The organism is Kitasatospora sp. NPDC087861, assembly GCF_044742585.1.
GTDB lineage: Bacteria > Actinomycetota > Actinomycetes > Streptomycetales > Streptomycetaceae > Kitasatospora.
Genome location: NZ_JBIUUS010000039.1, coordinates 6,794 through 64,464, shown reverse-complemented (window position 1 = coordinate 64,464; position 57,671 = coordinate 6,794). Strand labels below are relative to the sequence as shown.

General features: G+C 73.2%; 45 protein-coding genes and 2 pseudogenes (1 of these 47 cut by a window edge). 19 read left to right on the top strand and 28 right to left on the bottom strand.

Annotated elements, in window-relative coordinates:
* Window positions 1-421, top strand: partial view of a hypothetical protein gene (locus tag ACIOJE_RS34875; protein WP_400781850.1) — the 3' portion only. 62 nt of this gene lie to the left of the window's left edge; 421 of the gene's 483 nt are visible here — the last part of the coding sequence; its start codon lies off the left edge, out of view; it ends in the stop codon at window positions 419-421.
* Between the two features lie 177 nt (window positions 422-598).
* Window positions 599-1,054 carry a transposase family protein gene (locus ACIOJE_RS34870; protein WP_400781848.1) on the top strand — a complete coding sequence of 152 codons (456 nt, stop codon included), beginning with the start codon at window positions 599-601 and terminating at the stop codon, window positions 1,052-1,054.
* Here the strand turns inward: ACIOJE_RS34870 and ACIOJE_RS34865 are convergent.
* The 5 genes and pseudogenes from ACIOJE_RS34865 to ACIOJE_RS34845 all read right to left on the bottom strand — a co-directional run bounded on the left by ACIOJE_RS34865 (window position 1,011) and on the right by ACIOJE_RS34845 (window position 8,966).
* Window positions 1,011-2,218 (bottom strand): annotated as a pseudogene (locus ACIOJE_RS34865) (IS3 family transposase). The gene ACIOJE_RS34870 and the pseudogene ACIOJE_RS34865 overlap by 44 nt on opposite strands.
* A 154-nt stretch (window positions 2,219-2,372) precedes the next feature.
* Window positions 2,373-3,875: a hypothetical protein gene (locus ACIOJE_RS34860; RefSeq protein ID WP_400781846.1), complete on the bottom strand. Its 1,503-nt coding sequence runs from the start codon at window positions 3,873-3,875 to the stop codon at window positions 2,373-2,375.
* Between the two features lie 123 nt (window positions 3,876-3,998).
* Window positions 3,999-4,634 (bottom strand): SRPBCC family protein, encoded by a 636-nt coding sequence (locus tag ACIOJE_RS34855; RefSeq protein WP_400781844.1) that lies wholly within the window; start codon window positions 4,632-4,634, stop codon window positions 3,999-4,001.
* Window positions 4,635-4,794: 160 nt separating this feature from the next.
* Entirely contained in the window at window positions 4,795-5,550 is a 756-nt protein-coding gene (locus ACIOJE_RS34850) for a leucyl/phenylalanyl-tRNA--protein transferase (RefSeq protein WP_400781841.1), read from the bottom strand.
* Complete coding sequence (locus ACIOJE_RS34845) at window positions 5,547-8,966, bottom strand: amino acid adenylation domain-containing protein (RefSeq protein ID WP_400781838.1); 3,420 nt, start codon at window positions 8,964-8,966, stop codon at window positions 5,547-5,549. The genes ACIOJE_RS34850 and ACIOJE_RS34845 overlap by 4 nt, the downstream gene beginning before the upstream one ends.
* Window positions 8,967-9,189: 223 nt before the next feature.
* Between ACIOJE_RS34845 and ACIOJE_RS34840 the strand changes: the two genes are divergently transcribed.
* The 8 genes from ACIOJE_RS34840 (at window position 9,190) to ACIOJE_RS34805 (ending at window position 24,846) form a co-directional block, all read left to right on the top strand.
* A complete protein-coding gene (locus ACIOJE_RS34840; protein WP_400781835.1) occupies window positions 9,190-12,351 on the top strand; it encodes an EAL domain-containing protein in 3,162 nt (1,053 codons plus the stop codon).
* Between the two features lie 395 nt (window positions 12,352-12,746).
* Window positions 12,747-21,191, top strand: coding sequence for a ricin-type beta-trefoil lectin domain protein (locus tag ACIOJE_RS34835; protein ID WP_400781833.1), 8,445 nt, complete (start codon window positions 12,747-12,749; stop codon window positions 21,189-21,191).
* 112 nt (window positions 21,192-21,303) lie between these two features.
* The gene (locus ACIOJE_RS34830; RefSeq protein ID WP_400781831.1) at window positions 21,304-21,822 is read left to right on the top strand and encodes a hypothetical protein; all 519 of its coding nucleotides are present in this window, start codon (window positions 21,304-21,306) and stop codon (window positions 21,820-21,822) included.
* 314 nt (window positions 21,823-22,136) lie between these two features.
* Complete coding sequence (locus tag ACIOJE_RS34825) at window positions 22,137-22,283, top strand: hypothetical protein (protein WP_400781829.1); 147 nt, start codon at window positions 22,137-22,139, stop codon at window positions 22,281-22,283.
* An 87-nt stretch (window positions 22,284-22,370) separates the two neighbouring features.
* Window positions 22,371-22,844, top strand: a complete 474-nt coding sequence (locus tag ACIOJE_RS34820) for a hypothetical protein (protein ID WP_400781826.1) — start codon at window positions 22,371-22,373, stop codon at window positions 22,842-22,844.
* Between the two features lie 323 nt (window positions 22,845-23,167).
* Entirely contained in the window at window positions 23,168-23,416 is a 249-nt protein-coding gene (locus ACIOJE_RS34815) for a hypothetical protein (RefSeq protein WP_400781824.1), read from the top strand.
* Window positions 23,417-23,548: 132 nt separating this feature from the next.
* On the top strand, window positions 23,549-23,920 hold the full coding sequence (locus tag ACIOJE_RS34810) for a hypothetical protein (RefSeq protein WP_400781821.1): 372 nt from the start codon (window positions 23,549-23,551) through the stop codon (window positions 23,918-23,920).
* Between the two features lie 620 nt (window positions 23,921-24,540).
* On the top strand, window positions 24,541-24,846 hold the full coding sequence (locus ACIOJE_RS34805) for a hypothetical protein (RefSeq protein WP_400781818.1): 306 nt from the start codon (window positions 24,541-24,543) through the stop codon (window positions 24,844-24,846).
* Window positions 24,847-24,965: 119 nt separating this feature from the next.
* Here ACIOJE_RS34805 and ACIOJE_RS34800 read toward each other — a convergent pair whose 3' ends face one another.
* The 3 genes from ACIOJE_RS34800 to ACIOJE_RS34790 all read right to left on the bottom strand — a co-directional run bounded on the left by ACIOJE_RS34800 (window position 24,966) and on the right by ACIOJE_RS34790 (window position 26,979).
* Window positions 24,966-25,208, bottom strand: a complete 243-nt coding sequence (locus ACIOJE_RS34800) for a helix-turn-helix domain-containing protein (protein WP_400781815.1) — start codon at window positions 25,206-25,208, stop codon at window positions 24,966-24,968.
* Window positions 25,209-25,312: 104 nt separating this feature from the next.
* Window positions 25,313-26,278, bottom strand: coding sequence for a DUF4331 family protein (locus ACIOJE_RS34795; RefSeq protein WP_400781813.1), 966 nt, complete (start codon window positions 26,276-26,278; stop codon window positions 25,313-25,315).
* A 215-nt stretch (window positions 26,279-26,493) separates the two neighbouring features.
* The gene (locus ACIOJE_RS34790; RefSeq protein ID WP_400781810.1) at window positions 26,494-26,979 is read right to left on the bottom strand and encodes a MarR family transcriptional regulator; all 486 of its coding nucleotides are present in this window, start codon (window positions 26,977-26,979) and stop codon (window positions 26,494-26,496) included.
* A gap of 94 nt (window positions 26,980-27,073) precedes the next feature.
* On the opposite strand from ACIOJE_RS34790, the gene ACIOJE_RS34785 reads away from it, so the two are divergent.
* Window positions 27,074-27,430 carry an HGxxPAAW family protein gene (locus ACIOJE_RS34785; RefSeq protein WP_400781808.1) on the top strand — a complete coding sequence of 119 codons (357 nt, stop codon included), beginning with the start codon at window positions 27,074-27,076 and terminating at the stop codon, window positions 27,428-27,430.
* A 142-nt stretch (window positions 27,431-27,572) separates the two neighbouring features.
* Here the strand turns inward: ACIOJE_RS34785 and ACIOJE_RS34780 are convergent, their stop codons facing one another.
* The 4 genes from ACIOJE_RS34780 to ACIOJE_RS34765 all read right to left on the bottom strand — a co-directional run bounded on the left by ACIOJE_RS34780 (window position 27,573) and on the right by ACIOJE_RS34765 (window position 31,094).
* Window positions 27,573-28,304, bottom strand: a complete 732-nt coding sequence (locus ACIOJE_RS34780) for a hypothetical protein (RefSeq protein WP_400781805.1) — start codon at window positions 28,302-28,304, stop codon at window positions 27,573-27,575.
* 104 nt (window positions 28,305-28,408) lie between these two features.
* Window positions 28,409-28,948: a PadR family transcriptional regulator gene (locus ACIOJE_RS34775; protein WP_400781803.1), complete on the bottom strand. Its 540-nt coding sequence runs from the start codon at window positions 28,946-28,948 to the stop codon at window positions 28,409-28,411.
* A gap of 79 nt (window positions 28,949-29,027) precedes the next feature.
* Window positions 29,028-29,951 (bottom strand): FAD-dependent oxidoreductase, encoded by a 924-nt coding sequence (locus ACIOJE_RS34770; RefSeq protein WP_400781858.1) that lies wholly within the window; start codon window positions 29,949-29,951, stop codon window positions 29,028-29,030.
* A gap of 216 nt (window positions 29,952-30,167) precedes the next feature.
* Window positions 30,168-31,094, bottom strand: a complete 927-nt coding sequence (locus ACIOJE_RS34765) for a 2,4-dienoyl-CoA reductase FMN-binding domain-containing protein (RefSeq protein ID WP_400781800.1) — start codon at window positions 31,092-31,094, stop codon at window positions 30,168-30,170.
* Window positions 31,095-31,277: 183 nt separating this feature from the next.
* Here ACIOJE_RS34765 and ACIOJE_RS34760 point away from each other — a divergent pair, with 183 nt between their 5' ends.
* A complete protein-coding gene (locus ACIOJE_RS34760) occupies window positions 31,278-32,555 on the top strand; it encodes a monooxygenase (RefSeq protein WP_400781798.1) in 1,278 nt (425 codons plus the stop codon).
* A gap of 61 nt (window positions 32,556-32,616) precedes the next feature.
* Here the strand turns inward: ACIOJE_RS34760 and ACIOJE_RS34755 are convergent, their stop codons facing one another.
* Entirely contained in the window at window positions 32,617-33,192 is a 576-nt protein-coding gene (locus ACIOJE_RS34755) for a TerD family protein (protein ID WP_280686002.1), read from the bottom strand.
* A gap of 248 nt (window positions 33,193-33,440) precedes the next feature.
* On the opposite strand from ACIOJE_RS34755, the gene ACIOJE_RS34750 reads away from it, so the two are divergent.
* Entirely contained in the window at window positions 33,441-33,734 is a 294-nt protein-coding gene (locus ACIOJE_RS34750; protein WP_280686001.1) for a hypothetical protein, read from the top strand.
* Between the two features lie 88 nt (window positions 33,735-33,822).
* Here the strand turns inward: ACIOJE_RS34750 and ACIOJE_RS34745 are convergent, their stop codons facing one another.
* Together ACIOJE_RS34745 and ACIOJE_RS34740 are read right to left on the bottom strand one after the other, a co-directional pair.
* A complete protein-coding gene (locus tag ACIOJE_RS34745) occupies window positions 33,823-35,397 on the bottom strand; it encodes a glycerol-3-phosphate dehydrogenase/oxidase (protein ID WP_400781797.1) in 1,575 nt (524 codons plus the stop codon).
* Window positions 35,394-36,050 (bottom strand): TetR/AcrR family transcriptional regulator, encoded by a 657-nt coding sequence (locus ACIOJE_RS34740; RefSeq protein ID WP_400781795.1) that lies wholly within the window; start codon window positions 36,048-36,050, stop codon window positions 35,394-35,396. Before ACIOJE_RS34740 ends, ACIOJE_RS34745 begins: the two co-directional genes overlap by 4 nt.
* A gap of 20 nt (window positions 36,051-36,070) precedes the next feature.
* Here ACIOJE_RS34740 and ACIOJE_RS34735 point away from each other — a divergent pair, with 20 nt between their 5' ends.
* Both ACIOJE_RS34735 and ACIOJE_RS34730 read left to right on the top strand, forming a co-directional pair.
* Window positions 36,071-37,693, top strand: a complete 1,623-nt coding sequence (locus tag ACIOJE_RS34735) for an FAD-binding oxidoreductase (RefSeq protein WP_400781793.1) — start codon at window positions 36,071-36,073, stop codon at window positions 37,691-37,693.
* Window positions 37,690-38,598, top strand: coding sequence for a diacylglycerol kinase (locus tag ACIOJE_RS34730; protein ID WP_400781790.1), 909 nt, complete (start codon window positions 37,690-37,692; stop codon window positions 38,596-38,598). Before ACIOJE_RS34735 ends, ACIOJE_RS34730 begins: the two co-directional genes overlap by 4 nt.
* 92 nt (window positions 38,599-38,690) lie before the next feature.
* Here ACIOJE_RS34730 and ACIOJE_RS34725 read toward each other — a convergent pair whose 3' ends face one another.
* The 10 genes from ACIOJE_RS34725 to ACIOJE_RS34680 form a co-directional block, all read right to left on the bottom strand.
* Complete coding sequence (locus ACIOJE_RS34725; protein ID WP_400781787.1) at window positions 38,691-39,611, bottom strand: DUF6891 domain-containing protein; 921 nt, start codon at window positions 39,609-39,611, stop codon at window positions 38,691-38,693.
* A gap of 60 nt (window positions 39,612-39,671) precedes the next feature.
* Complete coding sequence (locus ACIOJE_RS34720) at window positions 39,672-40,211, bottom strand: GNAT family N-acetyltransferase (RefSeq protein WP_400781784.1); 540 nt, start codon at window positions 40,209-40,211, stop codon at window positions 39,672-39,674.
* 116 nt (window positions 40,212-40,327) lie between these two features.
* On the bottom strand, window positions 40,328-41,686 hold the full coding sequence (locus ACIOJE_RS34715; RefSeq protein WP_400781781.1) for a DUF2252 domain-containing protein: 1,359 nt from the start codon (window positions 41,684-41,686) through the stop codon (window positions 40,328-40,330).
* A 166-nt stretch (window positions 41,687-41,852) separates the two neighbouring features.
* The gene (locus tag ACIOJE_RS34710) at window positions 41,853-43,424 is read right to left on the bottom strand and encodes a multicopper oxidase family protein (protein WP_400781779.1); all 1,572 of its coding nucleotides are present in this window, start codon (window positions 43,422-43,424) and stop codon (window positions 41,853-41,855) included.
* Window positions 43,421-43,891: a hypothetical protein gene (locus ACIOJE_RS34705; RefSeq protein ID WP_280685993.1), complete on the bottom strand. Its 471-nt coding sequence runs from the start codon at window positions 43,889-43,891 to the stop codon at window positions 43,421-43,423. Before ACIOJE_RS34705 ends, ACIOJE_RS34710 begins: the two co-directional genes overlap by 4 nt.
* A 323-nt stretch (window positions 43,892-44,214) precedes the next feature.
* Window positions 44,215-46,749: an FtsX-like permease family protein gene (locus ACIOJE_RS34700; RefSeq protein ID WP_400781776.1), complete on the bottom strand. Its 2,535-nt coding sequence runs from the start codon at window positions 46,747-46,749 to the stop codon at window positions 44,215-44,217.
* Window positions 46,746-46,868, bottom strand: coding sequence for a hypothetical protein (locus tag ACIOJE_RS34695; protein ID WP_400781773.1), 123 nt, complete (start codon window positions 46,866-46,868; stop codon window positions 46,746-46,748). The genes ACIOJE_RS34700 and ACIOJE_RS34695 overlap by 4 nt, the downstream gene beginning before the upstream one ends.
* Window positions 46,865-47,722 (bottom strand): ABC transporter ATP-binding protein, encoded by an 858-nt coding sequence (locus ACIOJE_RS34690; protein ID WP_280685991.1) that lies wholly within the window; start codon window positions 47,720-47,722, stop codon window positions 46,865-46,867. The genes ACIOJE_RS34695 and ACIOJE_RS34690 overlap by 4 nt, the downstream gene beginning before the upstream one ends.
* A gap of 179 nt (window positions 47,723-47,901) precedes the next feature.
* Entirely contained in the window at window positions 47,902-48,693 is a 792-nt protein-coding gene (locus ACIOJE_RS34685) for an aminotransferase class IV (protein WP_400781769.1), read from the bottom strand.
* On the bottom strand, window positions 48,686-49,630 hold the full coding sequence (locus ACIOJE_RS34680) for a GNAT family N-acetyltransferase (protein ID WP_400781766.1): 945 nt from the start codon (window positions 49,628-49,630) through the stop codon (window positions 48,686-48,688). Before ACIOJE_RS34680 ends, ACIOJE_RS34685 begins: the two co-directional genes overlap by 8 nt.
* A gap of 173 nt (window positions 49,631-49,803) precedes the next feature.
* Between ACIOJE_RS34680 and ACIOJE_RS34675 the strand changes: the two genes are divergently transcribed.
* The 3 genes and pseudogenes from ACIOJE_RS34675 to ACIOJE_RS34665 all read left to right on the top strand — a co-directional run.
* Window positions 49,804-51,225: a hypothetical protein gene (locus ACIOJE_RS34675; protein ID WP_400781764.1), complete on the top strand. Its 1,422-nt coding sequence runs from the start codon at window positions 49,804-49,806 to the stop codon at window positions 51,223-51,225.
* Entirely contained in the window at window positions 51,111-52,241 is a 1,131-nt protein-coding gene (locus ACIOJE_RS34670; protein WP_400781856.1) for a glycosyltransferase family 4 protein, read from the top strand. Before ACIOJE_RS34675 ends, ACIOJE_RS34670 begins: the two co-directional genes overlap by 115 nt.
* A gap of 21 nt (window positions 52,242-52,262) precedes the next feature.
* A pseudogene (locus ACIOJE_RS34665) lies at window positions 52,263-53,276 on the top strand (thiopeptide-type bacteriocin biosynthesis protein); the annotation flags it as partial.
* 20 nt (window positions 53,277-53,296) lie between these two features.
* Here the strand turns inward: ACIOJE_RS34665 and ACIOJE_RS34660 are convergent.
* From ACIOJE_RS34660 to ACIOJE_RS34650, 3 genes are read right to left on the bottom strand one after another with little or no spacing between them, the layout of a single operon-like run.
* Window positions 53,297-53,953 (bottom strand): response regulator, encoded by a 657-nt coding sequence (locus ACIOJE_RS34660; RefSeq protein WP_400781761.1) that lies wholly within the window; start codon window positions 53,951-53,953, stop codon window positions 53,297-53,299.
* Window positions 53,938-55,302 carry a sensor histidine kinase gene (locus ACIOJE_RS34655; protein WP_400781759.1) on the bottom strand — a complete coding sequence of 455 codons (1,365 nt, stop codon included), beginning with the start codon at window positions 55,300-55,302 and terminating at the stop codon, window positions 53,938-53,940. The genes ACIOJE_RS34660 and ACIOJE_RS34655 overlap by 16 nt, the downstream gene beginning before the upstream one ends.
* Before the next feature lie 9 nt (window positions 55,303-55,311).
* The gene (locus ACIOJE_RS34650) at window positions 55,312-56,253 is read right to left on the bottom strand and encodes a DMT family transporter (protein WP_400781756.1); all 942 of its coding nucleotides are present in this window, start codon (window positions 56,251-56,253) and stop codon (window positions 55,312-55,314) included.
* A 201-nt stretch (window positions 56,254-56,454) separates the two neighbouring features.
* Between ACIOJE_RS34650 and ACIOJE_RS34645 the strand changes: the two genes are divergently transcribed.
* Window positions 56,455-57,387, top strand: coding sequence for a LysR family transcriptional regulator substrate-binding protein (locus tag ACIOJE_RS34645; RefSeq protein ID WP_280685984.1), 933 nt, complete (start codon window positions 56,455-56,457; stop codon window positions 57,385-57,387).
* The last annotated feature ends 284 nt before the right edge of the window (window positions 57,388-57,671 follow it).

Below are 57,671 nucleotides of genomic sequence, written 5' to 3'. Positions count from 1 at the left end.
GGATCAGCATCAGCTGGACACGGCTGCGGATGCGGTTTCACACCTCGGCGGCTCCTACCAGGATGTCTTCACGGGCCTGATGGTGGACGTTCCGGACGGTTGCGTCATCGTCTACCGGAAGCCGGGCGGTGGCGGCTTCGACGCCGCCCTCGCCCACCTGGGTCTGGGCGTGCGCGTGAACCTGCGCGACGCGCCGCGCTCGATCAGCGAGCTGGCCGCCACCCGCAACCGGGTCGCGGCACTGATAGGGCACACGAGCGACTACAGCATCGTCATGGTGGGCGACGGATCGGCAGTGAGCTTCACGCTCGGCGTGGTCGAGGTCGGCGTCAGCGGCAATCTGGCCAGCGCCCAGGCAGACCTGCGCGGCCGCTTCGGTGACCGGGTCACTGTCTCAGTCGCCCAACCGCTCGCGGGCTGACCTGGCTTTGTACGTGAGTTGTGGGTTCTGGCACAGATCTTGGGGAGCGATCGCGGAGCGTCACCTTGGTGTTCGATTGTGAGGGGCTGGGTCGCGTGAGACCGCGTACGCCTGGCTGCCCGGCAGCCGGATGTGACGCTCCGTCAACTCCTTGGTGGTATCTGCCGTGGTCGGCCGGTGGCGGTGATCGTGCTGGTCATGCAGACCAACGCATCGTCCTGGGACTCGCTCGTGTTCGACGGGATCGACGACTTGGACGTCGAGGCGGTGACCGCCTTGTTCGGTACGGTCGAGGTGGTGGCGCGGGGCCGGGGTGCCGGGGCGGAGTGTCCGGACTGTGGCCGCTTCTCGGACCGGGTGCACGACCGCTATCGCCGCAGATTGAAGGATCTTCCGCTCGCTGAGCAGGGCTTCGCGATCCGGTTGGTGGTCCGGCGTTTCATCTGTGGGGCGGCGGACTGTCCGCGTCGGACGTTTGCTGAGCGGTTCTCGCGGCTGGCTGCCCCGTACGCACGGTTCACCACCCGGCTCAACCATGCCCTGGAGCACGTGGGGGGCTTCCCCCCGAAGCATGGACACGTTCGTGCGGTTATGCGGCAAGCATCATGCTATCTGACTGACGTTCGTAGCTGATGGGGCTGAGATGGCCGTTGGCCGAGTGTCTGCGCCAGGTGTTGAACCTGGTGAGCCACCGGAAGACGGCCAGGCGGCAGGCGCGGGCCCCGGCCCAGCGGCGGGCGCCCTTGAGAGTCTCCCGCTTCAGGGTTGCGTGGAAGCTCTCGCAGGCGGCGTTGTCCGCCGAGGTCCCCACGGCGCCCATGGACCGCGTGACGCCCAACTCATGGCACAGGTCCGCGAATTGCTTCGAGCTGTACTGAGCCCCGTGATCACTGTGGAAGATCGCTCCACCGAGGCCACCGCGGGTTGCGGCGGCCATGCGAAGGGCGTCCGCGACGAGGTCGGTGCGCATGTGGTCGGCGATCGACCAGCCCACCACCCGGCGACTGAAGCAGTCCAGCACTGTCGCGAGGTAGAGGAACTCCCCGTCACCGACCGGGAGATAGGTGATGTCGCCCATGTACTTGGTGTTCGCAACCGCAGCGGTGAAGTCCCGGCCGAACAGGTCCGACACCGGAACCGCGGACGGCTCGCCCACCGTGGTGCGGACGCGCCGGCGCAGGTGCACGCCGACGATCCCGCGCTCGCGCATCACCCGCTCCACCCGCTTGTGGTTGACCGCGACGCCGCACGCCCGCAGCTCGGCGGTGACGCGCGGGCTGCCGTAGGTCTCGTCGGACTCCGTGTGGATCGCCGTGATCCGCGCCGCCAGGTCCTCATCGGCCCGGCGCCGGGCCTCGCGGGCCGGCGAGGCAGCCGACCACCGGTAGAACCCGGAGCGGGACAGGCCCAGCACCTCGCACAGCCGCTTCACGCCGAAGGCGTCACGGTGGCCGTCAACGAACTGGAAGCGACTCACCAGCTCGTCTCGCCCGCGAAATACTTGGCCGCCCGGCGCAGGATCTCCCGCTCGGTCTCCAGCTCTCAAACCCGGGCCCTGAGCTGCTTGTTCTCCTTCTCCAGCATGTTCTCGGAGGGTACAGGGACGCCGGGGCCGGCGGCCGGGCCGTCGGCGACCTGTTCGCGCTGGCGGGCCCGGTGAGCGTTGATCCAGTTCCGCAGCGTCTCGTGATTGACACCGAGGTCGTCGGCGACCGAGCGGATCGTACGCCCGGGATTGTTCACGTACAGCGCGACGGCGTCCGCCTTGAACTCCGGCGAGTACACCTTCATCACCACGGGGGGACTCCTCATCCTCTGAACCCTCAAGGTCCAGTGTCCAGGGTGTCCACACATAGAGGGAAAGGCCCGCGACCGGCGTACCCCCCTGGAGACCAACGGGGGGCAGCCGGTCCCGCGCCGACGTGCGGTGCTTCGAGGCTTTCCCCGATCGTCAGCTGCTCGGACGCGGGGACGGCAGGGCCACGGAGCCCGCCGCCAGGGGCCATTCACGATGGAACGGGGGAAGCGGGAACGTGCCCTCGACGACCGGGGTCCCGAACACCTTGAGGTGGGCGAGCAGCGAGCCGGTCAGGTCGATGCCGCCGACCAGGGACCAACTGCCCTGGGCCTGCGGCGGGTTGCCGGAGGAGTCGGCGGTCAGCGAGCCTTCGGCCTGGGCCCGCAGGTAGGGGGCGACGGTGGTCTCGACGCCGACGGTGTCGTAGAGGCCGACGGAGACCTGGGCACCGAGGGCGGCGCGGACGCCGGCCTTGCCGGTGAGGCGCACCCGGACCGGGGAAACCTTGGTGTCGGCGTCGGTGGTGGGGGTCCAGCCCTTGCCACCGGTGTAGTCGGCGCGGACGGACCAGGTGCCGGTGGCCTCCTGTTCGGCCTCCAGGTGCACCTGGCCGTCGGCGCTGATCTCCAGGTAGCAGGTGAGGCCGAGGTTGACGACGACGGGCAGCCCGGCGACGGTGAGCACCGGACTGGCCTGCAGCTTGGCGAAGGGCAGCCGGACGGGCGCCGCGCCGGTGCTGCGGGCGAGGTCGCCGGTCACCTTCCACTGCGCGTGGGCGCCGAGGTCGAAGCCGATCGACGCCGTACGCGGGCTGCCGGCGGCCGCCCCGTGGTACGAGAAGTGGACGGCGGGGTGGAGCTGGAGGGAGCCGGAGGCGTCCACGCTCGCACCGTCGGGCAGCGGGACGGGGGCCTTGACGTCGACCTCCAGGGTCCCGGAGGCGTCGGCCTGCACGCCCGCCATGCCCGCGCCGACGGTGGCCTTGAGGTCCTTGACCAGCGGGGTGACGGTGATGCCGTGCGGGTCGACGGGGACACTGCCGTCGGCCTCGGTACCGCCGAGGAGTTCGGCGAGGGTGGCCGGGCGGGTGGTGAGGTTGAGGCTGGCGCCCGCGCCGGGGCGGACCCCGGTGACGGCGACCAGCACGCCCTGCGGCGCGGCGGCGGTGGGCGGACTGGCGATCAGCTGCCCGGGCTGGACCGCGGGGGCGGGAGTGGCCGTGGCGGTGGCCGTGGGGCTCGCGGACGGCGGCGCCGAGAGGACGGCCGTGCCGCCCGCCGGGTCGTAGGCGGTGAGTTGGAGGTTCTGGGTGGCGGCGGTGGCCGCGCCGCCGTCCTTGGCGGGGGCGGCGATGGCGGCCTGCCGCTCGCCGGCCGGGGCGGCGGTGACCGGCGCGCCGGAGGCGGCGGTCGGCCGCCCGGTGGCGGGGGTCCGGCTCGGGGCGGCGGCCCGGGCGCGGGGGGTGCCCGCGGGCTGTGCGGCGGTCGGGCCTCCGGTGGCGGCTGCTGGGGTGGCGGCGGTGGTGGCGGCCGGTTCGGGGGTGCCGACGGCGGCCTGCGGGGTACCGGTGGTGGTCGGCCCGCACGCGGCGACCCCGGCGAGGACGAGGGTGAGGAAGGCGGGGGCAGTAGCCCTGCCTATGGAGCTTTTGAACACGCGGCGTCATGTTACTGACGAGGAATAAGTTTGTCGAAGACAGGCCAAGCCGCGCCGAATCGCAGGCCAGGCCGCCCGCGTCGGTGGCGACGGATGGCCTGACAGCGGACTTCGGTTCGCGACTCAGCGCGGCCGGTGATGGGCGCGGGCCTCAGCGGCGGCCTTGAGGTCCCGCAGCCAGGCGTCGAGACCCTGGCGGAGGACCTCGGTCGCGAAGGGAACGTTCGCGTCGACCTGGGCACCGGTGTGGGTCTCCTCGGTGCTCACCCGGACACCGCCCTGCACCGTGGTGAAGTTCCAGACGTGGACGCCGTCGATGCGCAGCCCCTCGCCCGTCGCCGGGCCGGTCCAACGGATGCAGGAGCCGCGCTTGAGCTGCTCGACGGTCGAGGTGATGTCCAGGCTGGTGGCGGGAGTCGAGGGGTTCGGGGGCACCGGGGTCGTCCACCGGAAGGCCGAACCCTTGCGGAACGGACCGTCGTCGAGGCGTTCCACGGTCTCGACGGTGGCCTGCCAGGACGGCCAGCGCTCCACGTCGGTCTGCACCTTCCAGATGGTGCGCAGCGGCGCGTCGATCACGGTCTCGGCACGGTAGCGGACCAGGGCCTTGGGGTCGACGCCCTTCCCCTGGCAGGTGAGGGACGCGCCGGGTCGGGAGGTGGCGGCCCCGGCGGGCGCGGCGGCGGCGCCGAGAAGGCTGACGGCGAGCGGGACGGCGAGCAGGGCGGTGCGGATTCCGGTGCGGCGGAGGCCGGACATGGGAGTTCCCCTCGATCGGTCGGCTTGTCGCGCCGAGATAGATGCCAGCGCGTTCGTTAGAAGTTATAACGCGAGGCGGCGTGAAGGGTCAACAGGTTTCGCTAGAACCTCTCACCATCCCTTGAGCGCATAGCCCTACGAGCCGCGCCGAACCCGCAGGTCAGACCAGTCGCGCCACCGGCAGCGCCTCGCCCGACAACGGACCCACCGGCACCTCCGCCGCCAGCTCGGCCAGGTACCGGGCCCGGGGCATCGGCTCGGCGCCGAGGCTGCGGATGTGCGGCCCGTCCCACTGGGCGTCGAGCAGTCGCCCGCCGGCCGCGGCGAACCGCGCCCCGAGGTCGGCGACGGCGACCCGGGCGGCGTCCGGGCGGCGGTGGAACATCGAGTCGAGGCTGAGGACGGGCCCGACGGCCACGCCGAACACCCCGCCGACCAGCTCCTCCCCCTCCCACACCTCACCGCTGTGGGCGATGCCGAGGGCGTACAACCGGGCCAGCCCGCCCCTCAACTCCTCGGTCAGCCAGACGGGTTGGCGGCCCTCGGCGCAGCGGTCCAGCACCTCGCCGAAGGCCCGGTCGGCACTGGTCCACCACGGCGACCGGTGGCGCAGCCGCCGGGCCAGCCGGCTGCCGAGCCGGACGCCGCCGGGCGGCAGGACGGGCCGGGGGTCGGGCGACCACCAGGCCAGCGCGTACGGATCGTCCCCGCCGGGCAACAGCGACGACTCCCCCGTCCCGACCGCCTGTTCGTACCGCGCCTCGTTGTACGCGCTCGCGTACTCGTCCGCCGCCGGCATCGGGAACAGGCCGCGCCGGTACGCCGCCAGTAGCTCCCGCGCTCCGAGCCCGGCCCCGAACGCCACCGGCCCGTCCCCGGGCCCGCCCCGGACGTCCACCCCGTCGAAGACGCTCATCCGCGCAGCGCCTGCGGCGGCGGCCCGAGGAAGCCCTCCGCGGCCAGCCGCCGCAGGTAGTGGTCGAGCAGCCCGGCGTCGACGGCGGGCAGTTCGATCCCGCTGCCGGCGAGCGCGGCATCGGTGTTGGTCCGGTCGAAGCGCGGGAAGGTGGGCCGGAAGTACATCTCGCTGAGCGACAGCTGCGACCCGGGGGCGCGGTCGACGAACAGCGGGACGAACGGCGTGATGGGGTGGCCGGGGTGCCCGGCGGCGAACCGGACCAGGCCCTGCACCCACTCCCCGTACGGGAGTTCGGCGATCGGGTGGCCGCGCGCCCGGAGCCGTTCGGCGAGGTCCGCGAGGACGGCCGGGTCCGGCGAGGTCAGGTGGTAGACCTCGCCGTTGGCGGGGGCGTGGGCGGCGATGTGGGCGACGGCCCGCCCGAACCGGTCGGCCGGCACGAAGTCGAGCAGCAGCCGCACGTCCGGGCAGGTGCCGCTGTCCGCCAGGTACTTGATGAGCGCGCAGATCTCGGTGCCGGTGTTCATCACGCCGGTGGCCAGGTCCCCGGTGACGTCGTTGGTGCGCAGCACCGTGACCGGCAGCCCGGCGGCGGCCGCGTTGTGCAGCAGCTGTTCGGCGACCCACTTGCTCTCGACGTAGCCGACGCCGAGCTTGTCGGGGTGGGCGAGCGGGGTCCGCTCGGTGACCTCGCCGACGCGGGCCGCGCCGAAGCCGGCCAGCACGGCGAGCGTGGACAGGTAGTGCACGGGTATGCCCCGGCTGTGCCCGGCGAGGCGGACGATCTCGCGGGTACCGCCGACGTTGGGCCCGCGCAGCTGGTGGTACGGGTAGATGAAGTTGACCTGTCCGCCGAGGTGGTGGATGGCGTCCAGGCTCCCGGCCAGCCGGTCGAACTGGCGCTGCGTCAATCCGAGTCCGGGCTCGGCGAGGTCGCCGACCAGCGGCACCACCCGGGGGTCGACGAGGTCGTGCCGCAGGAAGCGCTGCTGGGCGGCGCGCAGGCGTTCCAGCGCGTGCTCCTCGTCCGGGGCGCGGACCAGGCAGTGGATCCGGGCCCCGGTGGTGGCGAGCAGGGCGTGCAGCAGGTGGGCGCCGCAGAAGCCGGTCGCGCCGGTGAGCAGGATCTCGGCGGGCTCGGCGCGGCTGGGCGCGGGGCTCCAGGACTGCGCCACGGGGTGGGTGAGTCGGGCTTCGGCGGCCCAGTCGACGGCGGCCTCGCCGGTGCCGGAGCCGTCGGCGCGGGCGAGCCGGACGGCGGTCGCGAAGGCGCGCAGGGTGGCGTCGCGCAGCAGGGCGCGGGTGAGGGCACGGATCCGGGTGACGTCGATGCCGAGCATGATCCGGGCGCGGGCGAGCATCTCCATGGCGAGCAGCGAGTTGCCGCCGAGGGCGAAGAAGTCGTCGGCGGGGCCGACCTCCTCGCCGCCGAGCAGTTCGGTCCACAGGTGCCCGATCGCGGCCTCGACGGTTCCGTCGAACGCGTGCGGTCCGTCGTCCGGCGCACGGGGCCCGCCGTCGGGCGTGTTCGACCCGCCGTCGGGCCGGCGCGCCCCGCCGTCGAGCTGGCGCGCCCGTGGCTCGGCACGTGACAGGAGGCGGCGGTCGACCTTCCCGGCCGGGGTGAGCGGCAGGTCCGCCAGCACCACGAACTCGGTCGGGACCAGGTACGCGGGCAGCCGTTCGGCCAGGTAGGCGCGGATCCGGACGCGGCGGGCCCAGGATCCGGCGGCGGCGGTGCCGGCGGCGCCGTCGGCGAGCGTGTAGTAGGCGGTGAGCACGTGGCTGCCGTCGGAGGCCTCGCCGTCGGCGGCGACCCGGGCCTGCCGGACCTCGGGGTGGGCGGCGAGGACGGCCTCGATCTCGGCGGGGTCGACGCGGTAGCCGCGCACCTTCACCTGGTCGTCGAAGCGGCCGAAGATCTCCAGCTGTCCGTCGGCCCGCCAACGCCCGGCGTCGCCGGTGCGGTACATCCGCTCGCCGGGCACCGGCGCGTACGGGTCGGGCAGGAAGGACTCGGCGGTCGACACGGGGGCCCGCCAGTAGCCGCGCGCGAGGCCGGGCCCACCGAGGTGGATCTCGCCCTTCTCGCCGGGCCGGACGGGGTTGAGCCGGGCGTCCAGCACGTGCGCCCGCACGCCGGGCAGCGGTCGGCCGATCGGCACCGGCGCGGCCGGCCCGCCCGGCGCGGCGTCCAGCAGGGCGGGGGTGACCTCGCAGAGCGTGGAGGTGACGGCGGCCTCGGTGACCCCGTAGGCGTTGACCAGACGGACGCCGGGCAGCCGGTCCAGGCAGCTGCGGCAGTCGTCGGCGTGCACGGTGTCCCCGCCGACCAGGACCAGCCGCAGCCCGTCCGGGCCGGGCCCGCCGGGCGGGAGCAGCGCGAGCACGTGGTGCCAGTACGCGGGGGTGAGGTCGACGACGGCGAGGCCGAGCTCGTCCATCCCCTGCACCAGTTCGGTGGGCGCCCAGGTGCGGCCGCCGCCGAGGACGAGGCTGGCCCCGGCGTGCAGGGCGGCGAAGACCTGCTCCAGCGCGGTGTCGAAGCCGAGCGCGGCGAGTTGCAGGACCCGCTCGCCGGGGGTGAGCCCGTAACCGCGGACGACCCGGTCGAGGGTGAACACCAGCGAGCGGTGGGTGACCGGGACGCCCTTGGGGGTGCCGGTGGTGCCGGAGGTGTAGATCAGGTACGCGAGGTCGTCCGGCCCGACGTCGTCCGGCAGGGCATCGCCCGGCGGCGGGCCATCCGGACCGGCGCCGTCCGGCGAGGGTCCCTCGGGCAGCGGGCCGGTCAATCCCCCGGCGTCCACCGCGAGCGACTCGGTACCCGGCAGGTCCCTACCGTCCGTGACGGCCACCCGCGCCCCGCAGTCCTCGACGAGCCGGGTGAGCCGCCGCTCCGGGAACCCCGGGTCCAACGGCAGGAACGCCGCGCCCGCCTTCAGCACCCCGAGCCAGGCGACGACGAGGCCCGCCCCGCGATCGAGGCAGACCGGCACGACCTGCTCGGTGCCGACCCCGCGGGCCCGCAGCGCGCGGGCCAGCCGGTCGCTGCGCCGGTCGAGCTCGCGGTAGCTCAGCGTGGCGTCCTCGGCGATCACGGCGACCGCGTCCGGGTCGCGCGCGGCGCGGGAGGCGAAGAGGCCGTGCACGGTGTCGGCCAGGCCCGCCGCCACCGCCCGCCCGCGGCGGTGCTCCCCGGGGAACCCGAGCTCGGGCGGGCGCCACTCGCGCTCCACGTAGGCCCGGCAGGCGGCGCGGGCGGCCGGCCCGTACACCCGCTGCCAACCGCCCGGCACGGTCAAGTCGCCGGGCCAGATCGCATACTGACCGTTGTCGTTTCGAACCACGGCGTGCCGCCCGGAGTTCACATCCGTTCGTACGCCCTGTGCGCTGTCTGCTGCGTCGTCCACCGGCTTGACCTCGTGCTGTGGCGGCAGAATGCTAGGGGGTGCGACATTTCCGACTATACGCACTCACGCCACAGGGAGAGCGTCCGATCGCGATCCGACCGGACGTGACGGTCCTGTGCGCCCGTCGGCCCGGAACGAGATGACCCCTCCACCGCCAAGACCCGCCCTCGCCCGAACTCCCCCGTCCGACCGGCCGGGTGACGTCGCGGAGGAGGTAGCCTCGTTGACACCTCGGCGACAACGCCTGATGGTCTGCTACCTGCTGTGGATGGTGCTGCTCACCGGCATCTACTACGCCTTCCCCGCACAGCGGATCATCTGGTGGACGGGCATCGGCCTCGGCGGCGTCGCCGCCATCGTGGTCGGCGTCCGCCTCAACCGCCCCGCGCACGCGCTGTTCTGGTACCTGCTGGCGCTCGCCAACCTGAGCTTCTCCGCGGGCGAGGTCGTGCAGGTCGTCCAGACCCAGTTCCTGCACCTCGACAACCCGTTCCCGTCCGTCGCCGACGGCTTCTACCTCGCCGAGTTCGTGCTGTACGCGGCCGGCGTGCTCGGCTTCATCCGCTGGCGCACGGCCCGTCAGGACCGCGCCGGCCTCCTCGACGCGCTGATCCTCACCATGGGCCTGGCCCTGCTCGCCTGGATCTACCTGATCCTCCCGTACGCCCTCAACCCCGACCTCGGCTGGTTCCAGAAGGCCGTCTCGATCGCCTACCCGCTCGGCGACGTGGTCGTCCTCGCCCTGCTGCTGCGGCTGCTGACCCCGCGCGGCGGCAACAGCCGCTCGCTGCAACTGCTCGCCGTCGGCACCGTGGGCATCCTGGTCTCGGACACCCTGTACGGGCTGATCCAGCTGCACGGCGGCTGGCACATCGGCACCGGCGTCGACCTCGGCTGGGCCGCGTTCTACACCGCCTGGGGCGCGGCCGCGCTGCACCCGTCCATGGTCGAGCTGACCAGACCGGTCCCCACCCAGCAGCCCGACCTGAGCGCCGGCCGCCTCGTCCTGCTCACCCTGGCCTCGCTGGTCGCCCCGGCCATCCTGATCATCGAGTCGCTGAACGGCAACACCCGCAACGCGGGCGTGATCGGCGCCTTCTCGGCGCTCCTCTACCTGCTGGTGCTGGCCCGGCTGGCGGTCGTCGTGGTCGCCCGGCGGCAGGCGATCGCCCGGGAGCGGGCCCTGCGCGAGGCCGGCGCCAGGCTCACCGCGGCCCTCAGCGTCGAGGAGGTCGCGGACGCCGTCCAGGCCGCCGCCTCCACCCTGATGCCCACCGAACCCGGGCACGTCGCGCTGCTCGCCGTCACCGAGGCGGGCGTCCTGCACGTCCGGCACGCCGAACGCGGCGCCGCCCAGCACCTCCTCGGCCCCGCCGCCGACTCCGGCCAGGCGCTCGCACTCGCCGCCTACCGGGAGACCCGGCTCCTGCCCATCGAGGACATCGGCAGCGACCTGGCCACCCGCCTCGACGGCATGCCCTCCGCCCTGCTGTGCCCGCTCACCCTCGACGAGCGCCCCTCCGGCGACCCGCTGATCGGCGCGCTCATCGTCACCGGCACCGCACAGGAACTCACCAGCCTGTGGGGCTCGCTGGAGATCCTGGCCGGGCAGGCCGCCCTGGCCGTCGAACGGGTCGTGCTGAGCCAGGAGGTCAACCGCCGCAACAGCGAGCTGTACTTCCGCACCCTGGTGCAGAACGCCAGCGACGTCATCCTGATCCTGGACGCCGACGACAGCGTCCGCTACGCCTCCTCCTCCGCCGAACGGGTCCTCGGCCACCCAAGCCTCGACGGCACCCTGCTCACCGACCTCGTCCCGCCCGAGGACAGCCGGGCCGTCGGCAAGGCCCTGGCCCGGATGCGCGGCCCGGCCGAACCCCCTCCGGCGGGCCCGCCGTCACGCGAACAGCCCCGCGAGCACTGGCGGCTGCTGCGGCAGGACCGGACCCCGATCGAGGCCGAGGTGCGCTTCAACGACCTGCGCGCCGACCCGACCGTCGGCGGCCTGGTGCTCACCCTGCGCGACGTGACCGAGCAGCGCCAGATGGAGCGCGAACTCACCCACCGGGCCTTCCACGACTCCCTCACCGGCCTCGCCAACCGGGTGCTGTTCCAGGACCGGGTCGGCCACGCGCTGTCCCGCGGCCAGCGCAGCGGCGCCGTCACCGGCGTGCTCTTCCTCGACCTCGACGACTTCAAGGTGGTCAACGACACCCAGGGCCACGCGGTCGGCGACGAACTGCTGGTCGCCGTCTCGCTGCGGATCTCCACCGCCCTGCGCAGCTCGGACACCGCCGCCCGCCTCGGCGGCGACGAGTTCGCCGTCCTGGTGGAGGACGCGCTGCTCCCGGCGGACGTGGACGCCATCGCGGACACCGTGCTGACGGTGTTCGCCGAACCGTTCAAGCTCAGCGCGGGCGCCGTCCGGGTCGCCGCCAGCATCGGCGTCGCCACCACCGAGGACAGCGTGGACGCCACCGAACTGCTCACCCACGCCGACCTCGCGCTCTACTCCGCCAAGGCCGCCGGCCGCCGCCAGTGGCACCACTACCAGCCGGCCCTGCAGGCCGGGCTGGTGGAACGGCACGAGCTGAACGAGAACCTGGACACGGCCATCGCCGAATCCGCCTTCCAGCTGTACTACCAGCCGATCGTCGACCTGCGCACGGGCGATCTGGTCGCCTTCGAGGCGCTCGTCCGCTGGCCGCACGACCGGCGCGGCATGGTCCTGCCCGACGAGTTCATCGCCCTCGCCGAGGAGAGCGGCCAGATCGTCCCCCTCGGCGCCTGGATCCTGGAACGCGCCGCCCAGGAGGCCGCCGCCTGGCACGCCGCCAGCTCCGCCCCCCGCGCCGCCGCCGGCCGGCCCCCGCTCCGGGTCAACGTCAACGTCTCCGCCCGCCAGTTCCGCGACGCCGGCTTCGTCGACGTCGTCCGCGGCGCCCTGCACACCTCCGGCATCGACCCGCACACCCTCGTCCTCGAACTCACCGAATCCGTCCTGATGCGCCGCGACGACCGCGTCCACGCCGACATGGCCACCCTCAACGGCCTCGGCATCGGCATCGCCATCGACGACTTCGGCACCGGCTACTCCTCGCTCTCCTACCTGCGCGAGTTCCCGATCTCCATCCTCAAGATCGACAAGTCCTTCATCGACGGCCTCGGCCTCTCCCCCCAGCAGTACGCCCTCGTCGAGGGCATCGTCCGCATCGCCGACACCCTCGACGTCCAGGTCATCGCCGAGGGCATCGAACACCCCGAACAACGCGACCTCCTCGCCGCCATGGGCTGCCCCCTCGGCCAGGGCTACCTCTTCGCCCACCCCCTGACCGCCCCCCAGGCCCGCGCCCTCGTCGGGGACACCACCTACGAGCAAGTCTGACGCGGCGCCCCGGGGATTCCGCCCGGGATTCGGCCGTGCCGTGCCGCGAGACCCGCCCGGGCCCACCCCGCACGCGGAATTTTTCGCCAGGTGAACAATTCTGACGCCTGGTCGAACGACCGCCGCGCAGATGCGGGGTCTTCCCCACCAGCAGCGCCATACCGGACATAGCGTCACTTTCACCTATCAAATACACCATTTTATCATCAACGGCGATAGATCCGTTACGAAATCTTCATCACCGGTGGTCATTTGAGGTTGTTTGGGAATGAGAGATTGTCATTCGGCTTGACGTAAGCCATTCCCGACAATGGCAATCTCTTGAGAGAGTTTTGATGTCACGACGTTCTCGGGCCTCGTCCGCATTCGCGGCCGGGGCCTTCTCTACGCGTCGAATGCGGCCGATATCGGCACTTCTGACGCTCGGTCTGCTGGTGCAGGCCGGGGTGGTGGTGGACGCGGTGACCGCCGCTCCGGCCGCCGCCGCACCCACCCCGCCCACGCCACCCGCCGCGCCCGCCACAGAGGCGCCGGACGAGGCGTCGGCGCTGCTGTCCGCTCGGCTGCAGAAGCGGCGGATCGAGGTCACCAACGCCCGGACGGAGTTCACCACGCTGTGGGCGAACCCGGACGGCACGCTGACGTCGGACCGGTCCACCGGGCCGATCCGGATGAAGGTCGGCGAGGCCTGGGTGCCCGTCGACACCACGCTGGTGCAGACGCCCGACGGCAAGGTGGCTCCCAAGGCGCACCCGGGCGGGGTGGTCTTCGAGGGCGGCGACGCCGGGGTGACGGTGGGCGACAGCCTGCCGGGTGCCACGGTCCCGACGACTGCTCCGACGACCCCGGCCGCTGCCCCGACGGCTGCCGGCTCGCCCAGCGCGACGCCGACCGCGGCCATCGAGCCGACCCCGACGGCAAGCTCGACGGCAACGCCGTCGGCCACCACCACGCCGTCCGCGTCCGCTCCGGTCTCCGCTCCAGCCTCCGCTCCGGCCTCGGCCGACCCGACCCGGGCCTCTCGCGGTGCGGCACGTGCCGCCGCCCCGGCCGCCGACCCGCAGCCCGCCGACCCGCAGCCCGCCGACCCGCAGCCCGCCGAGCGCGAGCTGGTCAAGATCGGCTCCGGTGGGCAGCAGGTCACGTTCGGCTGGCTGGGCAAGCTGCCCAAGCCCAGGCTGGAGGGCAACAAGGCGACCTACGTCAACGCCCGCCCCGGCGTCGACCTGGTCCTCGAAGCCACCCGGACCGGCTTCGAACAGTTCCTGATCATCAAGGACCGTTCCGCGGTCTCCCAGGCGGGCACCCTGACGATCCCGCTGGACACCACCGGTATGACGGTGGCACCGCAGCAGGACGGATCGATCCTGCTACTGGACAAGGCTTCCGGCAAACCGACGGTGAAGATCCCGACTCCGGTGATGTGGGACGCCGCAGTCGACCCCGCGTCGCAGGAGCACCTGAACCGGGCACCGGTCAAGGCCGACGTGCGCGGACAGGGCACGGACACCGAGTTGGTCTTCACCCCGGACGCGGCGTTCCTCGCGGACGCGAAGACGCAGTATCCGGTCACCGTCGACCCCGTCGTCAACGTCGATGCCACGTACGACACCTACATCCAGACGAACGAAAGCTTCGACGCCTCCTCCTCGGAGGACCTGAAGCTGGGCAGCTACGACGGCAAGGTCGTGGCTCGGTCGTTCCTGACCTTCCCGGGCGCGGACTTCAACGGCAAGCAGATCCTCGGCGCCACGCTCAACCTGTACAACTACCATTCGTCCTCCTGCGTCCCGAAGCAGTGGGAGGTCTGGGAAGCCGGCGGTGCAGGCCTCTGGACGCGGTGGAACAACCAGCCGTCATGGGGGAACAGGTACGCCACCTCGAACGACACCTGGGACGCCGATGGAGGGGCGGACTCGCACGAGTGCTCCGGGTCCGACGGTACGGCCTGGGCACGTGCCGACGTCACAGACCTGGTCAGGTACTGGGCCGGGTTCGGCTACCGCGACTACGGCATCGGCCTCAAGGCGGCGAACGAGTCCGACAGCCTGTCGTGGAAGCGGTTCAGCTCGGCTGAGGGCGGCGCCCCGCCGTACCTGTCGATCACCTACAACACCATCCCGGCCACCCCGGCAACCGTCGAGGTTCAGCCCTCACAGCAGGGCAACCCGCGCTACACCTCGGACGCAAACCCGCGCTTCCAGGTGCAGGCGGCCGACCCAGACGGCGACCCGCTGACGGTCTACCTGGACCTGTGGCGCGGCGGCACCTTCCTCGGCAGCATCGCCCGGGCGACCCCGAACGGCGCGATCGCCACCATCCGCCCCTCCGACTACGGCATCGCCAAGCTCGACGAAGGCGTGCAGTACTCGATCTGGGCCATGCTCGACGACGGCAAGTCCCGCTCCGGCTGGGTCGGCACCAACGTCATCGCCGACACCGTCAAGCCCGGTACCCCGTTCGTGAGTTCGGCGGACTATCCGGCGGACGGGCTCTGGCACGGCACCGCCAACCAGGCGGGTTCGTTCACCTTCTCGCCCGCCCCGGGCACCGACGACACGGCGGCCTACGTCTACACTCTGGACGGCGGCACCCCGGTGACGGTCGCCGCGACCGGCGCGCTGACCACGAGCATCACGCCGACCACCGAGGGTCGGCGCGTGCTCAGCGTGCAGTCCAAGGACCGCGCGGGCAACCTGTCCCCGCCCGCGACCTACACGTTCCAGGTCGGCCAGGCGGGCATCAGCTCGCCCGTCAACGGCACCCAGGCCGCCAAGCGCGTCAAGCTCGCGGTCGACGCCCAAACGCAGTTCAAGCGCGTCGTCTACCAGTACCGCCGCGGCCCCGGCGCCACGGAGTACAACGTCCCTCGCACCAACCTCACCAAGGCCGACAACACCCCGGTCACCGAGGACAAGCCGCGGCTGGCGGACCTCGGCCCGCACGCCAACTGGAACGTCCTGGACACCCTCGGCCAGGTCGGCGGCGTCGTCCAGGTCCGTGCCCTCCTCTTCCCCGAGGACGGCTCCGGCAACGGGTACGCCACCGTCTGGAACACCATGACGGTGGACCGCAACGCCGACGGCGCGGCCGGCGCGGGCATCGGCCCTGGTTCCGTCAACCTGCTCACCGGCGACTACACCACTGACGTCACCGACGCCGACGAGTTCGGCATGTCCGTCAAGCGCACCACCTCCTCGCGCGACCTCGGCCGCGGCTGGCAACCGCAGGGTGAGCGCCTGACGCTCAACCAGCGGCAGGTCAGCACCGATCTGACCGGCTTCACCTCCGGGCAGGCGACCCTGTCGCGTTCCACGGCCCGTGGCCACGACAGTTCGACCGACTCTCTGCTGGTCGTGCCGAACGCCGGGGACTCCTACGCCGCGGTCGGCCCCGAGTACACGCTCGGGCAGGGCATGCAGCCCGGCAAGACCTACCGGCTGACCGGCTGGATCTACGTACCCGGCGCGACCGGCCTCGAGAACCCCGCGCCCAACCGCGGCCTGCGCATGGCCGGCGTCTACCGCACCCCGGCCGGCTACGGCGAGACCATCTCGCCGAAGGCCTCGTTCACCGACGGCTGGCAACAGCTGACCCTCGATATGGCGGTGCCCAAGGATGCCACCGAGGCCTGGTTCCGCCTGTACAACGGCAACGACGGCGGCAGCGGCAAGGAGGTCTTCTTCGACGACCTGTCGCTGAAGGAGATCGTCGCTCCCTTCGGTCCGCAGTGGGCCGGCGGCCCCGACGCGGGCACCGGCTCGGACCACCGGGCGCTGTCGTTCCCGGAGTCCGACCTGATCGAGATCAAGGGCAACGACGACACCTCGCTGACCTTCGCCAAGGGAAATGACGGCACCTTCTTCCCCGAGCCGGGCGCCGAGTCCCTGACCCTGAAGGCGGTGCCCGCGAAGTCGGGCGCGATCGTCCTGTCGACCACCGGCCAGTGCCTGGAGGTGCCGAACGGTTCGGCCGGCAACGGCGCCGGGCTGCGGCCCGCTCCGTGCACGGGCGCGTCCAACCAGCAGTGGACCCGCGGGGACGACCTGACCCTGCGCCTGCTCGGTTACTGCCTCGACAACCCCTGGGGCCAGACCGACAATGCCACCCCGCTCGTCCTGTGGGGCTGCAACGGCGGGGACAACCAGCAGTGGGAGGTCCGCACCGACGGCGTGGTGACGAACCGTCACTCGGGCAAGTGCCTGGACGCCGACAAGGGTGCCTCCATCTGGGTCTGCTGGGCCGGGCCCAACCAGATCTGGGACGTCCAGACCGCCGGTACGACGTACGAGCTGAGCGAGCTGGACGGTTCGAAGACCGTTTTCGCCCGCCAGGCCGGCTCCAGCATCTACCAGGTGGTCAGCGAGACGGGGCCGGACTCCGCGTCCACCACCCGCTACCAGTACGACACCACCGACGGCCGCTCGCTCGTCAAGCGCATCATCCCGGCCGTCGAGCCGGGTATCGACGACGTCAACGGCTGCACCGTCGACCCGCTGCCGCGCGGCTGCGAGGTGATGGAGTACGACTACGCCAAGGCGACCACCGCCACCTCCTCGACCCCGGGTGACTACCTGGACCGCGTCCGGGGTGTGAAGGTCTGGTCGTGGAACCCCGCAACCTCCAAGCAGGAGGCCGTCGAGGTCACGCACTACGCGTACGACGACCGCGGCCGCCTCGCCCAGGTGTGGGACCCGCGCCTGGCCGCCCCGCTGAAGACCGCGTACAGCTACGACGACGCCGGCCGGGTCACCCGGATCGGCAGCGCCGGTGAGCTTCCGTGGAACTTCGACTACGGCAAGGCCGCGGCCGACCAGGACCCGGGCCGTCTCCTCCAGGTCCGTCGCAGCACGCTCGCACCCGGCAGCAAGGACCAGGTCAACGGCGAGAACGCGACCAACGTCGTCTACGAGGTGCCGCTGACGCGCGGCGCCGGCGGTCCGTACGACCTGGCGGGCGCGGATGTGGCCAAGTGGGCGCAGACCGATGCGCCGACCGACGCCACGGCCGTGTTCGGGCCGGAGGACGACCCGGGCACCAACACCGCCTCGGCCGCCAAGCCGGGCGCGGACGGCTACAAGCCGGCCACCGTCCACTACCTCAACGCCTCCGGCAACGAGGTCAACACCGCGACGCCGTCCGTCACCTCCGGCGGTGACATCGACACCAAGGAGTACGACCGCTACGGCCACGTCGTGCGCTCCCTGAGCGCGACCAACCGCTCGATCGCGCTCGGCACCCACCCGGACGCGGACAAGTTCGCCGCCGAGCTGAACCTGACGACGGCCGACTCCGCCTCCCGGGCGCGTCTGCTGGACTCACGCACCGCCTACACGGCCGACGGCCTGGACGTGGTGGACACCCTCGGCCCGGTCTACCGCGCCTCGCTCGCCGAGCAGGTGGGCGGCCAGACCAACCCGGTCGCTGTGACCTCCGAGGCCGAGAAGCTCCCGCAGCTGGGCACCAACACCAAGGTCCAGGTCGACAACGACTGCTGCGGCCTGACCTGGTCCGGCGGCGCCCACCTGGGCATCCGCGGCACCCAGGCCGACGCGTTCGACAGCATGCGGGTCACCGTCCCCGAGGAGGGCGACTACGTCCTCTCCGGCCAGCTGACCAAGAACAGCGACCACGGCATCATCCAGTTCGCGATCGACGGGCAGAACCTCGGCCAGCCGATCGACACTTACAGCGCCACGCCCGTCGTCACCCCGTACACCGTCGGCCAGGCGATCCGCCTCTCCCGCGGCGACCACGAACTCAAGGTCACCGTCACCGGCACCAACACCGCCTCCGGCGGCGAGCGCTTCCACACCGGTATCGACACGGTCACCCTGACCAAGACGACCGTCAACCCGACCCTGGCGGCCGGTACCTCCGTCGTCGCCCGGGACCACAACACCAACACCTACGACGAGGGGAAGCCCGACGGCCAGGCCTACCACCTGGTCACCACCGCCACCGACGGCGCCCGCATCGACGGCTACGCCGACGACGTGGAGCTGCGCGTCACCAAGACCGGCTACGACACGCCGATCGGCGGCACCTCCGGCTGGACGCTGAGGACGGCGACGTCGGTGACCACCGACGCGCTCGGTGCGAAGCTGACCGCGTACGTCAAGTTCGACGCCTCCGGGCGGGCGCTGGAGTCCCGCAAGCCGGGCTCCGACGGCAGCGACGCCGGAACGGTCAAGTCGGTGTTCTACACCGCCGGGGCCAACCCGGACGACGTCGCATGCGCCAACCGCCCGGAGTGGGCGGGCCTGCCCTGCGTCACGATGCCGGGCGGTGCCGTCACCGGGGCCGACGCCTCGCGAATGCCCACCACCCTGCCGGTGAAGCGGGTCACGCGCTACTCGGCGTTCAACGAGCCGGAGGAGACGACCGAGACCAACGCCGGCAAGTCCCGCAAGACCGTCACCGTCTACAACGAGCTGGATCGGATCGTCTCGACCGAGATCACCTCGGACGAGGGCAAGCCGCTGCCGAAGGTCACCGTCGAGTACGACCCGGTGACGGGCGACGCGGTGAAGACCGGCGCGGACGGCAAGTCCCTGACCCGGGTCATGGACCAGCTCGGCCGGCTGATCTCCTACACGGATGCCGACGGTGGCACCACCACCACGGAGTTCGACAGGTTCGGCAAGCCGGTCAAGGTGAGCGACCCCACCGGATCCACCACCTACGGCTACGACCGCGCGAAGGAACCGCGCGGCCTGGTCACCTCGGTCAACGACAGCGTCGCCGGCGAGTTCACCGCCAAGTACGGCGCGGACGGCCAGCTCGTCGAGCAGACCTATCCCGGCGGCATCGTCCGCAAGGACACCTTCAACGCCGTCGGCGAGGCCACCAGCCGCACCTACACCCGTGGTTCCGACAACACGGTGGTCTGGGCCCAGACCACCGACATCTCCACCCAGGGCCAGGTGGCCAAGGACACCAGCTCCACCGCCACCCGCTCCTACCAGTACGACCGGCTCGGCCGGCTGGTGAAGGCCGAGCAGACCACGGCCACCGCCGGCTGCGTCACCCGGCAGTACGCCTTCGACGCCCACTCCAACCGCCTGTCCAAGCAGACCTCCCCGCGCGGGGCGGCCAGCGAGTGCGGCACGGCCGGGGCCACGGCGGAGAACCACACCTACGACAGCGCCGACCGACTCACCGACCCGGGCTTCACCTACGACGCCTTCGGGCGCACGGTGAAGACCGCCACCGGTGCGACCAACACCTACTGGGCGAACGACCGCGTCGCCGCCCAGGAGAAGGGGGACACCAAGCAGGAGTGGGCCGTCGACGCCGCCCACCGCCTGACCGCGTTCACGACCAGCAAGAAGCAGGCGGACGGCTCCTGGGCCAACGCCACGTCGAAGCTGAACCACTACGGCGACGACTCGGACCAGGTCCGCTGGACCATCGAGGACACGACCCAGGGCACCCTGACCCGCAACGTCTCGGGCCCGGACGCCGACCTGGCAGCCACCACCAGCAGGACCGGTGACGTCCAGCTCCAGCTGACCAACCTGTTCGGCTCGGTGGTCATCACCACCGACACCGCACTCACCAAGCCGGTGGTGCTGGACTTCGACGAGTTCGGCATACCGCAGGACGGCCAGGCAGGCGTCCGCTACGGCTGGCTCGGCGGCAAGGAACGCTCCGCCGAGGCCCAGGACGGCGACATCCTCATGGGTGCCCGCCTCTACAGCCCCGCCCTCGGCCGCTTCCTCCAGATCGACCCGGTGCCCGGCGGCAACGCCAGTCCGTACGACTACTGCACCGGTGACCCGATCAACTGCACCGACCTCGACGGCAACTGGGGTATGCCCAAGTGGCTGAAGAAGACGGTCGAGGTCGTCGCCAAGGTCGCCGAAGTCGCCTCCAACATCCCGGGCCCCATCGGCGCGATCGCGGCCACCGTCTCGGCGGTGTCGTACGCGGCCACCGGAAACTGGGAGAAGGCCGCCGAAATGGCTGTCACCGCAGTCGCCCAGACCGTCGGAGCAGGCCCAGTGGTCAAGGCTGCGGCAGCCGTGGTGAAAACCACTCGAGCCGCAGGGCGTGTGGAGCGGGCGGCGTCCACCGCCCGGACTGCGACGCGCAAGGTGGTTACGACTGCGAAGAAAGTCTTCAGCCGATGCAATTCATTCGTGCCTGAGACTCAGGTCATCATGGCCGATGGAACTCGCAAGTCGATTTCCGAGGTTGCGATCGGCGACCTTGTGATGGCAGGCGACCCGGTCGCGGGAAACTTCGCCGCCGAACCCGTACTCGACGTCATCACCGGCTATGGCACCAAGCACCTTGTCGGAATCTCCGTCGCGGGTAATGAGGAATTGGTCGGCACCGCGGGTCATCCCTTCTGGGTGCTTGGGCGCGGCTGGACCGATGCAGTTGATATCACTGCGGGTGATCGACTGGTCTCCGATGACGGCAGCGCGCGGGCCGCCGAGTCAGTCACCGATTACGGGTATATCGCCAACCAACTCGTATTCAACCTCAACGTCGGCAATCTGCACACGTATGTCGTGAGCTCTGGCGACGCCAGCGTACTCGTCCACAACAAGACCCCCGAGTGCCAGATACCTGGTGCGGGCAGTAGTCCTGTCGGCACGATTCTGGAATCCCGTGGCGTGCGGGTTTGGATCAACTCCAACGACCACCCGCCGCCACATGCGCACGTCTCTGGCGGAGGCGGCAAGACAAAGATCGGCCAGAACGGCCGGCCGGTCAAGGGGAGCCCGCCGCTTTCGAAGCGACAGCAGGAAGTGATCGACAGCAACCGCAAGGTGATCAGAAAGGCGATCACGAAGTACATGAAGTGGCACAGGCGGGGTGGTCGTTAGCATAGGCTGCACCTAGCTTGAGCGAGTGGGCCGTCGCCTCGAGATCTCTCGCGGCGACGGCCCATCCCCCATTCCCCGGCAGAATGCCTTCTCAGACTCTTCAAGGAACATTATGGTGACCGAAGGCGATCTCTCCTGGATGCTGATGCTGTCCGGGATGGTCGGAGTCGAAATGTCCGAGGCTATGGAGGACGAGCATCTCCGCTTCCAGATTTATCGCCGAACTCTCCGGGATGTGAAAGAAACGGAAGAGGAGCAGGTCCTGGGAATCATCGGCCGAGACTCGGATGCAACTATGGGCGAGGCAGCTGTCGTCGAGTACGTTGATGCGATTGGAGCCACCGAGACGGATTACGAGGCTTTCCGCACAAAGACCCGTAAAATCCTCCAGGCTGTTCCAGAATTTGATTTTCTGGCTCGTCGGGTCGATGAGTGGGAGGTTGCGCTTCGGTCGGCCACTGACGCCGAACGCGTTCTGGAGGCGATCCTTGGCGGAACCGACTGGTTGCAACGCAAACTGGCCAATGAGTCGGTCTCGCGAACTGTTCTGGCGGCGCTGGCTACCGAAGGCCGGACGAAGCGGGTTCGCAACGGCGCCCGGGAACGTTGTGGCACCCTCGGCCTGGCCTGATTCCTGTCCTTTTTCGTGACGGTCCGTCGGTTCATCCGGCGGTCCGTGGCGCCTTGTTTGAGCCGGGGTGGGCAGGCCGACAGCCTGGCTGTCGCGTCGGGTGAGCGCCGGACTCCAGGCGACCGACGGCCGGGCCTCACCCACAGCGGCGCCCAACTTCGGACGACAGCAGTCGACTTACGCAACGCCGCTCAGGGTGGCGGCGGGCTCGCCCGAGCGGCAGGACCGGCCGGCGCGGCGCTCCGACCTGCGGCCGAGCGGGTTACGCCGCGGGCAGGACGCGCCGGCATCGACGGCTAACCTGACGTGGCGTCATGTCGACAACTCCTCGGTGGCGGACCGCTGTGCTGCTCGCCGTGCCCATCGCCGTCCTGCTCTCGCCGGCCGACCCGCAGGCCGCGCTGGCCGGCTTCGATGGCGCGGATCTGGGCTTCGGTGACGTAGGCTTCCCCGTTTCCTGAACGAGGCCGGCCCGGTGCTTTGCGGTGCTGCCGCGAAGCACCGGGCCGGCGGTACCTGTCGACCAGCGACGGAGAGGAGGTCCGGCGATGACCGAGACCGCCTACGCGGAATTCGCCCGCCGCGCTTACGGAAGCCTTGAGCGCCCCACCTACCACGCGATCATGAAGCTACTGGACCGGGATCCCTACCAGGCTCTCCGGTCGGCCTTCCCCGCATCGTGGAGCGTCGAGGACGTGACCGACGAGAACAACGATGTCGGCTCCGCGTGGCGGATCACCTGGGGTGGTGGCGGGGTCGTGCTTCGACTTTCGATGGTCGGGCCGTACGCCACGGCTTTCAGGCTGCATCCCGAGGGCTACGCCACAGGGGAGTGCGTGTTCCCACCAGCCGTGGAAGGCGACGGGGCTGGTCGGAACGAGGAACGGCTGCTCGCCGACGTCGTCGGCGGCGCAGGGTTCGCGCTGCTGTCCAGCAACGAGCTCGGCCGCACGATCCCCCTCCGCCTTGCGGACGCTGACGGGCCCGTCACTCTCTACGAAGCACTCTTCTCGTTCGACTGACCCGATGTCCGTTGGAGGGTGCGGGCGAACCGGTACCGAGCCACGGCCGTCATCGTCCAGAGCCACGGAGGGCCACCAAGCGTCCTCGAACGTCGCCGGCGGTAAGACCGGAAGCACATCGGCCGCAGGGACGAGTCTCCCGTCGAGCTCCGGATTGCCCGATCAGCGGGCACTGATCCACTGGACCAACCCATCGGGGCGCCATCCGAGCTTCGGACGGCGCCCCGACGCGCGGTCACTCCAAGCTGGACCCCTACGGCGACGACTCGGACCACGTCCGCTGGACCATCGAGGACACGGCCCAGGGCACCCTGACCCACAACGTGTCGGGTCCGGACGCCGACCTGGCGGCCACCACCGGCAAGACCGGTGACGTCCAGCTCCAACTGACCAACCTGTTCGGCTCGGTGGTCGTCACCACCGACACCGCACTCAGCAAGCCGGTCGTGCTGGACTTCGACGAGTTCGGCATCCCCCAGGACGGCCAGGCAGGCGTCCGCTACGGCTGGCTCGGCGGCAAGCAGCGCTCCGCCGAGGCCAGGACGGTGACATCCTCATGGGTGCTCACGTGACCGTGGTAGCACGGCGCGGAGAGATCATCGCGGCGTACCCGCACTGATCCGCACCAAGTAGCCCATCATTCAACCGGCGGGGTTGTCGCGTGACGGCAACCCCGCCGGCCATCCGTGCAAGGAGGTAGGGACATGGGACTGTCCATCCAACTGGTGAATACCACGCTGACCGCAGAAATGGAGCGCCAGGCAAAGGGGAAAGGGAAGGGGAAGGAGGGACAGTCAGCCGTGTCCGACATCGTTTCGCACCTACTGGAAGACGGAGAGTTCGAAGCGGTGCTGACCACAGTCGGTCGGGATACCCTTCCGACGCTGGCGCGCATCGACCCCTATGACGACACCGAATTCGACCACTACTTCTGCGAACTGGCCCTCGCCGAGCTCGACCGGGTCGCCGGCCGTCCCCTCTCCGTGGCGGAGAACTCCTTCCTCTCCGAACTCCGCCTGATGTTCCAGCAGGCCCTCTCCGAGCCCGCCTACATCGTTCGCTTCATCGGCGACTGAGCAGGCACGGCGGCAGGAGCTCGGTCACCGTGCGCCGCCTCACCAGCCGATGCACCGTTGGAGGTCTTCGCCCTCGAACCGGCCGGGGCGGTCCGATGCGAGGCGGCCGGGGCGCGACCGGCCCGACAACTCATCGGCCAGTTCCCCGAGCAGGGCGCCTGACGGCGGTGGCCGAACGCGCAGTGGAACGATGACCTGGGATGGGAGGCGGGTTGGATGGGACGGGAAGGATTGCCCCCGGGGTGCTCGGTGGAGGATCTCGTAGCGGCGGCCCATCGGTCCGGGCGGTTCGCCGAGGTCGAGACGGCTGAGGTCGCGGCCGCGCCGGAGCTGGTCAACGTCCGGTCGGAGACCCTGTCGGTGCCAAGCGAAAGGACCACGGAAGTGGCCGTAGCTGTCGAGGCGGCGGCGACGGGCATTCCGTCGCCGCCGCCCCCCGTCGTCGTACCCGTGAAGGGCCCGCAGGACCGAGCTACCGCAGTTGTCGCGGGTCGGCACGATGCCATCGAGCCGAAGCGGAAGGGTCGATTTCGGCCAGTTACGCCATTCATGTAGGCACACATTCACATCTTCGACATTCTGACCGCACCCACTGCCAGACCTACGACGAGGAGAAGGTCATGCGTCGAATCGCAGCCATCGGCACCGGGGCGGCACTACTCATGGGAGCGGGGCTGATCGCCGCGCCGTCGGCCTCGGCGATCTCCTACTGCGTCACCGACCAGGGCCAGACCTGGGGCTCCGTCAACTGCCGGACCAGCGCGCCGAAGAACCACTGGCAACTCGTCCTGATCTGTGAAAGCGACAGCGTCAAGGGCATCCGACAGACGGTCAACGGCCGCTGGCACACCGGCGACGGCACCGACATCCTCTACTGTCCCAAGGGCTACAGCGCCGCCCTCACCAACGTCAACAGCGACAACTGACGGCGAGGACGGCCCTGAGCGGCTTCCCGGACAGGTCCGGCCCGCCGACCGACTGACCTCAGGCCGTCCGACGGTCCGCCGGGCAATCCGGCGGACCGTTCGGCCTTCCGTACCGTGATTCAGTCGAGGCGAGCAGCCTCCAGCGCCCGGGAGAGGACGGTGAGGAGGGGGAGGGTGGGGGCAGCGTGGCCGGCTTCGATGGTGCGGATCTGGGCCTCGGTGAGGTCAGCGCGCTTGGCGAGGTCGGCGGTGGAGAGGCCGAGGACGGTGCGGCGCTGGTGGACGGCGCGGGCGAGGGCCGCGGCCGGGTCGCCGTCCGGGTGCGCGGGGAAGTCCTCGATCAGCGGGCGTGCGTGGTTCACCGAATCTCCTCATCGACCCGTGGGGTCGCACAGCCTGACACGCGGTCAGGACGAGCAGGGCGAAGCGGCGGTCAAGAATCCTTGACCGCCGCTTTGTCGTCCGGCTACTTGACGGGGTGCGGATGGCCGAGGTGGGGGAAGGCGGGGAGCAGGTCGGTGTGCGGGGGGATGTGGTCACTGGTGATCTTGCCACCGGAGACCATGGTGAGGCGGGCCGAGGTCACGTCGTCGACGAGGGTGCGGCCGTTGGGGTAGGCGGCGGGGCGGGAGCGGTCGTAGCGGAGGATGTCGGGCAGGACGAGCTTGAGGGTCTCGGTGGCGGCCTCGGTGGTGTAGTCCCCGGCATGCTGGAGGACGGCCGTCCAGGCCTCGCGGTAGGTGTCCCAGTCGTCGGCCGGCTCGCCGGCGTTGTACGCGTCCTTCACCTCCTCCTTGTTGAAGTAGGCGGTGAGGGAGGGGTGCGCGCCACGGTCGACGGAGAGGAGCCGGCCGCCCTCGCGGACGCTGACCCGGCCCCAGACGCCGATCGTCGGGTCGGGGCCGAGGTCGGCGTCGGGGACTTCGAGGGCGATGCCGAAGATGTTCGCCTCGGCCATCGCGTCCTTGCCGGTCCAGGTGAAGTCGTTGACGATCCCTTCGAGGTCGGCGAAGAAGGGGTCGCTGCGCAGTCCGACCGAGAGCTTGCAGCCGTCCGTCTCGACGACGTCGGGCGCGTCACCGAAGGCGACCGGGACGGCGGAGAAGAGGACGTCGCCGGCGGGTTCGTGCCGCTGGGCGGCGGTGCCGGTCGCGCGGTGGACGGTGACGCTCTGTCCGCCGGTGCTGGGGGCGGAGAAGGTGAAGGAGTAGGCGACGTCGGCGCGGTGGTCGCCGTCACTGTCGATGTTGATCCGGTAGACGGCCTGCGGGTGGAACTCGGCCGCCCGGGTGGGGGCGTAGGGGTTCACGTTCATGATCAGGACGGTCCGCCCGGACGCGTCGGCGGCCGGAAAGGCGAACAGGTCGGTCAGGTCGAGCCGCGCGTCGCCTCGGGGGGAGCGGAGGTTGGGGCCGCTGAGGTGGTGGGACATGGGACTGTCGTAACAGCGCCCGCCCGGGCCGGTCCCGACGACACCCGTGCGGAGCGCGGCTGTCCGCTGATCAGCGGACAGCCGCCACCCCGCGCACGCCCGACCCGGAACGGACCGGCTCAGAGCACACCGACCCGGAACGGCCCGCCCCGGAACGCACCGACCCGGAACGGACCGACCCGGAGCGCACCGCCCCGGAACGGACCGGTCCCGCGCTACGGCGTCTCCGCCCGGATCTCGTCCAGCGACTCCCCCAGCACCCCCTTGGCCCGGGTGAACCAGTCCGCGATCACCGCGATCTCGTCCGGCGTGTAGTCGGCGAACAGCGCGCCGATCCGCTCGTAGAACGGGCCGTAGACCTGGAGGATGCGCGCCTGCGCGTCCTCCGCCATCACCACCCGCACCCGGCGCCGGTCGGCCGGGTCTGCCTCCCGGCGCGCGTACCCGGCCTTCTCCAGCCGGTTGAGCACCCCCGTCACGGCGCCGGTGGTCAGCTGCGCCCGCTCGGCGAGGTCGCCGGCGGCCAGCGCCTCGCCGGCCATCGCCGCCTCGATGACGAAGCCGAGGCAGGTCAGGTCGGTGACGTTGAGCCCGAGCCGGGCGGCGATGTCCTGCTGGCCGAACTGCGCCAGCGCGATCATCCGATCCATCGCGTACAGCGCCTGCTCGGGCGTCGCCTGGGGGCGCGGCTTGCCCTTCACCCGGTATCTCCTTAGCATCTAAGTAACTTATCTCGTGAGATAAATGGCCTAGGGTCGTTCATCACCACCCGCCCATCACACCAAACGAGGAGACATGAGCGCACACGGCGACCACGACATGGGGCACACCATCGCCGGCTGGACCGGCTCCGTCATCGCGATCCTCGGCTTCACCGTCGCAGGCGCGGCCCTCATCCTCGCCTCACCCGCCGTCCTCTGGCTCGGCGCACTGCTCGTCGCCCTCGGCGCCCTCGCCAGCTGGCTGCTCCACCTCGCCGGCCGGGGCAAACCCACCGGGCCCCGCCCACCGCACCTCCAGCACTGGCGCACCCCCGACCCGGCCGGCCGCCGAGGCCACCCCGACTGCCTCGGCTGCCGCCTGGTCGGCCGCGCCCCCGACTGCGCCCCGACCCCGACCCCCGTGCGGGACCGGCAGCGCGTCGAGGCCTGAGCGCCTGCGCCGACCACCCTCGCTCCTCAAGCGGACTTGAGGTCAAGGGCGGGCGGACCGGCACTGTCCCCGTCCGGTACGGCTCCAGGCGCGCCAGACCACCGTGGCCCGCTCCGGGGCCGCGGTGGCGGATGGCGCCGGGTCAGACGGCGGTGCCGTTGGTGGCGGGGGCGGTGGGTGGGGTGGCGGCGCCGGCGGTGGTGCCGAGGGTGTGCTCGACCTTGGCGACGGCGGTGCGGTACTGCACGGAGGCGAGTTGGGAGGAGTCGCCGTCGCGCTGGTAGAAGGCGAAGGCCAGGCCGACGGTGCCGAAGCGTTCGATGCCGACGAAGGCGTTGAGCTGGACGCCGGCCAGGGTGCCGTCGAGGCGGACGGCGGGGGCGTCCTGGCGGTCGCCGAGGGTGATCGGGGTGACGGTGAAGGTCACCGTGTCGTCGGTGCCGGCGTCGAAGGTGATGGTGTGGCAGTTCTTCAGGGCGTCGGTGGCGGTGTTGACGTCCGTGGTGAGTTTGGCCGGGTCCTCGGCCGTGAGGGCCTCGGCTACCATCGGGTTGCCGTCCTGACCGTCCAGTTCGACCTCGACGTGCGGGGTCGAAGGGCCGGGTTCGCCGGTGTGCATGGTGATCAGGGCGCTGAGGGCGTCGCAGCCACTGGCCGGCGTCGGGTTCTCCTCGGGGCCGGGGCTGGCCGTGCTGGGGACCTCCGTGAAGCCGGGCCCGACGTCGTCGACGGTGAGCAGCGCCGACGTGAGCTGATCGGTGGAGGGCAGGTCCTGGGTGGGCGCCACGGCCGTGGCGAGGTGGGCCGGGCCGAAGGTGACCGCCGCGAGGAGGGCTGCGGCGGTGAGGGCGCTAAGAGGCCTCGGGAGATGCATGGATTGGCCCCCGGTCGAGAGTTCGGGCAGGGACAGATCACCAGTCTCCCACCGGGGCCGGGGCGGGGCGCGCGGGGAGCCGGATTGCGCGGGAAACCCGCAGGTCAGGGCCGGTCCGACGGCAGCGCTTCGATGGTCTCGGCGAGCCACTGCACCCAGAAGGCCTCCAGGCCGATGCCGGCCCGCAGCACGGCGTGTTGGAGGCGGTTCTCCCCGTCCGCCGCCTCGACCGGGAAGTCGTGCCGCTCGATCTCCAGGTAGTCGTCCAACTGCGCGCGGTGCAGCGTCAGATGGCGCTGCAGCTCGGCCGCCAGGCCGTCCGTGCCGACCACGGCGGCGGCGCGCAGCCGCAGCAGCAGCGGTTCCCGGACCGCGCGGGGCGCGGCGCCCTCGGCCGTCCAGCGGGCCAGTTCGGCGCGGCCCTCGGACAGGACCTCGTACTCCTTCTTCTGCCCGCGGACGGGGCCGGACGGCTGGAGGGCCCGGATGTGTCCGGAGGCCTCCAGCCGGCCCAGTTCGCGGTAGATCTGCTGGTGGGTGGCGGGCCAGAAGAAGCCGATCGACTTGTCGAAGCGCCGGGTCAGCTCCAGCCCCGAGGACGGCTTCTCCAGCAGGGCGGTGAGGATGGCGTGCGGCAGCGACATGCCGTCGATCCTAGGGTCCGTCGGAGTAGGTCGGCCTTAGGGCCCGTCGGGGCAGGCCGGGATCCCGTCGCCGGTCGGGTCAGAGCGTCGCGGCCAGTTCGGTGCCCTGCTTGATGGCCCGCTTGGCGTCGAGTTCGGCGGCGACGTCGGCGCCGCCGATGAGGTGGACCTCCAGGCCGCGCTCGCGCAGCGCGTCGTACAGGTCGCGGCGCGGCTCCTGGCCGGTGCAGAGCACCACGGTGTCGACGGGCAGCAGCTGGCGTTCGCCGTCCACGGTGAAGTGCAGCCCGGCATCGTCGATCAGGTCGTACGTGGCGCCGGCGACCATGGTGACGCCGCGGTGCTTGAGCTCGGTGCGGTGGATCCACCCGGTGGTCTTGCCGAGCCCGGCGCCGACCTTGCCGGTCTTGCGCTGGAGCAGGTGGACCGTGCGCGGTGGTGCGGGCCGTTCGGGGCGGCGCAGTCCGCCGCGCTCGCGGTAGTCCGGGTCGATGCCCCACTTGGCCTGGAACACGGGCGGGTTGAGGCTCGCGGCGTCGCCCCGGTCGGTGAGGAACTCGGCGACGTCGAAGCCGATGCCACCCGCCCCGAGGATGGCGACCCGTTCGCCGACGGGTGCGCCGTCGCGCAGCACGTCGAGGTAGCCGAGCACGCTGGGGTGGTCGACTCCCGGGATGTCGGCGGGAGTTCGCGGGGTGACGCCGGTGGCGAGGACGAGTTCGTCGAAGCCCTCGGCGGCGAGCTGCTCGGCAGTGGCGGCCGCGCCGAGGCGCAGCGTGACGGCCAACTCGGCGAGCCGGGTGCGGTAGTAGCGCAGCGTCTCGTCGAACTCCTCCTTGCCGGGGATGCGCCGGGCGATGTCCAGCTGCCCGCCGACGGCCTCGGCGGCGTCGAACAGCGTGACGTCGTGGCCGCGTTCGGCGGCGGAGACGGCGAACGCGAGCCCGGCCGGTCCGGCCCCGACGACGCCGATCCGCTTGCGTGACCGCGTGGGCGCGAGCACGAGTTCGGTCTCGTGGCAGGCGCGCGGGTTGACCAGGCAGGAGGTGATCAGGCCGCTGAAGGTGTGGTCGAGGCAGGCCTGGTTGCAGCCGATGCAGGTGTTGATGGCGTCGGCGCGGCCGCCTTCCGCCTTGGCGACGAAGTCGGCGTCGGCGAGCAGCGGGCGGGCCAGCGAGACCAGGTCGGCGCAGCCTTCGGCGAGCAACTGCTCGGCGATCTAGGGGGTGTTGATGCGGTTGGTGGTGACCAGCGGGATGCCGACCTTGCCCATCACCTTCCTGGTCACCCAGGCGAACGCGCCGCGCGGCACGGAGGTGGCGATGGTGGGGATGCGGGCCTCGTGCCAGCCGATGCCGGTGTTGATGATGGTCGCCCCGGCGGCCTCGACGGCCTGGGCGAGCCGGACGACCTCGTCGAGGGTGGAGCCGCCGGGCACCAGGTCGAGCATGGAGAGGCGGTAGACGATGATGAAGTCCTCGCCGACCCGTTCGCGGACCCGGCGGACGATCTCCACCGGGAAGCGCATCCGCCGCTCGTACGGGCCGCCCCACTCGTCCTCGCGCCGGTTGGTGGCGGCGACGATGAACTCGTTGATCAGGTAGCCCTCGGAGCCCATGATCTCGACGCCGTCGTACCCGGCGCGGCGGGCGAGTTCGGCGCAGCGGGCGAAGTCCTCGATGGTCTGCTCGACCTGTGCGGCGGTGAGCTCGTGGGGGGCGAAGGGGCTGATCGGGGCCTGGAGGGCACTGGGGGCGACCAGGTCGCGGTGGTAGGCGTAGCGGCCGAAGTGCAGGATCTGCAGGGCGATCCGGCCGCCGGCGGCGTGCACGGCGTCGGTGACGACGCGGTGGCGGTCCGCCTCGGCCTCGGTGGTGAGCATCGCGCCGCCCTCCCAGGGGCGCCCGGCCTCGTTGGGGGCGATGCCGCCGGTGACGATCAGGCCGACGCCGCCGCGGGCGCGCTCGGCGTAGAAGGCGGCCATCCGCCGGTAGCCGCCGGGGGCCTCCTCCAGGCCGACGTGCATCGAGCCCATGATCACGCGGTTGGGTAGGGTGGTGAAGCCGAGGTCGAGCGGGCTGAGCAGGTGCGGGTAGCGGCTGCTGCCGGGGGCGGTGCTCATCGACGTGCTGATCGACGTGCTCATCGATGTCTCCTGGGGGGCGGCGGGGTCGGTGTTACCGCACAGTAGGGGACGCCGGTGGGATGTGCAACTAGTTGCATAAGAGTGCCGGCAGGGGCGGCGGCGGGGATGACGACGGGGTGCCGCCCCGGCTCCCCGATTCACGCCAACTCTGCCCAAGGATCCGCGTATTGTCGCATTGACATCATGGGCATCTGGGAGGGGACGGCCGTGCGGGGTGGCTCGATAGCCGTGATCGGCGGCAGCATCGCCGGAAGCGCCTTCGCCGGGGCCGCCGCCCGGCTGGGGGCGGACCGGATCGTGGTCCTGGAACGCAGCCCCGGCCGCCTGGAGGACCGCGGCGTCGGGATCTGCATCCACGACGACCGCTTCGCCGAACTGGTCCGCGCCGGCCACCTCGCCGAGGGCGTCCGCCGCCACCGCCTCACCGTCCGCCGCTGGGTCACCCGGGACCCGTCCGACGACGGACCGGGCGGGCGCGGGCGGGTGCTCTGGAACCAGCCGATGCCGTTCCACTCCCACCACTGGGCCGTGCTCTGGCAGGCCCTGCGCGAACGGACGCCCGACCGGGTCGAGTTCCGGCTGGGCAGCACGGTCACCGCGGTCGGCGGCGACCGGGACGGCGCCTGGACCGCGGCCGCCGACGGCACCCGCGAACCGTACGACCTGGTGATCGGCGCCGACGGCTACCGCTCGGTGGTCCGCGCGGCCGTCTGCCCGGAGGCCCGGCCCGAGTACGCCGGGTACGTGTGCTGGCGCGGCAGCTACGACACCGCGCTGCTGGCGGAGCTGCCCGGGGGCGCCGGGGCCTGGCCGGAGGACGAGTGCGCCACCGTCTGCTACCCCGGCGGCCAGGTCGTGATCTACCGCATCCCGGGTCTCACCCCCGGCAGCACCCAGGCGAACTGGGTCTTCTACGCGCCCACCCCCGCCTGGCTGCGCCTCGACGGCCCGACCAGCATCCCGGCGGGCACCCTCACCGACGCCCAGGTGGACGAGCTGCGCCAGCTCGCCGAACGGCACCTGCCGCCGTACTGGGCCGCCCTGGTCACGATCACCCCGCGCGAGCGGACCTTCCTGCAGCCCGTCTACGACCTGGAGACCCCGCGCCGCACGGCCGGGCGCCTGCTCCTCGGCGGGGACGCGGCCACCGTCGTCCGGCCGCACAACACCAGCGGCGCGGTGAAGGCACTGCAGGACGCGCACGCCTTCGAGCGGGCAGGGCAGGCGGGCGGCGGGTCCTGGTCGTCGCTGCTGGCCGGGTACGACCACGAGCGGGGCGCGGTCGGACGGGAGCTGGTGGAACTGGGCCGACGGCTCGGCCGGGCGCAGGTCGCCGCGGCGCCCGACTGGTCGGCCATGGACGAGCCGGCGATGACCGCCTGGTGGCGGCAACAGCTCACCGGCGGCGGGGGTTTCGGCGGCCACGCCCTCGGGCCGACGCCGGACGGGCGGCCCGCGTGAGCCGCCCGCCCGGGGCCGGTCCGGCCGATCCGCCGAAACCCCGTCAGATCACCCGCAGGGATCAGACGTTGACGCCGTAGTCGGTCGCGATACCGCGCAGACCGGAGGCGTAGCCCTGCCCTATCGCGCGGAACTTCCACTCCGCGCCGTTGCGGTACAGCTCGCCGAAGACCATCGCGGTCTCGGTGGACGCGTCCTCGCTGAGGTCGTAGCGGGCGATCTCCTGGCCGTTGGCCTGGTTCACGACCCGGATGAACGCGTTGCGGACCTGCCCGAAGTTCTGCAGCCGGGCGTCGGCGTCGTAGATCGACACCGGGAAGACCACCTTCGCCACGTCGGCCGGCACCCGCGCCAGGTCGACCTTGATCTGCTCGTCGTCGCCGTCGCCGCCACCGGTCAGGTTGTCGCCGCTGTGCTCGACCGAGCCCTCGGGGCTGTGCAGGTTGTTGAAGAAGACGAAGTGCTGGTCCGAGACCACCTTGCCGAGCGCGTTGCACAGCAGCGCGCTGGCGTCCAGGTCGTAGTCGGCCCCGGTGGTGGTGCGCACGTCCCAGCCGAGACCCACGATCACGGCGCTCAGACCGGGCGCCTCCTTGCTCAGCGAGACGTTGCCGCCCTTGGCCAGCGAAACTCCCACAATGCCCTCCTCGATCTCTCCCTGCGGACGAATCTACAACACTGTAGAGATCACCGGAATCCACCTGCGGTCGGGCCCCACCCCGGGGATTTCTCAGGGGCTCCACCGGGAACCGACCGTCACCCCGGCCCGCTGGTGCCGATCCACCGGGGCGCCCCGGCCCGGGTGGCCGCCCTAGACTGGCCGTGGATCCTCTGGTCCTTCCCGATCGGCCTTCCCCGATCGAAGCCCCCGCGCGGGAGGTTCCCATGCGTCAGCGGTACAGCTTCCACGCCGACCAGGCCGGGCACTCGGTCACCGTCAACGTCCGGACCGGCTGGATCACCGAGACCGAGCTGCTGGTGGACGGCAAGGAGTGCGCCTTCCACCGCGTCCACGGGCACGGCGTCTACCCGCTGACGCTCTCCGCCCAGCTCGCCGGGGAGCCGCCGCTGCCGCTCTCCGTCCGGCTCGACCGGACGGGTGCGGCCGAGCAGCCGTACGCCTGCGTCCTGGCGGTCGCGGGATCCGAGCACCCGATGCCGGAGCACGCGGCGCGCTGAGACCGCCCGGCCGATGCCCCCTGCCCTTGACGGTCATCACGTCTACCACGACCGGGCGCGTGAGAGCTCGGGCCCGCCGCAGCACTGTCTAAGCGCCGCCCTGATGCTGCGTCAGGATCTCCTCGACCGCCGGGCGGGCGCGCTCGGCGTCCTCGGCGACCAGACCGATCCTGGTCCGGCGGTCGAGCACGTCGGCGACGTCCAGCGCGCCCTCGTGCGTGACGGCGTAGGCGACCTCGGCGCGCGTCACGTCCAGGCCTTCGGCGATCGGCCCGAGGTCGCCGGCGGCCAGCACCTCCCAGGCCGCGCCGCCGTGCCGGGCGAGCAGCGAGCCGGGCGCGCCGGTCGCCGGGAGCGGGCGGCTGTCCCGGTGGGTCGGGGCCCCGACCAGCGGCAGGCGGGCCGTCCAGCAGGCACGGGCCGGCAGGCCGCGCAGCCGGACGGCGGTGTCCACCGCGTCCTCGGCCATCCGCCGGTAGGTGGTGAGCTTGCCGCCGACCACAGTGACCACCCCGGACGGCGACTCCAGCACCGCGTGCTCCCGGGAGATGTCGGCGGTGCTGCCGCCCCCGGTGTCGATCAGCGGCCGCAGCCCCGCGTACGCGCCGCGCACGTCCGCCCTGGTCAGCGCGGTGCTCAGGGCGGCGTTGACGGTGTCGAGCAGGAACGCGAGCTCGCCTTCGGTGGGCACCGGCTCGTCCGGGATCGGGCCGGGCGCGTCCTCGTCGGTCAACCCGATCGCCACCCGGCCGAGCTGCTGCGGCAGCGCGAAGACGAAGCGGCTGGTCGAGCCGGGCACCGGCACGGTGAGCGCCGCGGTGGGGTGGCCGAGCGCGGCGGCGTCCACCAGGAGGTGGGTGCCCCGGCTGGGCCGCAGCTTGATCGACGTGTCCACCTCGCCCGCCCAGACTCCGGTGGCGTTGACCACCGCGCCGGCCTCGACGGTCAGCGACTGCCCGGTGAGCGTGTCGGTGAGCCGGGCGGAGGTTCCCGTCACGGACTCCGCCCGCACCCGGGTCAGCACGGTGGCGCCGTACTGCGCCGCGGTCCGCGCCAGTGCCACCACCAGCCGCGCGTCGTCCACGAGTTGGCCGTCGTGCGCGACCAGCGCGCCGGACAGGCCGGCCGTCCGCACGCCCGGCACCAGCTGCCGTGTCCGCGCGGCGTCGATCCGGCGCACCCGGGGCAGCAGCGCGCCCGGCGTCCCGGCGCTGAGGCGCAGCGCGTCCCCGGCGTGGAAGCCCACCCGGATCAGCGAGGCCTGCCCGGGGCGCAGCAAGCCCGGGAGCAGCGGCACCAGTTGGGGCAGTGGACGGATCAGGTGCGGGGCGGTGCGGGTCATCAGCACGCCGCGCTCGACGGCGCTCTCCCGGGCCACCCCGATCCGGCCGGAGGCGAGGTAGCGCAGGCCGCCGTGCACCAGCTTGGAGCTCCAGCGGCTGGTGCCGAAGGCCAGGTCGCGGGCCTCGACCAGCACCGTGCGCAGGCCGCGCGCGGCGGCGTCCAGGGCCACCCCGGCGCCGGTGACGCCGCCGCCGATCACCAGCAGGTCGAAGCGCGGGCGGTCCCCCAGTGCGTCCAGCTCCCACCGCCTCCGGGCCGCGTCGAGTCGGCTGGAACCGGCGAAGGGGCTGGCGGAGGAAGCAGCGGGCGTCGAGGTCATGGCGCGAGGTATCCGTTCAGCGCGGTGGCCAGTTCGCGCCGCCAGGCGGCCTCCGGCAGCAGCGAGGCCACCATGCGGTGCGACTGGACGGTGGACTGGGCGATCAGCAGGACCATGGCGGCCAGTTCGACCGGCTCGCCGGCTCGGATCGAGCCGTGGGCCTGCCCCTGTTCGATGCCGGCGCGCAGCGCCTCCAGCAGGCCGCGCTGGCTGGTGCCGAGTCGCTCGACGACGTACTCCAGCAGCAGGTCGGAGTCGGAGGAGCGCAGCAGCGCGCCGAGCACCGGGTGGTCCCGCAGCCGGACGGCCACCTCGACGACCCCGTCGACGAAGGCCTCCCGGTCGATCGGGGCCCCACCGCCGAACTCCAGGACGACGCCCTCCCGGGTGGCCTGGATCTCCCGGGTGAGCAGCGCGCCGATCACCGCCCGCACGTCCGGCCAGCGCCGGTAGACGGTCGGCCGGCTGACCCCGGCGCGGCGGGCGATCTCCGCCAACTGCGTTCGGCGCACGCCGAGATGGACGATCAGGTCGGCAGCGGCGTCCAGGATCGCGTCGTCGGTGCCGCGGGGCACCTCGTCGGTACTGCGGGGCGCCGGGGCCGCCTCGGGGGGCTGCGCGGCGCTGCGAGGCTCGGCGTTACTACTTGACATGATGTGTGAAACTGTAACGCATGGCACCTGAGACGCAAGCGGGACCGGCCGACGCCGCGCTGCCGCTCCCCCCGATGAAGTGGGACGCCTGGGGCGACCCGGCCCTCGCCAAGGAGCTGTCCGCGGACATCAAGGGGCTGCTCGCCGCCGCCCTCGGCGTCACCGGCGACGCCGCCCCCGGACCGGCCGCGGACGAGGTCGTGCTGCACCCCTCGCGGATCTCCGCCGACGACCTCAAGGCCCTCGCCGCCGCCGTCGGCGAGGCCCATGTCAGCGCCGCCGACGCCGACCGGCTCCCGCGCGCCGGCGGCAAGTCCACTCCCGACCTGCTGCGCCGCCGCAGCCGCGCGCCCCAGGACGCGCCCGACGCCGTCGTCCTGCCCGGCGACGAGCAGGAGATCGCCGCCGTCCTCGCGCTCTGCGCCGAACGCCGCATCGCCGTCGTCCCGTTCGGCGGCGGCACCAGCGTCGTCGGCGGCCTCGACCCCGAGCGCGGCTCCTTCACCGCCGTCGTCTCGCTCGACCTGCGCCGGTTCGACCGCCTCCACGACCTCGACGAGACCTCCGGCGAGGCCGTCCTCGGCGCCGGCCTCACCGGCCCGGCCGCGGAGGCCCTGCTCGCCGAACGCGGCTACGAACTCGGCCACTACCCGCAGAGCTTCCGCTACGCCACCATCGGCGGCTTCGCCGCCACCCGCTCCTCCGGCCAGGACTCCGCCGGCCACGGACGCTTCGACGAGATGGTCCGCGGCCTGCGCGTCGTCACCCCCGCCGGGGTGCTCGACCTCGGCCGCGCCCCCGCCTCCGCCGCCGGCCCCGACCTGCGCGAACTCTTCCTCGGCTCCGAGGGCACCCTCGGCGTCATCACCGCCGTCCGGCTCCGTGTTCACCCGCTGCCCGCCGTCAAGGCCTACGAGGCGTGGAGCCTGCCCGACTTCGCCACCGGCAGCGCCGCCCTGCGCGCCGTGGAGCAGGGCGGCACCGGACCGACCGTCATCCGGCTCTCCGACGAGGCCGAGACCATGGTCAACCTCGCCATGACCGAGCAGATCGGCGGCGCCCCCGCCGTCAGCGGCTGCCTCGCCGTCACCGTCTTCGAGGGCACCGCCGAACAGGTCGCCGCCCGCCACCGGCTCACCCGCGACACCCTGCTCGCCGCCGGCGCCACCTCCCTCGGCGAAGCCCCCGCCCGGGCCTGGGAACACGGCCGGTTCAACGCCCCCTACCTGCGGGACTCCCTGCTCAGCGCCGGCGCCCTGTGCGAGACCCTGGAGACGGCGACCGACTGGAGCCGACTGCCGGAGCTGCGCACCGCCGTCACCCAGGCCCTCACCACCGCCCTGCCCGGCGCCCTCGTCCTCTGCCACATCTCGCACGTCTACCCGACCGGCGCCTCGCTCTACTTCACCGTCGTCGCCGCCCTCGGCGAGGACCCGCTCGCCCGGTGGGCCGTCGCCAAGCGCGCCGCCTGCGACGCCATCGTCACCGTCGGCGCCACCATCACCCACCACCACGCCGTCGGCGCCGACCACCGGCCCTGGATGACCGACGAGATCGGCGAGTTGGGCGTGCGCATCCTGCGCGCCGTCAAGGCCGAACTCGACCCGGCCGGCATCCTCAACCCCGGCAAGCTGATCCCATGACCGGCCCGAGAACCGTCCACCGGGTCGCCGTTCTCACCAACCCGGCGGCGGGCGCCGGCCACGCCGCACCCGCCGCCCACCGGGCCGTCGCCCGCCTGCGCACCCTCGGCCTCGACGTCGACCGGCGCGCGGGCCGCGACCCCGAGGACTCCGTCCGCCTCGCCCGCCAGGCCGTCGCCGACGGCGTCGACGCGGTCGTGGTGGTCGGCGGCGACGGCATGATCAACCTCGCCCTGCAGGCCGTCGCCGGCACGGCCTGCCCGCTCGGTGTGATCCCCGCCGGCACCGGCAACGACCACGCCCGCGAATACGGCCTCCCGCTCGGCACCCCCGAGGCCGCCGCCGACGTCGTCGCCGCCGGACGCACCCGGACCGTCGACCTCGGCCGGGTCACCGCCGCCGACGGCACCACCCGCTGGTACGGCTCCGTCCTCGCCACCGGCTTCGACTCCCTGGTCAGCGACCGCGCCAACCGGCTGCGCTGGCCCCGCGGCCGGATGCGCTACAACCTGGCCATCCTCGCCGAGTTCGTCAACCTGCGCCCCCTGCCCTTCCGCATCACCCTCGCCGACGGCACCGTCATCGAACGCGACCTCACCCTGGCCGCCGTCGGCAACACCCGCAGCTACGGCGGCGGCATGCTGATGTGCCCCGCCGCGCTCCCCGACGACGGCCTCCTCGACCTCACCCTCGTCGCCGCCATGCCCCGCCTGCGCATCGCCCGCTTCTTCCCCACCCTCTTCAAGGGCACCCACACCACCCACCCCGAGGTCACCACCCACCGCACCACCTCCCTGCGGATCGACTCCCCCACCATCACCGCCTACGCCGACGGCGAGTTCATCGCCCCGCTCCCCGTCGACGTCACCGTCGACCGAGCCGCCCTCCACCTCCTGGTCCCCTGAACCGCCCGACGTCCCGACCGCACCCGGTCCGGCGCGCCACCCAACGCGCCGGGCCCCGAGGACCATTGCGGGCTCGGCTTCGGCCATGGGGCTCAGCCGGTCAGCCGGCGGCGCCAGAGGAGGGGGCGGATCTCGATGGCGTGGGACGGGTCGGCGTTCCAGACTGCCGGCAGGCCGGCGTCGGTGAGGGCGGCGACGACCTCGTGGCCGATGGCGGTGGTGGTCAGCGGGGAGGCGTCGAAGCCACCGTAGCGGAGGCTGAGGCCGTGGCCGGCGGCGGCGGAGTCGGTGCCCTGGGTGTGGAAGTAGACGTAGCCGTGGGCGTCCGGCGCTGCGGCGGCGGCGATCTCCGCGTCGCCGCAGGAGCGGCAGCAGGCGAAGTGCTCCCGCGCGGTGAGGCCGGCCGCCGTCAGGGCGGCGAAGGCGCGGGTGAGGCGTTCCGGGTCGGTCTCGCCGATCCAGCCGGTCTGCTCGCCGACGCGCTCCAGCCAGAGCCGGTCGGCGAGTTGCTCGGCCTGGTCGCGGGAGAGCGGGCGGTGATCTCCGGAGACGAGGTAGTCCTCGGCGAGTCCGGCGAGCTCGGCGCGGGTGGTGTAGCCGGCGGCCAGGGTGAGGCGCAGCCGGTCCTCCAGGTGCCCGAGGTCGGCGGCGGGCAGGTCGAGCGGCGGGGCGGGCTCGGGCCGCGGGCCCAGGTCGAGCGGCTGCCAGTCCAGTCCGTCGCCCCAGCCCGGCTCGCGCCGCGCCCAGCCGGTGATCGCGGCGATCACCGGATCGGGCCCGTCCGTCCGCACCTCGAAGTGCCGGGCGGCGGAGCCGTCGCGGTGTTCGAGCGTGTAGTCGCCGCCGTCGGCGTGCCACACCTGGATGAAGACCTCCGGCAGGTCCGGTATCCGCTGCGCGACCAGGAAGCGGTCGCCCTCCGCACCGATCCGCCGCACCAGCCGCGCCAACTCGTCCGCGCCCACCCGAAGGTGTCGCGTCCCGTCGTTCTCCTGCACCCCGATCGCCAGCATGTGGATCACCCAAGCACACGCCACTGACACCGGAGCATCAACAGGGACGACCGACCGGCCTCAGCCCGTCTGCTCGCGGCGGAGGCGGAACAGGACGTTGGGGCGCAGCGGACCCTCGGGGGCGTCCGGGTCCTCGAAGTCGTCGGCGGAGTCGGACGTCATCCCGAGGCGGCGCATGACGGCCTGGGAGCGGAGGTTGGTCGCGGTGGTGACGGCGAGGATCTCGGCGAGGCCCAGGGTGCCGAAGCCGTGGGCGAGGACGGCGCGGGCCGCCTCCGTCGCGTAGCCGTGGCCCCAGGCCGCGCGGGCCAGGCGCCAGCCGATCTCGACGCCGGTGAAGGGCAGGCCCTCGTCGACGTCGTCGAGGCCCGCGAAGCCGACGAACTCGCCGGTGGCCCGTACCTCGACGGCCAGCCAGCCGTAGCCGCGCGCCGCGCTCTCGGCCTGGAAGCGCGCCACCGAGGCGTCGCTCTGCTCGCGGGTGAGGACGTCCCCGAGGTGCTCGCGGACCTCGGGGTCGGCGTTCATCGCGGCCCACGGCGCGAGGTCGGTGTCCCGCCAGGGGCGGATGAGCAGGCGGTCGGTGCGCAGTTCGGTCATGTGGGCAAGCCAATGTCAGCCGTCCCCACCGGGGCAACCGCATTTCCCGCGGGCCCCGGCGGCCGGGCCGCCCCCAGATCCCGGCCCCTCAGCTCCCCGGCCTCAGATCCCCGCCCTCAGATCCCCGGCCGCGCCGTGATCCGTCCGGCGTCGATCGCGGCGAGCAGCTCCGCGTGGTCGAGCGCCGTCTGGTCCGCGTACCGGACGGAGAAGTCGGCGATCGCCTCCGCGAAGGTGTCCGCGCCGCCCAGGTAGCCGGCGATGGCGAGGCGGTCGCCGGTGCGGGCGTGGGCGCGGGCGAGGGTACGACCGCACAGGTCGGCGTAGCCGCGCAGGCCGGCCGGAGTCAGGTCGGCGACCTCCACCGAGCCCTTCATGTCGCGCAGTTGGCGGCCGTAGAAGTGGCGCCCGGCGGGGCCGGTGGTCCAGCCGAGGAAGATGTCGCTGGCGGCCTGCATGAGGTGCTGGCCGGTGACGACGCGGCGGCCGCCGTGGTGGGCGGCGACCTCGGCGGCGACCCGGGTGGGCGGCAGGTGCTCCTCCAGGACGGACCGCCCGGCCTCCTTGAGCTGGAGGAACAGCGGGTCGCGGGTGTCCCGGCCCTCCAGCAGGACGATGAAGCAGCGGGTTCCGACGCTGCCGACGCCGACGACCTTCGTGGCCGCGTCGACGAAGCGGTAGCGGTCGAGGAGGAGCCGGCGGTCCTCGGCGAGGGTGGCCCGGTAGTCGCTGAACACCTTGCCGATGTCGCGCAGTCCGGTCTTCTTCAGCGGTTCGATCAGCGGTGGCGCGCTGATGATGCACCGGCGCCCGTCCCGTTCCTCGGTGAGCTTGCCGAAGGCCTGCAGGCTGGTGCGGCGGCGGGCGTGGGCGAGGCCGTCCTCGGCCCGCTTGTGCCGCCCCGGCTTGCGCAGCAGCGGCAGCAGGTCGCCGGTGGCGATCCGGGAGTACCAGACGTCGAGTTCGCCGAGCCCCGCGAGGCGGCGCATCGCGGTGGCGTACCCCTGGACGGCGGCGCGGGCGGCGCGGTGGGCGCGGTCCTCGTCCTGCCCGTTGCCGCGGGCGGCGACGGCGATGCTGGCGGCGAGCCGTTTGACGTCCCATTCGAAGGGGCCGGGGTAGGTCTCGTCGAAGTCGTTGACGTCGAAGAGCAGGGCGCGTTCCGGCGAGGCGTACACGCCGAAGTTCAACAGGTGGGCGTCACCGCAGAGTTGGACGGTGAGGCCGGTGTCGGGGACGGCGGCGAGGTCGGCGGCCATGACGGCGGCGGCGCCGCGCAGGTAGGTGAAGGGGGTGTCGGCCATCCGCCCGTAGCGGATCGGCAGCAGCCGGGCGACCCGGTCCTCGCCCTGGCGCACCAGGACCTCGACCGGGTCCGGCCGGTCGGCGGCGGGGATCCACCGCCCGTGGGCGGAGCGGGAGACGCGGTCGCGGGCGGCCCGGCCGTGCCGGCGACGTTCGGCGGGGGTGGTCATGCGCGGCTCCTCGGTAGACGGGTCGCCGGGGCGACGGGTCGCCGGGACGACAGGTCGCCGGGACGGCGGGTGCATCTCCTCGCGACGCTAGGTCACCGCTGCCGGAGGGCGCACCGCGCACCCTCCGGCACTCGACCGAACGGATGAAACGGATGAACCCGCGTGCTCACTGCACGGTGAAGTCCGCCATCATCGCCATGTCCTCGTGCTCCAGGTTGTGGCAGTGCAACAGGTACGTCCCCCGGTAGTCGGTGAAGCGCACCAGGACCTCGGCCACCTCCGCCGGCCACAGGTCGACGGTGTCCTTCCAGCCGGCGTCGTACGGGCCCGGGTCCCTGCCGTTGCGGGTGAGCACCTGGAAGGGGTTGAGGTGGACGTGCACGGGGTGGTGCAGGTCGGTGGAGAAGCGCCACCGCTCGATGCTGCCGAGGGCGGGCCGGGCGAGGTCGCGTCCGGGCTGGTACGGGTCGTCGTTGATGGTCCAGCCGTCGTCGCGGCTGCGGCGGAATCTGAAGTGGCGGGTGGCGACGGCGGCGGAGGCGTCCAGGGCCTCGACGGCGGACAGCTTGTCGGGGACGGTCGAGTCGTCGCTGACCTGCCGGGAGGAGACGTCGAAGCGCATCACCTCCGCCGTGCGGCCGCTGCCGAAGCGGTTGACCAGGCGCACGGAGGTGCCCGGGGCGTAACGGGAGAAGTCGACGACGAGGTCGAAGCGCTCGGCGGGGGCGATCTCCAGGGCGTCGTGGGTGACCGGGGCCGCCAGCAGCCCGCCGTCGGAGCCGATCTGGACGAGGGCGTCGCCGCCGGAGGGCTGCGGGTCGAGTTCGAGCCGGTAGAGGCGGGCGTTGGAGGCGTTGAGCACGCGCAGCCGGTAGCGGGCGCGGTCGACGTCGAGGCGGGGCCAGGGGGCGCCGTTGACCAGGATGACGTCGCCGAGGACGCCGTTCATGTAGTCGTCGGTGACGCCGGGCACGGCGAGGGCCGCGTCGGTGGCGGGGTAGTGGAAGGAGCCGTCGGCGGCGAAGGCACGGTCGGCGAGCATCAGCGGGAGGTCGCGTTCGCCCTTCGGCAGCGGCAGGGCGTTCTCCTCGTCGTCGTGGACGAGGTGGAAGCCGGCCAGGCCGCGCCAGATCGCGGGGCCGGTGAAGCCCATCCGATGGTCGTGGTACCAGAGGGTGGCGGCGCGCTGGTTGCCCGGATAGGTGTGGGTGCGCTCGCCGGTGACGGTGTTTCCCGTCGCGTGCTGCATGCCGGGCATCCCCGACATGCCCTGGTCCGCGCCCGCACCCGAGGAGCCGACCGGCAGCAGCAGGTCGATGGGGTAGCCGTCGCTGTCGGCCGGGGTGTGGCCGCCGTGCAGGTGGACGACGGTCGCCACCGGCAGCTCGTTGCGGTGCTTGACCACCGCCGCCCGGCCGGACCGGGTGACCACGGTCGGCCCGGGGAAGGTGCCGCCGTACGTCCAGGCCTCGGTCCTGACGCCGGGCAGGATCTCCAGCTTGGCGACCTGCTGGGTGATCTCGTAGTAGTCGGTCGTCCCGTCGGTGCGCACCGGCTGGAGCACCGCCGGCACCGGCAGCGGGACCTGGAAGGGCTCGGGCAGGGCGAGGTCGCTGCTGAGTAGCCGGCCGGGGCGGCCCTCGGCGAGCAGCCGGGCGGCCGCGGGGACGGTGACGGCCGCCAGCGCGCCGGCGCCGAGGACGGAGGCTCCGAGGCCGAGGAACCGTCGGCGGTTCACTTGACCACCTCCCGCGACCTGGTGGGGCGCGGCAGCCGTCCGCTGCCGTCCGGCACGGGCAGGCTCCCCGCGCGGGCGGGCAGCGGGATCCGCCAGGCGCCGACCAGCCCGAACAGGACGCCGCTGACCAGCAGCACGCCCAGGGTGACGTGCACGCCGAGCGCCCGCCCGTAGCCGGCGCCGATCTGGCCGATGACGGCGACGGTCAGCAGGGCGGTGGTCCACAGCGGCCAGAGCGGGCCGCGGCCGGGCCGGCGGACCAGCGCGGCCACCACCAGCTGGCAGACGACGACGGTGGCCAGCATCATCGCGTTGCCCTCGTGGTCCTTGAGCGACTCGTAGGTGCCGTTGAGGAAGCTGCCGGCCAGCATGGCCTGGAGCACGGCCAGGAGGGTCAGGGTGGTCGCGGTGATGCGCAGCAGGATCAGCGGCCAACGGGGCGCGGGGGCCGCGGGAGGACTGCTCATGTCGGGCTACTCTCTGCTTCGGCGGGTCGGTCGGGGCGGGCGAGAGCGTAACTGATCCGACGTCACGATCGGCTCCGACAAAGGGTTCCGGACTTTTCCCACCATCCCATTGCGCCTGCTCGGCCGGGCTTTTGTCACCCGTCCGAGCGAGCCCCTCGTCCGGCCGTCCAGCGGTCCTCGAGGGCCGCCGGCCGGCGGTCCTCCAGCGGGTGCCGCACCCGCCCGAAGACACCCGCAGCAGAACGGAAGGGGGCTCCGAGCAGACGGAAAGGGGCCCCGTCCGGTGTTACCGGCCGGGGCCCCCGAAGGCACCAGGACCGCGGCTACTGCCGGGCGGCGCCCAGCTCCACCGGGCGGGTGCGCAGCAGGGCCCGGGCGGGCAGCCCGGTGGCGCCGAGGCAGAGCAGGACGGCTCCGGCGGCCAGCGGCAGGGCGAGCACCGGCGGGACGTACGGGGAGGAGTTGGCGACGCCCCGGGCGATCGGGACGAGGGCGATCCAGGCGATCGCCCCGCCGACCACCAGCCCGGTCGCGGCGACCAGCAGCGCCTCCCAGCGCATCATGCCGCGCACCTGGCACCGGGTGGTGCCGGCCAGCCGGAGCAGCGCGACCTCGCGGCGCCGGTCGAGGACGGTCATCACCAGGGTGTTGGCGGCGGTGACGGCCGCGAAGCCGCCGAGGACGCCGGCCATCACCTTGTTGGCCCAGGCGTTGAGCTCCATCATCTTGTCGGACTGGGCGACGAACCCGGCCCGGTCGGTCACGGTCGTCCCGCCGGGGCCCGCGAGCCCGGCCAGGGCGGCCGCCACCGCCGCGCGGTCGGCGCCCGGCGCGTCGGCGACCAGCACCTGGCTGTCGTACCCGGCGGTGACGTGCCCGACGACGGCCGCCCGCGGCAGCAGCACCTGGCCGAAGCCGAGCCCGCGGTCGTAGACGGCGACCACGGCGGGCCGCACGGGGGTGCCGTCGCCGAGCCGCAGCGACACCCGGTCGCCGACCTTGGCGTCCAGCGCGTCGGCCAGCGTGACGTCCAGGGCGACGGTGTCGTCGCCGCGGCCGAGGTCGGCGAGCGCGCCGCCGCGCACGCCCAGGTCGAGCACCCGGGACAGCCGGGCCGGGTCGCCGTCGACGCCGAGCGCGGTGGCGGAGGCGAGCTGCTGGCTGTGCTCGTACACCGCGGCGGTGCGCAGCACGCCGACCGCGGCGTCCACGCCGGGCACCTTGGCGGCGCGCTCGGCGGTGCCCGCGGGCAGGCCGGGGCCGGTGGAGCCGACCACGTGGTCGGCGGTGATGCCGTTGCGCACGTTCTCGCCGGTGGCGTGGCTGATGGTGCTCTGGAGGAACAGCAGGGTGCCGCAGAAGGCGGTGACGAGCACGATCGGGGTGATCGCGGAGGCCAGCCGGCGGGCGTTGGCCCGGGTGTTGTCGGCGGCCAGCGAGCCGGGCGCGCCGCCGGCCCGCAGCGGGGCACCGACCACCGCGGCGGCGATCCGGGCCACCCAGGGGCCGAGCAGGGCGACGGCCGTCATGAAGCACATGACCACGCCGAGCGCGGTGTTGGCGGCGTTCATCCCGTCCAGGGCGGCCGCGAAGACGGCGGCGGCCACGCCGCCGGCGGCGAAGACCAGCCCGATGACGGTGCGTACCTTGCCGGGGCGGGCCGGTTCGACGGCGGCCGCGCCGAGCGCCTGGCCAGGGCGCAGCCGGGCGGGGCGGCGGGCGGCCAGGAAGCCGGCGGTCAGCGCGGCGAGGGTGCAGGTGAGGATGGCGGCGAGCATCGGCAGCGGGCCGACGTCCAGCTGCACGCCCGGCGGCACCGCGCCGCGCGCGGCCAGCTCGTCGAACCACCAGTGGGCGAGGGCCAGCCCGGGCAGGATGCCGAGCGCGCCGGCGACCGGCGCGACCAGCACCGCCTCGGTGGCGATGGTGCGGCGGATCTGCCGCGGGGTGGCGCCGATGGCGCGCAGCAGGGCGAACTCACGGGCGCGCTGGCCGGTGGCCAGGGCGACGGTGCTCATCACGACGAAGATCGCGGTCATGGTGGCGTAGCCGCCGAAGGTGCCGCCGAGCCCCATCAGCAGGGTGCGGCCCTCGCCGATGGCGGGCTGCTCGACGGTGCCACGGCCGTCGCCGGTGAAGACCTTGGCGTCGGCGCCGACGGCCTGGCGGACCTGGGCGGCGAGCGCGGCGCGGTCCATGCCCTCGCGCGGCTGCACGGCGATCGCGTCGATCCGGCCGGGGTGGCCGGACAGGCGGTCGGCGGTGGCGTCGGCGAACCAGGCGGTGGGGCCGGCCGATTGGGCGGCGGCCAGGCCGGAGACACGGTAGGCACCGGTGCCGCCGGGGGCGGCGAGGGTGAGGCTCGCGCCGGGCGCGAGGTGGGCGGCACGCGCCGTGTCGGCGTCCAGCACCACCTCGTTCGCGCCGGGCGCGCGGCCCTCGACCAGCTTGTCGGCCGGGCCGGCGATGCCGAGCGCGGCGTAGCCCCGGCCGGTCAGGGCGGGGGTGCCGGCCCCGGCCGGCAGCGGGAAGGCGCTGTCCGGGCGGGCGGCGGCGACGCCGGACAGTGCGGCGATCCGGCTCACCAGGGCGGCGTCCGTCCGGGCCCGCTCGGGGGTGGTCAGCTCCCTGGTCTCGGTGTCCCTGCCGACCTTGACGGAGGTCTTCACCGCCTGGTCGGCCGCGACCACCACCGGGGCGCCGGCGTACCGCTGCGGTGCGACGCCCGCGGTCAGGCCGGTCTGCAGGAGGGCCCCGCAGGCCACCACCACGGCGGCGCCCAGCAGCAGGGCGATCAGGGTGCCCGCGAAGGACGCGGGCCGGAAGCGCACCGAGGCGCGTGCCAGTCCGTTGCTCATGCGCCCGCCCCGTTCCGCTCGGCCGCGAGGTCGTCCTGCTCGTTCCGCCCGATGGCGGAGTCGTTCCGCCCGATGGCGGAGTCGTTCCACTCGGTGGCGAGGTCGTTCCGCTGGTTCATGCCGCGACCCTCACCGGGCGGGCGGTGAGCCGGACCATCCGGTCGGCGACGGCCTGCGGCTCCGGGTGGTGGAGCTCGTCGACGATCGCGCCGCCGGCCAGGAACAGCACCCGGTCGGCGAACGAGGCCGCCACCGGGTCGTGGGTCACCATGACCACCGTCGCGCCCAGGTCGTCCACGGCGCGCCGCAGCAGGCCCAGCACCTCGTGCGCGGTGGTGGTGTCCAGCGCGCCGGTCGGCTCGTCGGCGAACACCACGTCCGGGCTGGTGATCAGCGCGCGGGCGATCGCCACCCGCTGCTGCTGGCCGCCGGAGAGCTGGCCGGGCCGCCGCTTGGCGTGCTCGCCCAGCCCGACCTGGGCCAGCAGCTCCCGGGCGCGGGCGCGGTCCTGGCGCTCGCCGGCGAGCCGCTGCGGGAGCAGCACGTTCTGCTCCACCGTCAGCGACGGAAGCAGGTTGAAGGACTGGAAGATGAAGCCGATCCGGCTGCGGCGCAGCTTGGTGAGCCGGTTCTCGCTCAGCCGGGTGATGTCCTCGTCGCCGAGGCGGATCTCCCCCTGGTCGGGCTTGTCCAGGCCCGCCGCGCACTGCAGGAAGGTGGACTTGCCGGAGCCGGACGGGCCCATCACGGCGGTGAAGCTGCCGTGCCCGAGCGCGAGGTCGATCCCGCGCAGCGCGTGCACGGTCTCGCCGCCGCGGCCGTAGGTACGGCGCACCCCGCGCAGCTCGATCGCGGGCCGGACGCTCTGCCCGGCGTACGGGCCGCCGGCGTACGCCCCGCTGGCGTACGGGCCGGCCTCGTACGGCTCGGTCGCGTACGGCTCGGTCGATGGGCGGTCGTGGCGGCGTGCCATGGGGTGGGCCTTCCTTCGGGGATCGTCGCTGGTCGTCGACGTGTTCCACGCTAGGAAGGACCGGGCTCGCGAACCATGGAGGCCGCTGGCGGACCGGGGGTGGGGATATCCCCACCGCCCTCCGGGGGGCAGCAGCGCGCGCGGGCGTCGCGAGCCCGTAACAGGGCAAGGACCCCGGCTCACACCACGTCGGCGGTGATCCCCTGGTAGGCGGCGCGCAGCTCGGCGAGCACGGGGTGGGCCGGGTCGAAGGCGGTGCCGTCGACCGCCGCCAGTGGGCGGACACCGACGCCCGCGTTCACCGCGAACGCGGCCGCGAAGCGGTCCAGCCCGGACGCCTCCACCGGCTCGCGCGACTGCGGCCCGTCGTACGCTCCGGCCAGCAGCGCGGCGGTGACGCCGGGCAGGCTCGGGCCGTCCGGCCAGACCAGTCGGCGGCCGTCGAGGAAGCCGACGTTCCAGGTGGCGCCCTCGGTCACCCGGCCACTGTCCGGGTCGACCAGCAACACGTCGTCGTAGCCGTCGAGTTGGGCCAGCCTGCGCTGATGGACCAGGCCGAACAGGCCGACGTGCTTCACCTCCGGCAGCTCCCGACGGTACGCCGCCGTCCGCACCCGCAGTGGGCCGGGCGCGGTCGTCGGGGCCGGGCGGGTGGTGACCAGCAGGCCGGGCCTGGCCGGGCCGCCGGGGCGCTCCAGGCCGAGCTCCGGGTCGTACCCGGTCACCCGGACGATCACCGGCGCACCGTCGGCGGGCAGCACCGCGCGGATCCGCTCCCGCGCCGCCACCCGGTCCAACTCGGCGGCGAACAGCGTCCGGCCGTCCCGGACCAGCCGGTCCAGGTGCAGTTCCAGGCCCCGGACCCGGCCCGCCTCGGCGCGCAGGGTCGTGAAGTGCCCGTAGTTCAGCAGCCCCAGTGCGGCCAGCCGCGCCGGGTCGGCCGGCGCGCCGTCGATCTCGATCTCAGCCATCCCCCGAGTCTGCCAGTCCCGGTACCGCCACCGGGGCCGTCGGCGGGTACTGCGGGCCGACCACCGGGCGGCCCGCCGCCCGGGCCGACTGCTCGAACTGCTCGATCTTGTACGCCAGCCCCTCCGGTTCCCCGGCGTCCGACCACCGCCACGCCTCCGCCCACCACTGCGGGCCGCGCACCAGCGGCCGGCCCTCGAGCGCCAGGTGCAGTGCCAGCGTCGACCGCGCGTACTCGCGCACCCAGCCGTCGGCGGCCCGGTAGTCGGGCGTCTCGCCCAACCGCAGCCAGCGGCCCTCGCGGCCGGCCGCGAGCATCGGCACCCAGCCCCGCGCCCGGTCCGCGACCAGCAGGTGCAGCCAGCCGTCCTCCTCGCGCACCTGGTAGCGCGGGAGTTGAGGCATCCGGGCCAGGGCCAGCGAGCGCTTCCAGCCGACCACCCAGAGGCCGCGGCGCAGGTAGTAGCGGACGGAGTGCGGCCAGGTCCAGTGCGCCTCCAGCCGGAAGCCGGGCAGGCCCTCCGCGACGGCCGCCGCGTACACCTCCTCCAGCGCCCCGGCGGCCAGGCCGCGGCCGCGCGCCTCGGGGATCACGTAGAGAGAGGAGACGGCGAGTTGGCCCGGCCCCCTGGTCCAGTTGTCCACAGCCACCGTGCCGGCCACGGCACCGCCCTCGTCCAGCACCCAGTAGCGGCGCCGGTACAACTCGCCGCCGGGCCACTCCCGGCCGCTCTCGCCCAGCCGTTCGCGCCACCGCCGCTCGGCCTCCGGCGCCAGCCCGTCCGGGGCCACCCGCTCCCCCAGCCCACCCTCCGCCAGGGACGCCAAGTCCCAGAGCGCGAACCGCTGTTCGTCCCCCACGGCGACCGCCCTCAGCCGCGGCCCCGCCGCCAGCCGGTCCTGCGCCCGCTCCACCGCCGCATCCCACGACCTCACCACGCGCGCCACGATAGCGGGGCTGCGGGCACTTTCCGTAATCCATCGAACACCGAACGTCAGATCGGATGCGAATCCCGCCGCGCCGTGGCTCGGACCGGAGGTAGGGGAAACCCGACCAGAGGACTCGACCTGACCGTGATGACCACGCTGACCTGCGGCGATGCAATGAAGGAGTGACGAATCGGCAAGACCTTCACGGCAGACGGCAGGCACGGGCGTGGTGCGGCGGATGGCTCCTCGCAGCCGGCTGGGCCGGGGCGTTCCCGCTCCTCTCCGACCTCGGCCCGCACCGCGCCTGGGGCGGCTGCGCCGCCGTCGGCTACCTGCTGGCGGCGCTCGCCGCCCTCCTGCCGCCGCGCCGGGGCCGGCGGCTGTCCGTCGCCCTCGCCCTCGCCGGGGCGGTCGCCGTGCCCCTGGTCGCACTGGTCCTGACCGGCCGGGGACAGAGCGAGGTCGGGGTGATCGAACGCTCCGGGGCACTGCTGCTGCACACCGGCACGCCGTACCTCGCCGAACCGCGGACGGTCGCCGAATACACGCCGTACCTGCCGGGGATGGCGCTCCTCGGACTGCCCCGGGCCCTGCTGGACGGCCTGCCGGCGGCCTGGTCCGGCGGCCTTCCCGCGGCCCCGGCCCGGCTGGTGGGCGACGCGCGGCTCTGGTGCGCGGCCGTGTTCCTGGCCTGCCTGCTGCGCTCCGCACCCGCCGGGCGCCGGACCGCCCTGGCCGCGCTGGCCGCCTCACCGGTGGTCGCGCTGCCGCTCTGCGTCAGCGGCGTCGACCTGCCGATGACCGGCTTCTGCTGGCTCGCCCTCACCCTCGCCGCCCGGCAACGGCCCGTCACCGCCGGGCTGGCCCTCGCCGCCGCCTGTTCCCTCAAGTGGACGGCCTGGCCGGCCGTCGCCGTGGTCACCGCCCTGCTGGCCGCCACCGCCGGACGGCGCCCCGCCCTGCGTGCCGCCGCCGTCGCGGTCGGCGGCACGGCCCTGCTGATCCTGCCCGGCGCGGTGCGCTCGCCCCGGCCGATGCTCCAGCAGGTCTTCGCCTTCCCCACCGGGCGCGGCGACCTGCCCACTCCCGCCGCCAGCCCCCTGCCCGGACGGCTGCTCGCCGACCTCGGCCCGCCCGGCTGGTACGCCGCCGTCGGCCTGCTGCTGCTCGCCGCCCTCGCCCTCGCGGCCTCCCTGCTCACCCACCCGCCCCGGCACGCGGCGGCCGCCGCCGACCGGCTCGCCCTCGGGCTCGCCCTGGCCTTCCTGCTCGCCCCCGCCGGGCGGTTCGGCTACCTCGCGCTGCCGCTCGTCCTCGTCCTGCTCCCCCGGCTCCCGCTGCTCCTCCCTCCGACGCCGAACCCGACGCCGAACCCGAACCCGACGCCGAACCCGAACCCGAACCCGAACCCGAACCCGAACCGAGGTCTCAGCCGCCCATGGGCACCACACTCATCGTCACCAACGACTTCCCGCCCCGCCAGGGCGGCATCGAAACCTTCGTCCACGCCCTCGCCACCCGCCTGCCCGGCTCCGACGTCGTGGTCTACACCTCCGCAGAACCGGGCGCGGACCGCCACGACGCCGCTCTCCCCTTCCCGGTGATCCGCGACCAGGCCCGCACCCTGCTGCCCACCACCCGGGCCACCCGCCGCGCCGCCGAGATCGCCCGTGCCCACGGCTGCGACCGGGTCTGGTTCGGCGCCGCCGCCCCGCTCGCCGCGATGACCCCCGGCCTGCTCCGCCAGGCCGACGGCATCCGCCGCACCGTCGCCACCACCCACGGCCACGAGATCTGGTGGGCCCGCACCCCCGGCGCCCGCCGTCTGCTGCGCCGGATCGGCCGCAGCGTCGACGTCGTCACCTACCTCGGCGAGTACACCCGTGCCCGGATCGCCCCCGCCCTCGGCCCGGACGCCCGGCTGGCGCGCCTGGTGCCGGGCGTGGACCCGGACCGCTTCCGGCCCGCCGAGGACGGCGCGCGCCGGGCCCGGTCCGGGCCGGTGATCCTCTGCGTGGCCCGCCTCGTCCCGCGCAAGGGGCAGGACGTGCTGATCCGCGTCCTGCCCGCGATCCGCCGGGCCGTCCCCGGCGCCACCCTCGTGCTCGTCGGCCAGGGCCCGGACGAGGACCGCCTGCGCGCCCTCGCCCACCGGTGCACCGAACCGGGCACCGTCGAATTCACCGGCGGCCTCGACCACGCGGCCACCGCGGCCCATTACGCCGCTGCCGACGTCTTCGCCATGCCCTGTCGCACCCGCCGCGCCGGCCTCGAAGCCGAAGGCCTCGGCATCGTCTACCTCGAAGCGGCCGCCGCCGGACTCCCGGTCGTCGCCGGCCGCTCCGGTGGCGCCCCCGACACCGTCCTCGACGGCGTCACCGGCACCGTCGTCAACGGCCGCGACCCCGCCGGCGTGGCCGCCGCCCTCACCCGCCTCCTCCTCGCCCCGGCGGCCGACCGCGCCCGCATGGGCGCCGCCGGCCGCCACTGGGCCACCACCCACTGGACCTGGGACGCCTCCGCCCACCGCCTCGCCCACCTCCTCGACCCCGCCCACCCGGTTCCCGCCCGCCCCGTTCCCGCCCGCCCCGTTCCCGACGCCCTCGCCGAGCCCTCCTGACACCCCCCGATCCTGTCAACCATGCTTCACCCGAGGGGAGTTCGAACCCGAGGTCCATCCCCCACCGGCCCGCGGACGACCTCTCCTCCGGGGAGTGAAAGCGATGGGCAGGGCCGCGAAACGGCGATGCCGCCCCGCCGACCGCGTGCGCCCGCCAGGTGCGCCGCCAGCGCACGAAATCCCGAACGCGCAAGGGGCGCAACCCTTTTTCATCATATGAATATTTGCCTTCCGGTTTTCAATCCGACCGGATCACGGAAACCCGAGGAGTACAGCGGAAATCACGAGGAGGTGGGCACGATGCTGGACGTCGAACGATTGCTGGCCGACTGCCTCCAGGACGTTCGCGGCCTTCCGCGGGGAACGGTACCGGTCGATTCCGCGGGCCCCGAATACGAGGCCGCGCGCCGCACCTTCCTGACCGCCGGGCTGTCCGCGCTGCGCGACGACAGGCCGGAGGACGGCTGGGTCCAGATCAACCTCACGCCGGGACCGGCCACTTGGCACCGGACCTACCGCGCCGTCGCGGACACGGCCCGCGACCTGATCGCCGACGGCTCGGCCCGCTCCTTCTTCTTCATGCACAAACCGCCAGGGCTGCGGGTACGGTTCGAGGCCGGCCGTTCGGACACCGAGGAACTGCGCGAGGAACTCGTGCGCCGTTTCCGCGAGGTGGACGGACGGTCGCGGCCGCCGCGGTGCGGAAGGTACGAGCCGGAGACCTATCTCTTCGGCGGCCCGCGGTCGATGCGACACGTCCACGACCTGTTCACCGTCGACTCCCTGGCCTGGCTCGATCACCACGACGCCGTCGCCGCGCCGGGCCGACCGGAGACGGTCGCGGAGTGGCGGTTCTCCCTGTACCTCCTCGGTGAACTCCTCGACGGCCTCGGCATCGTCGGCTGGGAGCACCGCGGGGTCTGGCAGGTGCTGCGGGACGACGTCGGGCGCAACCTGGGCACCGACCCGGACGACGACGCCCGGCGCGCCGCCGACCTGTTCGCCCAGTTCGCCGACCACGCCCGGCGGGACGACCGGCGGGCGGCGCACGCGCCCTACTCGCCGCGGAGGTGGGCGAGGACGGCGAGGACGCGGCGGTTGCCCTCGGTGGGGTCGAGGTCGAGCTTCATGAAGATGTTGCCGCAGTGCTTGACCACCGAGGCCTCGGTGATGGTGAGCCGGGCGGCGACGGCCTGGTTGTTGAGGCCTTCGGCCATGAGGGCCAGGACTTCGCGTTCGCGGGGGGTGAGGCGGGTGAGCGGGCGGTCGGTGGACTGCCGGCGCATCAGGACGCGGACCACGTCGGGGTCGATGACGGTCTCGCCGGCGGCGACCCTGCGCAGGGCGTCGAGGAAGTCGGCGACCTCGCCGACCCGGTCCTTCAGGAGGTAGCCGAGGCCGGCGGGTTGGGCGCCGGCGGCGGCGAGCAGGCGGGTGGCGTACGGGGTGGCGACGTACTGGGAGAGCACCAGGACGGGCAGGCCGGGGTGGCGTTCACGCAGGTCGAGGGCGGCGCGCAGGCCCTCGTCGGAGAAGTCGGGCGGCATCCGGACGTCCGTGATGACGGCGTCGGGCCGTTCCGCGTCGACGGCGGCGGCGAGGGCGCGGGCGTCGCCGACGGCGGCGGTCACCCGGTGGCCGCCGAGGGTGAGCAGCTCGACGAGTCCGGCACGCAGCAGGACGGCGTCCTCGGCGATCACGACCCGGAGCACGGGACCTCCAGCCGCAGTGTGGTCGGGCCGCCCGTCGGGCTCGTCACCATCAGCCGTCCTTTCAGGAGTGCCACCCGGTCGGCGAGTCCCCGCAGTCCGGCCCCGGCGGCCGGGTCGGCCCCGCCGTGGCCGTCGTCGGTCACCTGGAGCACCAGGCGGCCGTCGGCGACGCTCCCGCGGACGGTGATCGCGGTGGCGCCGCTGTGCTTGGCGGCGTTGGTGAGCGCCTCGGTGACGGTGAAGTAGGCGGTCGTCTCGACCGGCGCGGGCAGCCGGCCTGGGAGGTCGAGGTCGGCCTCGACCGGGATGGGGTGGCGCAGCGCGACCTCGGCGACGGCGGCGGCGAGGCCGTGGTCGGTGAGGACCTGGGGGTGGATGCCCCGGACCAGGCCGCGCAGTTGCTCCAGGGCCTGCCGGGCCTCGCCCCGGGCCCGGGCGACCAGCGCCGCGGCCTGGGCCACGGCCGGGTCGGCAGCCGCATCGGCAGCCGGGTCGACGGAGGGATCGGCCGGGTCGGCTTCGCACAGGCGGCCGCGCAGCGCGTGGTCGGCGAGGCCGAGGGTCATGCTGAGCGCGACGAGCTGCTGTTGGGCGCCGTCGTGCAGGTCGCGTTCGATGCGGCGGCGTTCGGCCTCGAAGGCGTCGGCCAGCCGGGCCCGGGAGCGGGTGAGTTCGAGGACCTGCCGGCCGAGGTCCTCGTCGCGGGGCCCGAGCAGGAGGCGGGCGAGTGCCACGTGGGCGGTGGTCAGCAGGGCACCGGCGTAGGCGCAGAGGAGCAGTCCGGCCAGCCCGACGGCGGTGAACGGCAGTGCGGCGAGCGGCCCGGACACCACCCGCCCGGGAATGATCATGACGGTCTCGGGGGCGAGCGCCCAGACGATCGCCGGGGAGACGACCAGGGCGCCGGCGAACAGCAGCACGGCGGTGAAGCCGAGCGCGGCGGCGGCGAGGACGGTCGCGGTGAGCGCGGTGTGGGCGAGTTCGCGCCAGGTGGCGCGCTCGCGCAGGCGGGTCCGCAGCCGGGCGCGGCGGCCGGCTCCGGGCAGCGGGCGGTGCGGGTCGGGGACCGGCACCGGTTCGACCAGCCGCAGCCGCCGCCGTTCGACGGCGGCCACCGGGACGCCCGCGAGGGCCAGGGCGAGGAGGACCAGCAGTCCGACGCCGACCACGGACAGCCCCAGGCCGACCGCCAGCAGCGCCGCCAGGACGACCAGCAGCAGCGGTCCGAGCAGCGCGCCGCCGAGCAGGTACGCCCAGCAGCGCGGCACCCACCGGGTGAACGGGAAGCGCAGCGGGTGGGCGCGCAGCGCGGCCCAGACGGCCACCGGCGGCTGCTCCTCCTCGTTCACCCGGTCACTCTAACGAACCGTCTGACCAGGCCTCGGAACGGCAGCGGCGGTACTGGCGGCAGCGACCGCCGGGCGGGGTCCGGGGCGGGGGCGGGTCAGGACGACGGCGGCGATCACCAGCACTCCGCCCACCAGGGCGTTCCAGCCGACCGGTTCGGCGAGGAAGGCCGCACCGAGGGCGGTGGACCACAGCGGCATGACATAGGTGACCGCGGAGGCCACCGCGGTGCCGGCCGTGCGGACCAGGCCGAGGTTGAGCAGGTACGCGAGGCCGGTGCCGACCGCGCCCAGCACCAGCAGGGCGCCGGCCGCGCCCGCGCCCGGCCAGTGCGGGGCGCCCGCGGCGAACGGCGCGATGAAGGCCAACTCGACGGTGGCGCAGGCGATCTGGACGGCGGAAAGGGTGACCACCGACTCCGGCCGGCCGGAGAGGAAGCGGCGCAGGTAGGCGAAGCCCGCGCCGTAGCAGCAGGCGGCAGCCAGACAGGCGAGGCCGCCGGCGGCCTCGCCGGAGCCGATGCCGCGCCAGACCCCGAGGACGGTGAGCACGCCGACGAAGCCGAGAGCGAGTCCGGAGAGCCGGTGCGCGCCCGGGCGGCGCTCCGCGGGGACGGTGAGGACGGCGAACAGCAGGGTGAACAGCGGGGTGGTCGCGTTCATCACCCCGGCGAGGACGGAGCTGACCCGGGTCTCACCGAACGAGAACAGGGTGAACGGCACGGTGTTGAGGAGCACCGCCAACACCGCCGAGTGCCCCCAGAGCGCGCGGTCGCGGGGAGCGCGCTCGCCACGCAGGACGAGGATCGTCCACAGCGTGACCGCCCCGAGGACGCAGCGCCAGAGCGCCACCCAGAGCGGCGGCACCCCCGCCTCCACCGCCACCTTGATCAGCGCGAAGCTCGCGCCCCAGATCGCCGACAATGCCACGAAGCCCGGCAACCAGCGCCGCACCCCGACCACCTCCCCGTTCGTCCCGTCCCGTTCCGTTCCGTACCGTTCCGGGGCTGTTCCAGGCGTGCGCCCGGCCCGTTCCGTCTGTGTCGTCTGTGTCGTCTGTGTCGTCTGTGTCGTCTGTGTCGTCTGGACAGAGTCTGGCCCGGCGGCGGACCATGAGTCCAACAAGTGGCAGTGCCGGAAGGGTGAGGAAGTCTCATGGCCTCGGAGGTCAACCTGGCCCAGCTGAGGGCCCTGGTCGCGGTCGCCGACGCCGGCGGGTTCGGCGCGGCCGCCGACGACCTGGGCATCAGCCAGTCCGCCGTCTCGCACGCCGTCGCCGCGCTGGAGCGCGTCCTCGGCGCGCCCGTCCTGCTGCGCGGCAACCCGGCCCGGCCCACCCCGCTGGGCGAGCAGATCCTCCCGCACGCCCGCACCGCCGTCGCCTCCGCCGCCGCCGTACGCACCATCGCCACCCGGCACTCCGGCGGCCCCACCGGCACCGTCCGGCTCGCCGCGCCGACCACCGTGTGCCAGGCACTGCTGCCCGGGCTGCTCCGGGACTGGAAGGACGCCTACCCGCAGGTCACCGTCCGGGTCTTCGAGGGCGAGGACGCCGAACTGACCGCCTGGCTGGAGGCGGGCACCGTCGACGCCGCCGTCCTGGTCGACGCGGGCCCGCTCCCGCCCGGGGCGGTCGCGCTCGGCGCCGACTCCATGCACGCGCTGCTGCGCCGCGACCACCCGCTCGCCGGGCAGGAGACCATCCACGTCGCCGAGCTGGAGGACGACGACTTCCTGCTCTCCGAGGGCGGCTGCGAACGCCACATCCGCGAGGCCTACCGCCGGGCCGGCACCCGCTTCACGCCCCGGCACCGCATCCGCGACCTCAACACGCTCATCGGGATGGTGCACGCGGGCGTCGGGGTCTCGGTGATGCCCGCGCTGGCGCTGACCATGGTCCCGGCCGACTGCGTCCTCGTCCCGATCCGGCCCGCCGTCCACCGCACGCTCACGCTCACCGGGCCGACCAGCCGGCCGTGGTCGCCGGCGGTCGGCGGGCTGCTGGCGGCGGTGGGGGCGGCGCAGGGGGTCGGGGCCGAGGTCGGGTCCGGGGCCGTGCGCGGGGTCGGGGCGGCGGCGGGCGGCTGACGGCGCTTTTCGGCGTTCCGTCCCGGAGCTCACCACCACGGCCCTGACCTGGTGCGATGCGCCCGACGGCGGTCGCGTAGATTCGGGGCCGGGCTGACGGGGCGTCCGGTGAGGAGGAGCGGGTGGAGCGGGGGCAGGGGCGGGTCCGGGCGATCCGGGCCATCGGCGCGCCGAGGCCGTTACCATCGCCTCTATGCCGCCGCAGGACCACCCCGACCACGACGAGCAGGTGCCGGCGCACCCTCGACGGGGGGTGCTGAGGTGTGGTATACCACCATCGCCCC

What these genes read in the sequence shown, in the direction of transcription:
- ACIOJE_RS34805 (WP_400781818.1), top strand. Translation starts at nt 24,541, where the DNA reads ATGCGTCGAATCGCAGCCATCGGCACCGGGGCGGCACTACTCATGGGA.
- ACIOJE_RS34830 (WP_400781831.1), top strand. Translation starts at nt 21,304, where the DNA reads ATGGTGACCGAAGGCGATCTCTCCTGGATGCTGATGCTGTCCGGGATG.
- ACIOJE_RS34700 (WP_400781776.1), bottom strand. Translation starts at nt 46,749, where the DNA reads ATGAGCAACGGACTGGCACGCGCCTCGGTGCGCTTCCGGCCCGCGTCC.
- ACIOJE_RS34705 (WP_280685993.1), bottom strand. Translation starts at nt 43,891, where the DNA reads ATGAGCAGTCCTCCCGCGGCCCCCGCGCCCCGTTGGCCGCTGATCCTG.
- ACIOJE_RS34780 (WP_400781805.1), bottom strand. Translation starts at nt 28,304, where the DNA reads ATGCATCTCCCGAGGCCTCTTAGCGCCCTCACCGCCGCAGCCCTCCTC.
- ACIOJE_RS34820 (WP_400781826.1), top strand. Translation starts at nt 22,371, where the DNA reads ATGACCGAGACCGCCTACGCGGAATTCGCCCGCCGCGCTTACGGAAGC.
- ACIOJE_RS34720 (WP_400781784.1), bottom strand. Translation starts at nt 40,211, where the DNA reads ATGACCGAACTGCGCACCGACCGCCTGCTCATCCGCCCCTGGCGGGAC.
- ACIOJE_RS34850 (WP_400781841.1), bottom strand. Translation starts at nt 5,550, where the DNA reads ATGAGCGTCTTCGACGGGGTGGACGTCCGGGGCGGGCCCGGGGACGGG.
- ACIOJE_RS34730 (WP_400781790.1), top strand. Translation starts at nt 37,690, where the DNA reads ATGACCGGCCCGAGAACCGTCCACCGGGTCGCCGTTCTCACCAACCCG.
- ACIOJE_RS34685 (WP_400781769.1), bottom strand. Translation starts at nt 48,693, where the DNA reads ATGGCTGAGATCGAGATCGACGGCGCGCCGGCCGACCCGGCGCGGCTG.
- ACIOJE_RS34855 (WP_400781844.1), bottom strand. Translation starts at nt 4,634, where the DNA reads ATGTCCGGCCTCCGCCGCACCGGAATCCGCACCGCCCTGCTCGCCGTC.
- ACIOJE_RS34810 (WP_400781821.1), top strand. Translation starts at nt 23,549, where the DNA reads ATGGGACTGTCCATCCAACTGGTGAATACCACGCTGACCGCAGAAATG.
- ACIOJE_RS34795 (WP_400781813.1), bottom strand. Translation starts at nt 26,278, where the DNA reads ATGTCCCACCACCTCAGCGGCCCCAACCTCCGCTCCCCCCGAGGCGAC.
- ACIOJE_RS34695 (WP_400781773.1), bottom strand. Translation starts at nt 46,868, where the DNA reads ATGAACCAGCGGAACGACCTCGCCACCGAGTGGAACGACTCCGCCATC.
- ACIOJE_RS34715 (WP_400781781.1), bottom strand. Translation starts at nt 41,686, where the DNA reads ATGACCACCCCCGCCGAACGTCGCCGGCACGGCCGGGCCGCCCGCGAC.
- ACIOJE_RS34825 (WP_400781829.1), top strand. Translation starts at nt 22,137, where the DNA reads ATGTCGACAACTCCTCGGTGGCGGACCGCTGTGCTGCTCGCCGTGCCC.
- ACIOJE_RS34745 (WP_400781797.1), bottom strand. Translation starts at nt 35,397, where the DNA reads ATGACCTCGACGCCCGCTGCTTCCTCCGCCAGCCCCTTCGCCGGTTCC.
- ACIOJE_RS34735 (WP_400781793.1), top strand. Translation starts at nt 36,071, where the DNA reads ATGGCACCTGAGACGCAAGCGGGACCGGCCGACGCCGCGCTGCCGCTC.
- ACIOJE_RS34740 (WP_400781795.1), bottom strand. Translation starts at nt 36,050, where the DNA reads ATGTCAAGTAGTAACGCCGAGCCTCGCAGCGCCGCGCAGCCCCCCGAG.
- ACIOJE_RS34725 (WP_400781787.1), bottom strand. Translation starts at nt 39,611, where the DNA reads ATGCTGGCGATCGGGGTGCAGGAGAACGACGGGACGCGACACCTTCGG.
- ACIOJE_RS34750 (WP_280686001.1), top strand. Translation starts at nt 33,441, where the DNA reads ATGCGTCAGCGGTACAGCTTCCACGCCGACCAGGCCGGGCACTCGGTC.
- ACIOJE_RS34690 (WP_280685991.1), bottom strand. Translation starts at nt 47,722, where the DNA reads ATGGCACGCCGCCACGACCGCCCATCGACCGAGCCGTACGCGACCGAG.
- ACIOJE_RS34765 (WP_400781800.1), bottom strand. Translation starts at nt 31,094, where the DNA reads ATGAGCACGTCGATCAGCACGTCGATGAGCACCGCCCCCGGCAGCAGC.
- ACIOJE_RS34775 (WP_400781803.1), bottom strand. Translation starts at nt 28,948, where the DNA reads ATGTCGCTGCCGCACGCCATCCTCACCGCCCTGCTGGAGAAGCCGTCC.
- ACIOJE_RS34645 (WP_280685984.1), top strand. Translation starts at nt 56,455, where the DNA reads ATGGCCTCGGAGGTCAACCTGGCCCAGCTGAGGGCCCTGGTCGCGGTC.
- ACIOJE_RS34835 (WP_400781833.1), top strand. Translation starts at nt 12,747, where the DNA reads ATGCGGCCGATATCGGCACTTCTGACGCTCGGTCTGCTGGTGCAGGCC.
- ACIOJE_RS34760 (WP_400781798.1), top strand. Translation starts at nt 31,278, where the DNA reads ATGGGCATCTGGGAGGGGACGGCCGTGCGGGGTGGCTCGATAGCCGTG.
- ACIOJE_RS34785 (WP_400781808.1), top strand. Translation starts at nt 27,074, where the DNA reads ATGAGCGCACACGGCGACCACGACATGGGGCACACCATCGCCGGCTGG.